The sequence below is a fragment of the Allobosea sp. OK403 genome (genome assembly GCF_900113835.1).
Classification (GTDB): domain Bacteria; phylum Pseudomonadota; class Alphaproteobacteria; order Rhizobiales; family Beijerinckiaceae; genus Allobosea.
Genome location: NZ_FOQV01000004.1, coordinates 336,450 through 390,000, shown reverse-complemented (window position 1 = coordinate 390,000; position 53,551 = coordinate 336,450). Strand labels below are relative to the sequence as shown.

General features: G+C 66.1%; 48 protein-coding genes (2 of these 48 only partly in view). 24 read left to right on the top strand and 24 right to left on the bottom strand.

The window, feature by feature from the left end; genetic code table 11:
* The 6 genes from BMZ97_RS17935 to htpX form a co-directional block, all read right to left on the bottom strand.
* Positions 1-602, bottom strand: partial view of a low temperature requirement protein A gene (locus BMZ97_RS17935; RefSeq protein WP_092172403.1) — the 5' portion only. Its footprint begins 577 nt before the window's first position; the window shows 602 of its 1,179 coding nt (coding positions 1-602); the start codon lies at positions 600-602; its stop codon lies off the left edge, out of view.
* Positions 603-829: 227 nt separating this feature from the next.
* Positions 830-2,422 carry a bifunctional phosphoribosylaminoimidazolecarboxamide formyltransferase/IMP cyclohydrolase gene (gene purH, locus BMZ97_RS17930; RefSeq protein ID WP_092172400.1) on the bottom strand — a complete coding sequence of 531 codons (1,593 nt, stop codon included), beginning with the start codon at positions 2,420-2,422 and terminating at the stop codon, positions 830-832.
* An 89-nt stretch (positions 2,423-2,511) separates the two neighbouring features.
* Positions 2,512-4,125 (bottom strand): heparinase II/III family protein, encoded by a 1,614-nt coding sequence (locus BMZ97_RS17925; RefSeq protein ID WP_244546471.1) that lies wholly within the window; start codon positions 4,123-4,125, stop codon positions 2,512-2,514.
* A 115-nt stretch (positions 4,126-4,240) separates the two neighbouring features.
* Positions 4,241-4,363: a hypothetical protein gene (locus tag BMZ97_RS31750; RefSeq protein WP_280141755.1), complete on the bottom strand. Its 123-nt coding sequence runs from the start codon at positions 4,361-4,363 to the stop codon at positions 4,241-4,243.
* 57 nt (positions 4,364-4,420) lie between these two features.
* Positions 4,421-5,800, bottom strand: coding sequence for an RsmB/NOP family class I SAM-dependent RNA methyltransferase (locus BMZ97_RS17920; RefSeq protein ID WP_092172394.1), 1,380 nt, complete (start codon positions 5,798-5,800; stop codon positions 4,421-4,423).
* 1 nt (position 5,801) lies between these two features.
* Positions 5,802-6,737, bottom strand: coding sequence for a zinc metalloprotease HtpX (gene htpX, locus BMZ97_RS17915; RefSeq protein ID WP_092172525.1), 936 nt, complete (start codon positions 6,735-6,737; stop codon positions 5,802-5,804).
* Between the two features lie 126 nt (positions 6,738-6,863).
* Between htpX and BMZ97_RS17910 the strand changes: the two genes are divergently transcribed.
* The gene (locus BMZ97_RS17910) at positions 6,864-7,094 is read left to right on the top strand and encodes a DUF1674 domain-containing protein (RefSeq protein ID WP_092172391.1); all 231 of its coding nucleotides are present in this window, start codon (positions 6,864-6,866) and stop codon (positions 7,092-7,094) included.
* A 14-nt stretch (positions 7,095-7,108) separates the two neighbouring features.
* On the opposite strand, the gene BMZ97_RS30795 is transcribed toward BMZ97_RS17910, so the two are convergent.
* Positions 7,109-7,900, bottom strand: a complete 792-nt coding sequence (locus tag BMZ97_RS30795) for a hypothetical protein (protein ID WP_139221252.1) — start codon at positions 7,898-7,900, stop codon at positions 7,109-7,111.
* Between the two features lie 151 nt (positions 7,901-8,051).
* On the opposite strand from BMZ97_RS30795, the gene BMZ97_RS17905 reads away from it, so the two are divergent.
* Positions 8,052-9,356 (top strand): class I SAM-dependent methyltransferase, encoded by a 1,305-nt coding sequence (locus BMZ97_RS17905; RefSeq protein WP_092172388.1) that lies wholly within the window; start codon positions 8,052-8,054, stop codon positions 9,354-9,356.
* A gap of 63 nt (positions 9,357-9,419) precedes the next feature.
* Here the strand turns inward: BMZ97_RS17905 and BMZ97_RS17900 are convergent, their stop codons facing one another.
* Positions 9,420-9,737, bottom strand: a complete 318-nt coding sequence (locus tag BMZ97_RS17900) for a DUF2853 family protein (RefSeq protein WP_092172385.1) — start codon at positions 9,735-9,737, stop codon at positions 9,420-9,422.
* A 264-nt stretch (positions 9,738-10,001) separates the two neighbouring features.
* Between BMZ97_RS17900 and BMZ97_RS17895 the strand changes: the two genes are divergently transcribed.
* Positions 10,002-10,949 carry a 2-hydroxyacid dehydrogenase gene (locus BMZ97_RS17895; protein ID WP_092172382.1) on the top strand — a complete coding sequence of 316 codons (948 nt, stop codon included), beginning with the start codon at positions 10,002-10,004 and terminating at the stop codon, positions 10,947-10,949.
* Positions 10,950-11,068: 119 nt separating this feature from the next.
* Here the strand turns inward: BMZ97_RS17895 and BMZ97_RS17890 are convergent, their stop codons facing one another.
* From BMZ97_RS17890 to BMZ97_RS17880, 3 genes are all read right to left on the bottom strand, one after another.
* Complete coding sequence (locus BMZ97_RS17890; protein ID WP_092172522.1) at positions 11,069-11,554, bottom strand: L,D-transpeptidase; 486 nt, start codon at positions 11,552-11,554, stop codon at positions 11,069-11,071.
* A gap of 330 nt (positions 11,555-11,884) precedes the next feature.
* Positions 11,885-13,069: an aminotransferase gene (locus tag BMZ97_RS17885; RefSeq protein WP_092172379.1), complete on the bottom strand. Its 1,185-nt coding sequence runs from the start codon at positions 13,067-13,069 to the stop codon at positions 11,885-11,887.
* Positions 13,069-14,145, bottom strand: a complete 1,077-nt coding sequence (locus BMZ97_RS17880; protein ID WP_092172376.1) for a tryptophan 2,3-dioxygenase family protein — start codon at positions 14,143-14,145, stop codon at positions 13,069-13,071. Before BMZ97_RS17880 ends, BMZ97_RS17885 begins: the two co-directional genes overlap by 1 nt.
* Positions 14,146-14,418: 273 nt before the next feature.
* Here BMZ97_RS17880 and BMZ97_RS17875 point away from each other — a divergent pair, with 273 nt between their 5' ends.
* Both BMZ97_RS17875 and BMZ97_RS17870 read left to right on the top strand, forming a co-directional pair.
* Positions 14,419-15,084, top strand: a complete 666-nt coding sequence (locus BMZ97_RS17875) for a DUF1684 domain-containing protein (RefSeq protein WP_244546470.1) — start codon at positions 14,419-14,421, stop codon at positions 15,082-15,084.
* A gap of 418 nt (positions 15,085-15,502) precedes the next feature.
* Positions 15,503-16,849: a hypothetical protein gene (locus BMZ97_RS17870; RefSeq protein ID WP_139221251.1), complete on the top strand. Its 1,347-nt coding sequence runs from the start codon at positions 15,503-15,505 to the stop codon at positions 16,847-16,849.
* 140 nt (positions 16,850-16,989) lie between these two features.
* Here BMZ97_RS17870 and BMZ97_RS17865 read toward each other — a convergent pair whose 3' ends face one another.
* Positions 16,990-17,712 carry a fused DSP-PTPase phosphatase/NAD kinase-like protein gene (locus BMZ97_RS17865; RefSeq protein ID WP_244546469.1) on the bottom strand — a complete coding sequence of 241 codons (723 nt, stop codon included), beginning with the start codon at positions 17,710-17,712 and terminating at the stop codon, positions 16,990-16,992.
* Between the two features lie 247 nt (positions 17,713-17,959).
* Here BMZ97_RS17865 and BMZ97_RS17860 point away from each other — a divergent pair, with 247 nt between their 5' ends.
* Together BMZ97_RS17860 and ppa are read left to right on the top strand one after the other, a co-directional pair.
* Positions 17,960-18,613 carry a pentapeptide repeat-containing protein gene (locus BMZ97_RS17860; protein WP_210188278.1) on the top strand — a complete coding sequence of 218 codons (654 nt, stop codon included), beginning with the start codon at positions 17,960-17,962 and terminating at the stop codon, positions 18,611-18,613.
* An 88-nt stretch (positions 18,614-18,701) separates the two neighbouring features.
* The gene (gene ppa, locus BMZ97_RS17855; RefSeq protein WP_092172364.1) at positions 18,702-19,238 is read left to right on the top strand and encodes an inorganic diphosphatase; all 537 of its coding nucleotides are present in this window, start codon (positions 18,702-18,704) and stop codon (positions 19,236-19,238) included.
* Between the two features lie 110 nt (positions 19,239-19,348).
* Here the strand turns inward: ppa and BMZ97_RS17850 are convergent, their stop codons facing one another.
* On the bottom strand, positions 19,349-20,224 hold the full coding sequence (locus BMZ97_RS17850) for an HpcH/HpaI aldolase/citrate lyase family protein (protein WP_092172361.1): 876 nt from the start codon (positions 20,222-20,224) through the stop codon (positions 19,349-19,351).
* Positions 20,225-20,387: 163 nt separating this feature from the next.
* Between BMZ97_RS17850 and BMZ97_RS17845 the strand changes: the two genes are divergently transcribed.
* The 7 genes from BMZ97_RS17845 (at position 20,388) to BMZ97_RS17815 (ending at position 27,172) form a co-directional block, all read left to right on the top strand.
* The gene (locus BMZ97_RS17845) at positions 20,388-21,137 is read left to right on the top strand and encodes a DUF429 domain-containing protein (protein ID WP_210188277.1); all 750 of its coding nucleotides are present in this window, start codon (positions 20,388-20,390) and stop codon (positions 21,135-21,137) included.
* 9 nt (positions 21,138-21,146) lie between these two features.
* The gene (locus BMZ97_RS17840; protein ID WP_092172355.1) at positions 21,147-22,100 is read left to right on the top strand and encodes a threonine/serine dehydratase; all 954 of its coding nucleotides are present in this window, start codon (positions 21,147-21,149) and stop codon (positions 22,098-22,100) included.
* A gap of 321 nt (positions 22,101-22,421) precedes the next feature.
* Positions 22,422-23,483, top strand: a complete 1,062-nt coding sequence (locus BMZ97_RS17835) for a MaoC family dehydratase (protein ID WP_092172352.1) — start codon at positions 22,422-22,424, stop codon at positions 23,481-23,483.
* A gap of 239 nt (positions 23,484-23,722) precedes the next feature.
* Positions 23,723-24,118, top strand: a complete 396-nt coding sequence (gene sdhC / locus BMZ97_RS17830; RefSeq protein WP_092172348.1) for a succinate dehydrogenase, cytochrome b556 subunit — start codon at positions 23,723-23,725, stop codon at positions 24,116-24,118.
* 11 nt (positions 24,119-24,129) lie between these two features.
* Positions 24,130-24,522, top strand: coding sequence for a succinate dehydrogenase, hydrophobic membrane anchor protein (gene sdhD, locus BMZ97_RS17825; protein WP_244546468.1), 393 nt, complete (start codon positions 24,130-24,132; stop codon positions 24,520-24,522).
* Positions 24,523-24,526: 4 nt separating this feature from the next.
* Positions 24,527-26,359 carry a succinate dehydrogenase flavoprotein subunit gene (sdhA, locus tag BMZ97_RS17820; RefSeq protein WP_092172345.1) on the top strand — a complete coding sequence of 611 codons (1,833 nt, stop codon included), beginning with the start codon at positions 24,527-24,529 and terminating at the stop codon, positions 26,357-26,359.
* Between the two features lie 15 nt (positions 26,360-26,374).
* A complete protein-coding gene (locus BMZ97_RS17815) occupies positions 26,375-27,172 on the top strand; it encodes a succinate dehydrogenase iron-sulfur subunit (RefSeq protein WP_092172342.1) in 798 nt (265 codons plus the stop codon).
* A gap of 318 nt (positions 27,173-27,490) precedes the next feature.
* On the opposite strand, the gene BMZ97_RS17810 is transcribed toward BMZ97_RS17815, so the two are convergent.
* Together BMZ97_RS17810 and BMZ97_RS17805 are read right to left on the bottom strand one after the other, a co-directional pair.
* The gene (locus BMZ97_RS17810; RefSeq protein WP_092172339.1) at positions 27,491-28,732 is read right to left on the bottom strand and encodes an NAD(P)/FAD-dependent oxidoreductase; all 1,242 of its coding nucleotides are present in this window, start codon (positions 28,730-28,732) and stop codon (positions 27,491-27,493) included.
* Between the two features lie 56 nt (positions 28,733-28,788).
* Complete coding sequence (locus BMZ97_RS17805; RefSeq protein ID WP_092172336.1) at positions 28,789-29,592, bottom strand: glutamine amidotransferase; 804 nt, start codon at positions 29,590-29,592, stop codon at positions 28,789-28,791.
* A gap of 244 nt (positions 29,593-29,836) precedes the next feature.
* On the opposite strand from BMZ97_RS17805, the gene BMZ97_RS17800 reads away from it, so the two are divergent.
* Genes BMZ97_RS17800 through BMZ97_RS17790 form a run of 3 tightly spaced genes read left to right on the top strand, consistent with a single transcriptional unit; the run spans position 29,837 to position 34,942 of the window.
* Entirely contained in the window at positions 29,837-30,475 is a 639-nt protein-coding gene (locus BMZ97_RS17800; RefSeq protein ID WP_092172333.1) for a TetR/AcrR family transcriptional regulator, read from the top strand.
* A 50-nt stretch (positions 30,476-30,525) separates the two neighbouring features.
* Entirely contained in the window at positions 30,526-31,701 is a 1,176-nt protein-coding gene (locus BMZ97_RS17795) for an efflux RND transporter periplasmic adaptor subunit (RefSeq protein WP_175525608.1), read from the top strand.
* Positions 31,702-31,720: 19 nt separating this feature from the next.
* Positions 31,721-34,942, top strand: coding sequence for an efflux RND transporter permease subunit (locus BMZ97_RS17790; RefSeq protein ID WP_175525607.1), 3,222 nt, complete (start codon positions 31,721-31,723; stop codon positions 34,940-34,942).
* 368 nt (positions 34,943-35,310) lie between these two features.
* On the opposite strand, the gene BMZ97_RS17785 is transcribed toward BMZ97_RS17790, so the two are convergent.
* From BMZ97_RS17785 to BMZ97_RS17755, 7 genes are all read right to left on the bottom strand, one after another.
* Positions 35,311-36,618, bottom strand: a complete 1,308-nt coding sequence (locus BMZ97_RS17785) for a TRAP transporter large permease (RefSeq protein ID WP_092172327.1) — start codon at positions 36,616-36,618, stop codon at positions 35,311-35,313.
* On the bottom strand, positions 36,615-37,157 hold the full coding sequence (locus BMZ97_RS17780) for a TRAP transporter small permease (protein ID WP_092172324.1): 543 nt from the start codon (positions 37,155-37,157) through the stop codon (positions 36,615-36,617). Before BMZ97_RS17780 ends, BMZ97_RS17785 begins: the two co-directional genes overlap by 4 nt.
* Positions 37,154-38,182: a TRAP transporter substrate-binding protein gene (locus tag BMZ97_RS17775; protein WP_175525606.1), complete on the bottom strand. Its 1,029-nt coding sequence runs from the start codon at positions 38,180-38,182 to the stop codon at positions 37,154-37,156. Before BMZ97_RS17775 ends, BMZ97_RS17780 begins: the two co-directional genes overlap by 4 nt.
* A gap of 45 nt (positions 38,183-38,227) precedes the next feature.
* Positions 38,228-39,889 carry an FAD-dependent monooxygenase gene (locus tag BMZ97_RS17770; RefSeq protein WP_210188276.1) on the bottom strand — a complete coding sequence of 554 codons (1,662 nt, stop codon included), beginning with the start codon at positions 39,887-39,889 and terminating at the stop codon, positions 38,228-38,230.
* A 40-nt stretch (positions 39,890-39,929) separates the two neighbouring features.
* Positions 39,930-40,814, bottom strand: coding sequence for a fumarylacetoacetate hydrolase family protein (locus tag BMZ97_RS17765; protein WP_092172316.1), 885 nt, complete (start codon positions 40,812-40,814; stop codon positions 39,930-39,932).
* Between the two features lie 62 nt (positions 40,815-40,876).
* Positions 40,877-41,299: a nuclear transport factor 2 family protein gene (locus BMZ97_RS17760; protein WP_092172313.1), complete on the bottom strand. Its 423-nt coding sequence runs from the start codon at positions 41,297-41,299 to the stop codon at positions 40,877-40,879.
* A 24-nt stretch (positions 41,300-41,323) separates the two neighbouring features.
* Positions 41,324-41,905, bottom strand: coding sequence for a VOC family protein (locus BMZ97_RS17755; RefSeq protein ID WP_210188275.1), 582 nt, complete (start codon positions 41,903-41,905; stop codon positions 41,324-41,326).
* Between the two features lie 160 nt (positions 41,906-42,065).
* Between BMZ97_RS17755 and BMZ97_RS17750 the strand changes: the two genes are divergently transcribed.
* Both BMZ97_RS17750 and BMZ97_RS17745 read left to right on the top strand, forming a co-directional pair.
* A complete protein-coding gene (locus BMZ97_RS17750; RefSeq protein WP_092172307.1) occupies positions 42,066-43,037 on the top strand; it encodes a LysR substrate-binding domain-containing protein in 972 nt (323 codons plus the stop codon).
* 681 nt (positions 43,038-43,718) lie between these two features.
* The gene (locus BMZ97_RS17745) at positions 43,719-46,052 is read left to right on the top strand and encodes a molybdopterin guanine dinucleotide-containing S/N-oxide reductase (RefSeq protein WP_175525605.1); all 2,334 of its coding nucleotides are present in this window, start codon (positions 43,719-43,721) and stop codon (positions 46,050-46,052) included.
* A 41-nt stretch (positions 46,053-46,093) separates the two neighbouring features.
* On the opposite strand, the gene BMZ97_RS17740 is transcribed toward BMZ97_RS17745, so the two are convergent.
* A complete protein-coding gene (locus tag BMZ97_RS17740) occupies positions 46,094-47,005 on the bottom strand; it encodes a DMT family transporter (protein WP_175525604.1) in 912 nt (303 codons plus the stop codon).
* Between the two features lie 140 nt (positions 47,006-47,145).
* Between BMZ97_RS17740 and BMZ97_RS17735 the strand changes: the two genes are divergently transcribed.
* The 3 genes from BMZ97_RS17735 (at position 47,146) to BMZ97_RS17725 (ending at position 50,111) form a co-directional block, all read left to right on the top strand.
* Positions 47,146-48,012 carry a LysR family transcriptional regulator gene (locus BMZ97_RS17735; protein WP_092172302.1) on the top strand — a complete coding sequence of 289 codons (867 nt, stop codon included), beginning with the start codon at positions 47,146-47,148 and terminating at the stop codon, positions 48,010-48,012.
* Between the two features lie 212 nt (positions 48,013-48,224).
* Positions 48,225-49,268 (top strand): GTPase ObgE, encoded by a 1,044-nt coding sequence (gene obgE / locus BMZ97_RS17730; protein WP_092172299.1) that lies wholly within the window; start codon positions 48,225-48,227, stop codon positions 49,266-49,268.
* A 255-nt stretch (positions 49,269-49,523) separates the two neighbouring features.
* A complete protein-coding gene (locus tag BMZ97_RS17725) occupies positions 49,524-50,111 on the top strand; it encodes an invasion associated locus B family protein (protein WP_092172296.1) in 588 nt (195 codons plus the stop codon).
* 249 nt (positions 50,112-50,360) lie between these two features.
* On the opposite strand, the gene BMZ97_RS17720 is transcribed toward BMZ97_RS17725, so the two are convergent.
* Positions 50,361-52,181 (bottom strand): ABC transporter ATP-binding protein, encoded by a 1,821-nt coding sequence (locus BMZ97_RS17720; RefSeq protein WP_092172293.1) that lies wholly within the window; start codon positions 52,179-52,181, stop codon positions 50,361-50,363.
* A gap of 157 nt (positions 52,182-52,338) precedes the next feature.
* Here BMZ97_RS17720 and BMZ97_RS17715 point away from each other — a divergent pair, with 157 nt between their 5' ends.
* Both BMZ97_RS17715 and BMZ97_RS17710 read left to right on the top strand, forming a co-directional pair.
* The gene (locus BMZ97_RS17715) at positions 52,339-53,475 is read left to right on the top strand and encodes a DSD1 family PLP-dependent enzyme (protein WP_092172290.1); all 1,137 of its coding nucleotides are present in this window, start codon (positions 52,339-52,341) and stop codon (positions 53,473-53,475) included.
* A gap of 19 nt (positions 53,476-53,494) precedes the next feature.
* A protein-coding gene (locus tag BMZ97_RS17710; protein WP_092172288.1) for a hypothetical protein crosses the window boundary here: on the top strand, positions 53,495-53,551 show its beginning. 774 nt of this gene lie beyond the right edge of the window; the window shows 57 of its 831 coding nt (coding positions 1-57); it begins with the start codon at positions 53,495-53,497; its stop codon lies beyond the right edge, outside the window.

Sequence of the window (53,551 nt, the reverse complement as noted above, 5' to 3'; positions counted from 1 at the left end):
TCCCAGTCGCTGGTCGTCGAACGGCCGAGGCCGGGAGCGCGGAAGCCGAGCGCGGGGCCGGCATATTCGATGGCCAGCGCCAGCGCCCAGAGCCCGAAGCGCATCTGGCCATCAGCCGATCCCCCCGTGATCCAGAACAGCCCGGACAGGCTAAGCCAGAGTGTGATGCGCTGAAAATTGCGGAAATTCGCCGGGCTATGAGCTCTCAGGCTCAGCATGGTGAAGATGCTGCGCCCGAGCTGCATCGCCACATAGGCGCAGGCGAAGATCAGGCCGCGCCCCTCGAAGGCTTCCGGCAGGGAGGTCGAGAGAATCAGGCCGGCGAACATCAATGCGAACAGCATCAACCGCACCGGCGTCGTCTCGGGGTCGAGCCAGTTGGTCACCCAGCTCGTATAGACCCAGACCCACCACACCGCGCCGAGCAGCAGCACCGCCTGGGCGAGGCCGAGCGGCGAAAAATGCTCCAGCAGCGTGTGCGAGATCTGAGTGATCGCGAAGACGAAGACGAGATCGAAGAACAGCTCGACGAACGAGACCTTGTTGTGCTGATGCGCGACGCGTTCGCGCAGCAGCGTCCGTCCCCCATGGTCCTGCGTCATGCCGCCCTCATCCCCTCGCGGTAGAGTAAGGCCCCGTTGGGGAAGACGTCGACCCCCCCCTCGTCAAGAGCGCGCCGTCATCCCGGACAAGCCGCACAGCGGCGCAGATCCGGGATCCATTCCTGAACCTTGTCTGGATAAGCTCAGGAATGGATCCCGGGTCTCCGCTTCGCTACGCCCGGGATGACGGCGTGTTTTGATGAGGGCGTCGACGCTGAAGCTCAGCCTCAGTGCCGGAAGTGGCGGTGTCCGGTGAAGACCATGGCGAGGCCGGCCTCATCGGCGGCCTTGATGACTTCGTCATCACGCAGCGAGCCGCCGGGCTGGATCACCGCCGTCGCGCCGGCCTCGGCTGCCGCCAGCAGGCCGTCGGCGAAGGGGAAGAAGGCGTCGGAGGCGACGACCGAGCCCTTGGCCAGGCTCTCGCTCGAACCCAGCGCCTTGGCAGCCTCGCCCGCCTTCCAGGCCGCGATGCGTGAGGAATCGACCCGGCTCATCTGGCCGGCGCCGATGCCGACGGTCGCGCCGTCCTTGACGTAGACGATGGCGTTCGACTTGACATGCTTGGCGACGCGGAAGGCGAAGCGCAGATCGGCGAGCTCGGCCTCGCTCGGCTGGCGCTTGGTGACGACCTTGAGTTCCATGTCGTCGACGACGGCATTGTCGCGGGCCTGGGCGAGGAAGCCGCCCGAGACGGTGCGCAGGGACAGGCCGGTGGCGCGCGGGTTCGACAAGCCGCCCGTCAGCAGCAAGCGCAGGTTCTTCTTGCCGGCGATGACCGCGATCGCCTCCTCATCGGCGTCGGGCGCGATGATCACTTCGGTGAGGATCTTGACGATGTCGCGGGCGGTTGCCCCGTCCAGCGTGCGGTTGAAGGCGATGATGCCGCCAAAGGCCGAGACGGGGTCGCAGGCCAGGGCGCGGGCATAGGCCTCGCTGAGCGTGGCGCCGGTCGCGACGCCGCAAGGGTTGGCGTGCTTGATGATGGCGCAGGCGGCCAAGATCGCCGGGTCGAATTCCGAGACGCATTCGAAGGCGGCGTCGGTATCGTTGATGTTGTTGTAGGAGAGCTGCTTGCCCTGCAGCTGGCGCGCGGTCGCGACGCCGGGACGCTGTTCCGGGGTGCGGTAGAACGCTGCCCATTGATGGGGATTCTCGCCATAGCGCATCGTCTCGGCGAGCGCGCCGCCGAGCGCACGATAGGCCGGCGCCGTGTCGCCGAGCTCATTGGCGAACCAGTTCGAGATCGCCGCATCATAGGCGCCGGTGCGGGCATAGGCCTTCTGAGCGAGCTTGCGGCGCAGCGTCAGCGTGGTCGCGCCCTTATGGGCCTCGAGATCGCTCAGGACGGCGGCGTAATCGGCCGGCTCGACCACGACAGCGACGTCGTTGTGGTTCTTGGCGGCGGCGCGGATCATCGCCGGCCCGCCGATATCGATGTTCTCGATGCAGTCGTCATAAGGCTTGCCGGCCGCGACCGTCGCCTCGAAGGGGTAGAGATTGACGACGAGCAGGTCGATCGGCGCAATGCCGTGGCCGAGCATCGAGGCCTGGTGCTCGGGATGGGAGCGAATGGCGAGCAGGCCGCCATGCACCTTCGGGTGCAGCGTCTTGACGCGCCCGTCCATCATCTCGGGAAAGCCGGTCAGGTCCGAGACATCGGTCACGGGCAGGCCGGCTTCGGCGATCGCCTTGGCGGTGCCGCCGGTCGAGACCAGGGCAATGCCGAGGCGGTTCAGGGCGCGGGCGAAATCGATCAGCCCGGTTTTGTCGGAGACGGAAAGGAGGGCGCGTTCGACGCGGCGAAGCTCTGTCGGCATCTGGGTTCAGTCCGGTGCTGGCTTAAAAAACTGTTGCGCGCGAGCTATCATGCTGCAGCGCGCAAAGCAAAACTCGTTGCCGTGAAGGCTCAGGCCTCAGCCGGCGGGTCGAGCGGCAATTCGACCGGAGCCGGCTCGCTGCGGAGGCGCGCGCTGCGCGGCGGGGCGGCGCTGACGCGGCTGAAACGCCAGATGATCCGCGGCGTCGCCACGGCGTCGAAATCGATGCAGAGCTGTTCGGTGCGGCGCCCGCCATCGGCTGAGGCGAGGAAGATGCTCTCCTCGATCGTCACGCGCAGGCCACCGGCGTCGAAGGCCCAGACCTCGCCGGAGGGCAACGCCAGCAGCGCGCCCTCGCCCTCGCGGATCAGGCTCGGCTTGACGCCGGGATGGAGATGGAAGCGCGCCACCGCCGACAGCGTATCGCGCTCGGCGGACAAGGCGATCTCGTCCTCGCCAGTGAGCGATGCGCCGTCCTTGGTGAGCATCAGCCGGCGCGTATGCACGGCGCCCAGGCTGCGGCGATAGCCGTCATGGCTTGCGACCCATTCCGGGCCGGCTTGCGTGTCCTGGCGCGCGACTCGCACATCCTGCGGGCCGGCGATGATCCGCCGTTCGCCGAGCACCAGCCCGAAGGTCGCGCTGGAGCGCTCGTCGAGGGTGAGTGTCGAATGCGCTGCAGTACTGCGCATGGCGAGGCGCAATTCCGGCGGGCCGAAGCGGCTCGTGCCGCAATTGACGACGATGCGCTGACCGCCGCTGGAGAACTCGAAGGCGAGACAGCCGGCATGTGCCTCGATCGACTGCGCGCCACGCGGCGCCGCACCGGCATCGACGACGACGATGCTGCGGTCTCCCGACAGCCGGCTGTAGCCGGAATAGGCCGCCTGCTCGATCGGCCGGGCGCGGGCGTCGTCATAGGCGGCAAGCGTCGCCATCAGATCGGGCGGTGTCGTGCCCATGCCGTTGAACAAAGCGAGCGCGCCGTCGCCATGCCGGAACAGCCTGAGATGCGGCATCATCCGCTCGATCGCCATCAGCACGCCGCGCGGCGGCTCCAGCCCGCGCGCCGCGAAGGTCTCGCGCAGCGGCAGGAGATCGAGCAGAAGCTCGATCAGTTGCCGGGGATTGCGGCTGAGATGCCCGCCATCGGGCAGAATCTGGTGATCGAGCTCGTCGGAGAGCGCCAGATCATAGCGTCGACGGCGCGCATCCTGGCCATCCAGGCAAATCGTCGCGAAGGAGACCGCGGTCAGGCATTGCAGCCTGGCCACCCCGTCGACCGCGCCGGCCAGCGCCAAAGTCAGCCGGTCGGTCAGGCGCGAGATATGGCGCAGGAAGCGCTCATAGAAGGCGTGGTCGGCGCCTTCGAGCAGCAGCGGCGAATGCGACAGAAAGGAGATCAATCGCCTCGCCGCGACGTGGGGGCGGCGCGAGACCTCGTTGCGGTAGCGTTTCCTGGCAATGAAATCCTCGACCAAAGCGCGCGCATTGGCGCGTGCAATCGCGGTGTCGGCGGAGCGCATATGGCGCAGCCAGCCGAAGCCGTGCAGCGCCTCGGCCCAGGCATCGCTCGGCGCTACGCAATCGAAGGGCGATTCGCCATGGGTGCGCAAGGTGCGGCCGGCGAAGGCGTAATAGCCGGAATAGATGTCGCCTGCCGTCGTCGGGTCGGCGGTGCGCAAATCATGCGGTGCAAACAACAGCCGCGTCGCGGGGGCTCTGCCGAACGGCCAAGCCTTGCGCGCCACGCCGACGAGATGGCCACGGGTCCGCCGCGCCGCCCGTCCGATCGCAGCCCGGGCAAGTCCTCGTCGCTCAGACCAGCCGCTCAATGCCCACGCCGCCCCGTACCCGCGCATGGCGTCCCACCATGCGAATCTCGGCTCCGTCATAGAGCATGATGCCGAAAAGGGGAAACCGGTCTTCGGCCGGCATCATGCTCTAAGCTTTTGATAAGAGGCGGATTCAGGCATCAAACAGAATCGCTTGGCGCATCTATTTGACGTCATCCGTCTCCCGCCTGATCAGGCGGCATGCATAAAATCCCGCCCATCCCGATAAACGTGGACCGTCATGTTTCAGCTGGTGCGGCAGGGTCCGCAGATCGCCGTGACGGTCGATCGCGCCCTCGACACCGCCGATCTCATCGGCTGTGATGGGCGAGCGCTTGAAATCGGGATTCTCCGCCAGGAAAACCTCGATCTGCTGCTCGCCCTCCTGCGGTTCGAGCGAGCAGGTGCAGTAGATCAGGCGTCCGCCGGGCTTGGTCAGGCGCGCGGCGGCTTCCAGCAGGCGCGCTTGCAATGCGGCGAGCTTGTCGCGGTCTTCCGGCGTCTTGGTCCAGGCAACGTCGGGATGCCGACGGATCGTGCCGGTGGCGCTGCAGGGCGCGTCGAGCAGAACCGCGTCGAAGGGCTCTGCCTGCCAGAGTGCCGCGTCCTTGGTGACGATCTCGGCGGAGAGCCCGAGTCGCTCCAGATTGGCCCTGAGGCGGCGCAGGCGTGGCCCCGAACGATCGACGGCGGTGACATGGGCGCCTGCCGCGGCGAGCTGGGCGGTCTTGCCGCCAGGCGCGGCGCAGAGATCGGCGATGCGCTCACCGGGCTTGGGCGCCAGCAGGCGAACCGGCAGGGCGGCTGCGGCGTCCTGCACCCACCAGGCGCCTTCATCGAAGCCGGGCAGGCCGGTGATGCTCTGGCGTTCGCGTAGCCGGACCGAGCCGGTTGGCAGCAGGAGCCCGTCGAGCTTCTCGGCCCAGCCGGCCGCGTCATCCTTCACGCTGATGTCGAGCGGCGGTTCGTCGCGATGGCTGGCGGCGATGGCGGCGGCGGTCTCTTCGCCATAGTTCTCGATCCAGCTCTCGGCGAGCCATTCCGGCGTGTCGAGGAACGGGTCGAGCGCCTCGCCGAGGATGGCATCGCGTTCGCGGGCGAGCCGGCGCAGCAGAGCGTTGCCGAGCGAGACATAGCGCGAGGAGCGCGCATCCTCATGGAGATGGCGGATGGCGAGATCGACGGCGGCATGGTCGGGCACGTCGAGGAAGAGGATCTGGGCTGCCGCAGCGACGAGGATCGGCTCGAAGGGGCCTGAATTGCGCGGGCTGCCGCGTTCGAGCCTGGCATTGATCGCATGCTGGATCGTGCCGAGCCGGCGGAAGGCGGTGATCGCGATGGCGCGCGCCAGAGCGGCGTCGGCGGCATCGAGCCCGAATGTCGGCGCGAGCCGCTCATAGGTCTCGTCCAGCGCGAGCCGGGCCTTGAGCACCTCGTCGATCAGCGTCGCCGCGAGGCGCCGCGCCGGCAGGCCCGGCACGGGCTCGCCTGTCTGCGCTGCGGTCTCGTTCAGTTCCGGGTTCACATCTGCTTGCTTGGCCATGTCAGCCCCAGGGACCGGGTGTGCGGTCGCTGTTCCAGGGGCTCTGGCTGGCCTGGCTGGTGAAGCCACTGGTGGTGGCACCAACGCCCATTGTGCCGAGGCCTTTGGCGCGGGCCTGCTCCATCAGTGCGGCGATGCGATTGCCGGTGTCGGGGTGGGTCGAAAACAGGGAATCCATGCCGCGTCCGCTCAGGGGATTGATGATGAACATGTGCGCCGTAGCAGGCTTCGCCTCCGCCGTCTCGTTGGGAATATGCGCGACGCCTCCCGCGATCTTGGCCAGAGCGTCCGCCAGCCAGACCGGATTGCCGGCGATTTCGCCGCCGAGCCGGTCGGCCTCGTATTCGCGCGAACGCGAGATCGCCATCTGGATCACCATGGCGGCAAGCGGCGCGAGCACCGAAATCAGGATCTGGACGATGAACCCAGGGCGGTTCTCGCGTGAGCCGAAGAACATGCCGAAAGTCGTGAGCGAGGAGATCGCGCCGGCCATGGTCGCGGTGATCGTCATGGTCAGCGTGTCGTGGTTCTTGATGTGGGCGAGCTCATGCGCCATCACGCCGGCCAGCTCCTCATAAGTGAGCGTGCGCAGGATGCCCGTCGTTGCGGCAACGGCAGCGTTCTGCGGATTGCGGCCGGTGGCGAAGGCGTTGGGCTGGTCCTCCTGGATCAGATAAACGCGCGGCATCGGCATGTTGGCGCGGGCGGCGAGGTCGCGGACCATACCGTAGAGCTCGGGCGCGCTCGCCTCATCGACCTCCTGCGCATTATGGGCGGCGAGCGCCAGCCTGTCGGAATTCCAGTAGCTGAAAAGATTGGTCGCAGCCGCGATGGCGAGCGCCACCAGCATGCCGCCCGGGCCGCCCAGCAGATAGCCGACCACGGCGAAGAGCGCGGTGAGGCCAGCCATCAGCATGAAGGTGCGGACGTAGTTCATCAAGGCTCCCTTGCAGATCATGCGGGCAGAGGCGCTGCGCCCCTCCCGCGATGCGGATTTCCGCCTTATGTGGTGAAGTGGATGCCGATCCTGCAAGAGTTGATGCTGTAAGAGATGATGCCGCCAATGACCGAAAAGCCCGTCGAGCAGCTCCCCGCCACCGCGCAGGACGCCGCGCCTGCCAAGCCGCTTTCGCCGGCGGCGCAGCGCGCCCTTGCCGAAGCGCAGGCGCGGCGCGCCGAGATCGACGCCCATGCGGCTGAAGTCGCGCGGGACAAGGAGATCAATGGCCGCGGCGGCCTGGAGCCGGCGCGCTACAATGATTGGGAGGTGAAGGGGATCGCGAGCGATTTCTGAGAGATTATGGTCGCTTATTCAGATATTTCTGTAAGTTTTGATGCTAGAGTTGTCATGAAATACCGGACGTGATTCAAAGCAATAAACGCTTGTTCTTCACTGTATTCAACCCTGTTGTGGGAGACGAAATTTCGCCAACCGTCTTTAAAATAAACTAATTCCTTCGCGGCTTCCGATAAGAATTTTAATCTCTCACTACGCGCTGAGCCTTTTGGCAATTGTTTCGTTTCTATTTTTATGTTTGATTCTATTTTCTCGATGATGTTTTGCCAATTTTCATACTCAAAATTCGCGTTAACATCATTTGCCATCGCTCGAAGTCCATATTCTAGCACTCGCATCAGATGAAATACGCTGGCTGTATTATGGCCGAGGGCCCAAAGATCCACGGCGCAATATACATCCTTCTTTGTTGAGGGGAATTTCGATACGGTATCCGCCCAATCAACGGCCCAGTTTTTGAAAATCGTTTTCTTTTGGTCTGGATATCTATAAATTAACTGAGATTTATACCCTTCATCCATTGTCTCTCTTAATACTCTGATCTCTGTCGATATTTCACGGTGCGAAATTTTATTTTTGAGTTTCTTTGATATTATTTTGATTCTGGCGTGGGCGGGTCCCATTTCGAATTCATCAGATACCTTTGTCGCTATATTCATCCAACCGGATATTCTCTCAATTTCTTCCTGGTTTAGATTTGAAGAAGCTGCCCGTTCGCCGACTAAGTCGTCGTTTCTGATGACTTGCTCGAGTGTTAACTGTGATGCGAGAGAAACGATGGCTGGCACATAGCAATTAAACATCTCTATCTATCCCGTAAAAGACGTATTGCCGCTAGAATTGCATGATATATACCCTATTTGAAAATGCTTCAATTGGTGACGATCGCAGTTGCTTGCCAAGCTCGCCAGCTCCGTTCAAACAGTCGGAGACTCAAGACTGGGACGGTTCCGTATGAACAGCGACGACAAGCGTCTCGCCGCGTTGCGGCGGCTTTTGACCGAGGCGCATCAGAAGCTCGGGCTCAAGCTCGGCTTCCGGCTCTGGGACGGCTCGCATGTGCCGGCTGACTGGCCGCAGAACGGGCTGGGCATCGCCATCCGCGACGCCGGCGTCGTCGCCGCGCTGCTGCGCAAGCCCAAGCTCGACACGCTGCTGAACCTCCACGTCACCGACCGGATTTCCCTGCTCAACGGCTCGATCTTCGATCTCGCGGCGGCGCGGCCGGAGGGCAAGGTCGGCAGGCTGGCGCGCGGCATTTCGAAGGCGGCCGCCTTCGATGTCGTCCGTCGCTTCCTGTTTGCGCCGGGCGAAGCGCCGAGCGCTGTGGCCCATATCAAGGGCGATGAGATCGCCCGAGATGGCGCGCCCGCCACCAACAAGGCCAATATCGCCTATCATTACGACGTCTCGAACGCCTTCTACCGGCTCTTCCTCGATGAGGAGATGGTCTACACCTGCGCCTATTTCACGGAGGATCATGGCGATCTCGACCGTGCCCAGCGCGACAAGCTCGACATGATCTGCCGCAAGCTGCGGCTGAAGCCCGGCGACCGCTTTCTCGATATCGGCTGCGGCTGGGGCGCGCTGATCTGCCATGCCGCGCAGCATTACGGCGTCGAGGCGCATGGCGTGACGCTGGCCGAGGAGCAGCTGGCCCTGGCGCGCGAGAAGGTGGCGCGGCTCGGCCTCGAGGGGAAGGTCACGCTCCATCTCAAGGATTTCACCCAGATGGAGGGCGAGTTCGACAAGATCTCTTCGATCGGCATGTTCGAGCATGTCGGCATCGCCAACCACCCGACCTATTTCAAGGCGGTGAACCGGCTCTTGCGCCCGCGCGGCTTGTATCTGCACCACACGATCTCGCGCCGCGCCAAGAAGACCGAGAAGGCCTTCAACAAGATGCCGGCGGAATACCGCGCCCTGGTGCGCTACATCTTCCCCGGCGGCGAGCTCGACCATCTCGGTATGTCGATCGCCAATCTCGAGCGAAACGGCTTCGAGGTGCATGATGTCGAGGGTTGGCGCGAGCACTACCAGCGCACGACGCGGCTCTGGTGGGAGCGGCTGGAAGCCCGCAAGGCCGAAGCCGAGGCCGAGATCGGCCCCGAGCGCACCCGGATGTGGCTGCTTTATCTCGCCGGCTGCTCGCTGGCGTTCGAGCGCGGCGGCGCGCTGGTCAACCAGACGCTGGCCTCCAAGCGCCGCAAGGGCGCCTCTGGTCTGCCGCTGACGCGTGAGGATCTGTATCGGCAGTAGGTCGTGGGCAATAGGCAGTCGGGTCTCACGACTGCCGACTGCCCAATGCCGACTGCCGGAATTTCACTTCTTCACGAAGAGATCCAGCTTTCCGTAATGCTCGGCCAGCAGATAGTAGAAGGTCAGGCGCGACTTGGTCTTGTCGGCCTTCATATGCTCGCATGTCGCCTTGATCGAGGCATCGAGATCGGCGGTCTTGAGGCCGAGCTTCTTCTTCAGGAAATTCTCGCGAACGCGATCCAGCTCGGCTGGATCGGAGCAGGCGACGTAGCGCGTATCGGGCTTGCCCATGACGAGGGCGTAGGATTTCGACATTCCGGCAAAAGCCGCCTCATTCAGCGGCTTCTTGGCGAATTTCTTGACGTCAGCGAGATGATCCATCTGTAGCCCCTTGTGAGCCCGGCGCTTGCGCGCTTGGCGTGTCTGATGTCGAGCAAGGAAACGTTAACGCGCTTTTTTGTCGCAGGCGAGGGGCGAAAAAGCCGCGACAGGGCTTTTTCCATGTTGCGCCGCATCAATCATGCATCTCTCGTTCTGCGTGGGCGATATGTCTGTTGTCGCTCCAGGACGGGTTGAGGTGTGGCTCCCGGAATGCTGCGATGCAATGCGCATGAACTCGGCGCATGAACCGGAGATTGCAGACCGATGAAGCCGACGATCCTGATGGCACCACGCATGCCTGCGCGCCTCGTCGAGCGTTTGCAGGAGCGCTATGTGCTGCTGGGCCCGATGGAGCGTTCCGCGCCTGACGCCCTGCCGGAGGGAGCCGAGGCGGCGCAGGCGCTGCTCACCATGGGATCGCTGACGACCGACGCCGCGCTGATCGACGCGCTGCCGAAGCTCGGATTGATCTCCTGCTACGGCACTGGCATCGAAGGCGTTGACCGGGCCTGTGCGAAGGCGCGCGGCATCAAGCTGAGCAACGCCGCCGACGCCAATGCGACGAGCGTCGCCGAATTCGCCATGGGCCTGCTGCTGGCCTCGGCCCGCCGGATCGGCGCTGCCGAGCGTTTCGTGCGGGCCGGGCTCTGGCAGGGCAATTCGGTCCAGCGCATGCCCAATGTGCCGGGTTTGGCGGGGCGCAAGCTCGGAATCTATGGGCTAGGCGCCATCGGCGCCCGCATCGCCAGCCGCGCGGCCGCCTTCGACATGACGATCGGCTATCACAACCGCTCGCAGCGGCCGGAGCTGCCCTATCTCTATCATGACAGCCTGCTCGGGCTCGCAAGCTGGGCCGATGTGCTGATCGTGGCGGTGCGCGCCAGCATCGAGACCCGCCACGCCATCAATGCGCAAGTGCTGCGCGCGCTCGGACCGGAGGGTCATCTCATCAATATCTCGCGCGGCATCGCGGTCGATGAGGAGGCCCTGTGCGAGGCCCTGGAGACCAATCTGATCGCGGGTGCGGCGCTGGATGTCTATGAGCACGAGCCGCAGGTACCGGACCGGCTCAAAGTGCTCGAGAACGTCGTGCTGACGCCGCATATCGCCGCCAATGCGGAATCGGCGCAGATTGCCCAGCAGGATCTGCTGCTTGGCAATCTGGAGGCCTATTTCGCGGGCAAGCCGCTGCTCTCGCCGGTCGCGCTGTAAGGCGTTTTAGAGCATCGCGCGAAAAAATGGGTACCGGTTTTTCGCAAGAGCGATGCTCTCGCCCTTTTTTGGAAAAGATCACGTCGCATTCGGACGGAGCCGTCCGAATGCGACGTGATCTACGGCAGGACGACGACGGGCGTGCCCATGCGGACGCGCTCGTAGAGATCGACGACATCCTCGTTATGCATGCGAAAGCAGCCATAGGAGGCGAAGGTGCCGATCGTATTGGGCATATTGGTGCCGTGGATCGCATATTCGCCGCCCGGCCCGAGCCCGATGACGCGCGCGCCCATCGGGTTGCGCGGTGAGCCGCCGGGAATGACGTCGGGCAGGCGCGGATTGTCGCGCTTGACCGAGGCGGGCGGGCTCCAGGCCGGATCGACCTGCAATTCCTCGACATATTTGACGCCACGCCATTGCTTGCCGGCCTTGCCGACGGCGATCTGGTAACGGATCGCGGTGCCCGGCGCGTTGACGAAATAGAGCCGGCGCTCGGCCGTGCGGATCACGATCGTGCCGGGCAGGTAGCGCGCATCGGGCGCCTCGACGAGTTCGCGCGCCAGCACCGGCCGGCCGGCGAAGACGATGAAGAGCAGCGACATCGCCGCGGCGAAGAGCAGGTCGATCGGTGTATGGCGTCTGGTCACGATTGAACCTCCCGCAATCCAGGTTGCGGCAGATCTCGCGCGGCGCCGGTGAATCAGCGGTTGAGCGATATGGTGAAGCCTGGATTCAGGATGAATCGCGGGTGAATTGCCTGGATCCCGCGACTTGCAAGCCGACTGGAACCTCAGCTCTCATCCTGAGGAGCCGCGAAGCGGCGTCTCGAAGGATGTTCCAGCTTGCAGGGGAGCCTCCTGGAGCATCCTTCGAGACGCGCTCCTGCGGAGCGCTCCTCAGGATGAGGGCTCATGGCAGTCCTGAGCCGTCTTTTAGCTTCGCAACGCCTTCATCCGCTCAAGCGCGGCATCGATGTCGCTTTCCGACAGCGCCAGGCCGAAGCCGAAACGCAGCACGTCGCCCCGGTGGTCGGTGGCGATACCGAGCTTCGCCAATGCGGCCTCAAACGCGCCGGCGGCCGGCGTCCTGTAGGCCAGGAAATTGCCGTGACCGGCGGGGTCGTGCAGTGGCGTGATCAGCGCGGTGCGCGCGAGCCCGGGGAGGTCCAGCGTATCGAGCCCGGCGAGGAAGCGCTGCATCAGGGCAATCGCATGCGCGTGGATGGGCGCCGCGTCGAGAGCCTCCGCCTGCATCCAGTCGAGCACGGCGCGCATGCGATAGAGGCCGGACGGGTCGAAGGTCGCGCCGAGGAAGCGTCCGCCGTCAGCGGGATAGCCGACCGTGCTGCCGGGAGGTGCAGCGAGCGCTCCGAAGGCGGCAAACCAGCCGGTGTCGCGTGGGCGCGGGCCAAAGCCCGGCGGGCAGTGCATGAAGCAGCTGCCCTCGCCGGCCATGGCGTATTTGTAGCCGCCCGCGATGTAGAAAGCGCGGTTGGCGATGGCGGCGAGGTTTGTCGGCAAAGCGAGGTAGCCGTGATAGCCGTCGAGGGCGATGAAGGTCTCGGGTGAGGGCACGGCATCGACGAGAGCGGCGAGATCGCCGCTGGTCGCGCCGGAATTGAACAGGACCTGGCTGAGATAGATCAGGTCGTGCCCGCCGGCTGCGATCGCTGCCTTGAGGCGCTCATGCAGGCTCGCCAAGGGTTCGGCGGGGATGTCGTCCAGCACGATCAGCCCCTCTTCGGCCAGCCGCGTGAGCTGCCGCCGCGCGGTGTGGAACTCCGCCCTGGTGGTCAATATGCGGGGCAGCCCGCCCTCCGGTAGGCAGGAGAGCAGGCGGCGCAGGAATTCATGCGTGTTGGGCGCAAAGGCGATCGTCGCCGGATCGGGCAAGGCGAGATGCCGGGCGATGCCGGCCTGGACTGCCGGAATGACCTCGCCGAAGACGCAATCCCATTTATCGCCGGCGCGCTGCGCCGCATCGAGCCACGCCATCCCCTGCGCTGCGAAGGTGACGTCGGGCCAGTCATGATGGCTGTGCGCGGCGAGGTTGATGCGTTCAGGAGCGGCGCCGCGAAAGCGCGAGAAGTGGCGCGTCCAGTCCCCGGCCCCTACCATCAGGCCGCCCCGTAGCTGAAGCCCATGCGCCGGCGCAGGGCGTCGGGCAGGGCCGGCAGGTCGCGTGGGCCGAGCAGATAGGTCGAGAGGTGGAAGAGATCGATGAAGATGCGGTGCTTCTCCGCCGTCGCCTTGAGATAGCCGGAGCCCGATGAGCCGCCGGTACCGGGCCTGACGCCGATCATGCGCTCGACCATCAAGGCATGGCGCAGGCGCCAGAGCGTCAGGCTCTCGTCGATGTCCATCAGCGCCTGCAGCAGCCGGAAGGGCAGCTGCAGCACCGGCATGTCGCGATAGAGCGAGATGAACAAGGCCGCCTCGATGGCGCGGGCCGACATCCGCCAGGTCGAGGTCGTGGCGTCGGGCTCGAACAGCGCCCGGAAGCGGGCGAGCGCCTGCTCGATCGCGGCCGCGTCGGCCTGCCGCTGCGGCTCGGGCAAAGCGGGGTCTGCGCTGATGCTGGTGGCGTCGCGCCGCAACGCGGCGATCACTGCAGCCCGGTAACTCTCGCGAAAGCTGTAGTCGCCCAGCGCCACGAAGGGCGTGCGCGCCAGCCAGGCGTCGAGCTGGGAGAGCAGCGAGGGATTTGTGTCCGCGCTCAGCTTGTCGCGGTCCTCGGGCGCGAGCCGCTCGCGCATGCTTTGCTCGTCGATGCGGATGCGGGCGTCGTCATGCAGGCCGAGCCGCGCCTCGATCAATCGGAACTGCACGGACTGGAAGCCCGAGGCCGGTGTCAGCAGGTCTCGGAATTCGAGGAAGCCTGCCGGCGTCATCGTTTCCAACACGTCGAGCTGCCCGACCAGCAGCTTCAGGATCTCATGGATGCGGCTGAGCCCGGCATTGATGCGGCCGAGATGCTCGTCGGCGACCGTGCTCGCCGCGAAATCGGCCTGGATCCGGTCGAGCTCGTGCAGGATCTGCCGGAACCAAAGCTCATAGGCCTGGTGGACGATGATGAAGAGCATCTCGTCATGCGCCGGCGCGCCGGTCTTCAGGCTTTCCGGCTCCTGGCAGGAGAGCAGCCGGTCGACCTGGAGATAGCTGCCATAGGACAGTCTGCGGGTCGCTTCCGACATGATCCAGTCCCGATTCCGGAGCTCCAATATTTTAAGCTTAAAATGATGGAGCCGCGCGATCAAGGCGGACTCGACGGCATGATGGCTCCCGCCTCGCGGATTCGTGACAGCCACATGGGGCGAAGCGCTGCCCCATCCTGCCCGCCCGCTGACAGGTTCTGGCAGCGCTGGGTACTAAACTTGGCGCAGGGCTGTCTCATGGAACGGGCGCGTCGCGCCGGCGTTGCCTGCACGAGACGTGAAGCCGGCGAGGATTGGCCGGGAGGATTTGCGATGACTGCACGCGCCATGACTTTGTCCACTCCCACAGCCTCCGTGGCTGATTTCACGCGCTTCAGCACGCTGCAGGATTGGCGGCGGCAGATCGCCGATCTTTACGCCGAGGTGAGGGCGCTGCCGCCGCAGGACGGCTGGCAGCGTTGGCGGGCGGCGCGCGACCGGCTGTTTCGCGAGCATCCGCAATCGCCCTTGACGGGGAAGGGCCGTGCCGAATTCACCGGCATCGCCTGCTTTCCCTATGATCCGGCCCTGCGTTTCGAGGTTGGCCTCGTGCCTGCCGTCGATCGCGAGGCGATTCCGGTCGAGGCCGGCAAGGATGGGCTGATGAGGCTCGTTCCCTATGCGCTGACCGAGGGGTTGGCGGGGCCGCTGGGCCGGGATCTGACGCTGTACTGGATCGCAGGCTATGGCGGCGGCACCTTCCTGCCCTTCGGCGATGCGAGCAATGGCTGCGACACATTCGCCGGTGGCCGCTATCTGCTCGACACGATCAAGAGCGCCGATCTCGGCGCCACGCCGGACGGCCGGCTGATCCTCGATTTCAATTTCGCCTATTACCCGTCCTGCGCCTATTCCGAAGCCTGGGTCTGCCCGCTCTCTCCGCACGAGAACCGCCTTGCCGTGCCGATTGGCGCCGGCGAGCGTGATCGCATCGATTGAATCGGTCATCGGGGCCGGCTGCGAAGGAGGCTTGGGAGCTCGGCCTGGGCATGGCGACAGGCCTGGTCGTTTTGTTTCCAGGGGATGATGACGCTAGGGGAGATTTCGCCAAATTTCGCCGGGGAGTGCTCATTTTCTGGAATTTTTCCAAACAAAACAGCTTGGTTTGCCTAACGCTGCGTCAAATTGCGCCATTTTTTGGCCACGGACTTGACGGAGAGCCCTGTTCCCTCTGAGGCGTGCTCCGTGGTCATTCGCCCGCATAAGACTTCGTTAACCATGAAGGCGCACCGTGTCTCGGGCAGAGCTGTGTTCCGTGATCAGACCTCCTGATCCGCTGGCGGCTGCGTCCTCTCGTCGTGACCTCCGGGAAGCCAGCGGCGATGACCTGTCCGATATCCCGAGCATGGACGTGGATATGGCCGCGCATCTGATCCTCGAGCGGACGGCGTTCCCGGTCGGCGTTGCGCCGTCGGCGCCGGTTACGCCTGCCGAGGAGATCGCGGCAGAAGGCTCGGCCGCTGCACGGGCCGGATTGGCCTCGGGGCTGATGCTGGCCCTGCGCTTCGTCCAGGCACGCTTTCTCTCCGTCTGGGGCCTGCTTGCGGCCGCGGCCTTGTGCCCGGCGCAGGTTTTCGCCGATTTCGCGGTGTTTTCAGCGCTCGCCAATTTCGTCTCGATCGCGACGCTGCTGCGTTTCGAGGCGGTGTTCTTCCAGAGCAGCGACCAGGACAGGCTGGCGCGGGCGTTCCGGCTGGCGCTTGCGGCAGGGGGCGCGTTCCTCACTGTGGCCGCGCTGGGCATCGCTGTGGCGGGCGCTGCCGGCTGGGTGGTCGCGACCTATGGGGCCTTGTTCCTGGTGTCGCTGGCCGGGCGGGCGGTGATCCGGCTCGTCTCCTCGGAGGCGACGGCGGAAGGGGATTTCGCTGCGATCGGCAACAGCAATGTCGTTCAGGCGCTGGTCCAGCCCGGCATGATGGTCCTGCTGATCTGGCCGCTGGGCGCGACCTCGGTCGCGCTGTTTGCAGCCGACGCGATCGGCCATGTCGTCTCGGCCTGCTATCTGGTCTGGCGCCGGCGCGCGGCGCTGGCGGGTCTGGTACGGCGCGAAGTCTGGTCGCGGCTCGAGCTGAGGGAATCGGCGAGCCGCTGGCGCACCGCACCGCGTTTCCTCTTGCCCTCCGCACTCCTGTCCTTCGGCTTCATGGTGGCGCCGCTGCTCGCCCTGCCTTATGCGAGCAACCCGCTGCTGGCCGCCCATGTCGCGCTGGCGATGCGCCTGCTCGAGGTGCCGACCCAGATGTTCTCCGCGGTCTCGGTGCCGCTCGTGTTGTCGAGCCTGCGTGCGCGCGCCGCCGAGAGCCGGCAAGCCTGGGTCCGTTTCGTGACGCTTGGCCTGATGGTCGCGGCGGCGGCGCTGTTCGCCGCCATCGCCCTCGTCGCCATGGGCGCCGATGTCGTGCTCGACGGCACGCAATGGGAGGGCGTCGGCGAGACCGTTGCGATCATGGCGCTGTTCTATGGCGGCATCGCGCTGGTCACGCCCTTGCACGAAATCGCCTCGCTCTCGCGCTCTCCGCGCCGCCAGGTTCTCACCAACGCCATCGCGCTTCTGGCGGCGGGGCTCGTCATGGCCTGGTTCGGTACCTTGTCGCTGGCGCTGCTCGGGGCGATCGGCCTGGTCTCGCTGGCGCGGATGCTGGCGCATGTCCAGTTCGCCTGGACACGCTTCGGCGTGGACGGGTTTGCCGTCGCACGGGGATGAGTAATTCCAAGAGTTGAGAGCATTGCTCCTCGCGAAAAAAGCGGTACCCGCCTTTCCTCGCAAGTGCTCTATCTTCTTGTTTTATCGCATTTTCTTTACGCGGACCGGTGTCCACTTCGCTCGAAAATGCTCCAGGCGCTCTATTCCCGCCGGATCAGCCTGTCGGCGATCAGCGAGGACAGGAAGCCCGGCTTGAAGTCGCGCTCCAGCCGCTCGGGGTCGTAGTCTTTCGCGACCCAGTCGAGGAAGGGCATGCCCTTGGCGTGGCCCTCGCGGCGATAGGTCTCGAAGAAAGCGTCGAGAATCCCGGTCTTGGCGAAGCGGAAATGACCGTAGCGCAGGGAAAGCTGGCGGGTCGCTTCCTCAAGCGGCCGCTCCTCATGGATCAGCAGATAGAGCGCCGCGAAGAAGCCGGCGCGGTCGGCGCCCGATTTGCAATGCACCAGCGCGGGCTCCGTCAGCCCGGCGAAGAAGGCCTTGGCGCCCAGGATGGTCTCGCGTTCGGGCGCGCCGCGCGAGCGCAGGACGAAATCGACGAGGGTGATGCCGTGGCGCTCGCAAGCCTCGCGCTGCAATGGCCAGGAGCCATGCTCGCGCCCGCCGCGCAGATTGACGATGGTCTTGACGCCCTCGCGAGCGAATTTCGCGATCTGACCCGGCGCAGGCTGGGCCGCGCGCCAGAGCTGTGGCGTAACGCGATGGGCGTTGAGATAGGCGAGACGGAAGATGCCGTGATCGACCAGCAGCATATTAGCCCAGGCGCGCAGGCGGTCGGCCTTGCCACTTATCGGCCGGTCCCAGCGCGCGATACGGGCCATGCGGCGCGCATAACGATCCTCGTCGGGGCGCAGGCGGTTCAGCAAGGGCAGGCCTCGCGGGAGCTGGTTTGATCCATCTTCATAGCGCGCCCGATACCAGTGCCGGGCCCGCGGTGCAAATGAGAGGGCGGCTGCGCCGCGCGGTCTGGCCTGGAGTGCCGCGCGACCTTGGGTGCATGGAGCGTCTCGGCGAGAGAACAGGATCGACGCGAAAAACCGGTTCCCACTTTTTCGCATCCTGCTCTAGGGATGGGCGATGGCCACACCCTCTTCCGCGCGATGGATCACCGAGGTGACACTGACCCGCCCGGCCGTCGAGGCGCTGGCGGCGGAAGGGCCGGCGCTGCTTGTCGGTTGCGATATCGAGGGCGTCGATCTCGCCGGCCTCAGCCTGGCCGGCTGGGTTTTTGAACGCTGCCTGCTGCGCCGGACCAGCTTCAAGGGCGCCCGCCTCGACGGCTCCAGCTGGTCGGGCTGTCGGGGCGCTTTCGCCGATTTCAGCAGCAGCACCCTGACCGAAGCGGTCTTTCAAGCCGGGGACTTTAACAATGCGAGCTTTCGACGCTCGCTGCTGGCCTCCGCGGCTTTCCGGAGCTGCAAGCTCACGGGAGCGGACATGTCCGAGGCCAAGACATTGGGTGCGATCTTCGAGGAGACGCTGCTGGTTGCCGCGAAGCTGCCGGGTTTCTCCTTCCGGAAGATGCGGCTGCAGCGGCTCGATCTTGGCCAGGCCGATCTCAGGAAAGCCGATTTTCGCGACGCGGTGCTGGAGGATTGCAGCCTGCGCGACGCCAATCTGACCGGGGCCCGTTTTGAGGGGGCCGATTTGCGCGGCGCGGATCTCGGCGGCTTGCGGCTCGGCGATGCCGCGTTGTTCCGGGGCGCGACGATTTCACGGCAGCAGGCCGGGCAGATGCTGGCCGAACTCGGCCTCAAGGTGAGCTGAGCCGGACCCGGCTTTTAATCTTAACTTGGACTTTTGCGTCCAAACACGCATAAGACCCGCCAGTTTCCATCGCCACAGGTCAAGACTTATGCGCCTCGACGCCATTTCCATCGGCAAGAATCCTCCCGACGAAGTCAACGTCGTCATCGAAGTGGCGATCGGCGGCGAGCCGATCAAATACGAGATGGACAAGGAGGCCGGAACGCTCTTCGTCGACCGCTTCCTCTATACGCCGATGCGCTATCCCGGGAATTACGGCTTCATTCCGCATACGCTGTCCGAGGATGGCGATCCTTGCGACGTGCTGGTCGCCAACACCCGCCCGCTGATCCCCGGCTCCTATATCGCCGTGCGGCCGATCGGCGTGATGATGATGGAGGACGAGGGCGGCGGCGACGAGAAGATCATCGCCGTGCCGGTGCCCAAGCTGACCAAGCGCTACGAGAACGTGCACAACTACACCGATCTGCCGAAGATCACGCTCGACCAGATCCAGCACTTCTTCGAGCACTACAAGGATCTCGAGCCCGGCAAATGGGTGAAGCTCACCGGCTGGGGCGACGCCGCCAAGGCCAAGCAGCTCATCCTCGAGGCGATCGATCGGGCCAAGGCGGCGAAGAAGTAACCCCTCCGTCCGTCATGGTCGCCCTTGTGGCGACCATCCACGTCTTCGCTGATCGAGCTTGGTGTTCGAGACGTGGATGCTCGGGACAAGCCCGAGCATGACGGTGTGGATCAGGCCCCGATCGCCTCGCCCAGCGCCACCACGCGCTTGGCCATCTCGGCATGCAGCCGCTCGACCATGCGGCCGTCGAGCTGGAGCGCGCCCTTGTCGGCGTTCTCCGGCTGGTCGAAGGCGGCGATGATCGCCCTCGCCCGCGAGAGTTCGACGTCGTCGGGCGCGAAGACCGCGTTGGCGGTTGCGACCTGCCCGGGATGGATCAGCGTCTTGCCGTCAAAGCCGAGATCGCGGCCCTGCTCGCATTCCGCCGTGAAGCCGGCCTCGTCCTTGAGGTCGTTATAGACGCCGTCGATGATGTCGATGCCATAGGCGCGGGCGGCGAGGATCGCCGTCGTCAGCCAGGGCAGCATCGGCGCGCGGCCGGGCACGAAGCGGGCGCGCGTCTCCTTGGCGAGGTCGTTGGTGCCCATCACGAAACAGGCCAGCCGCGTCCGGCGGTCCTGCACCGCGCGCGCGATGCGCTCGGCGTCGAGGACGGCGAGCGGGGTCTCGATCATCGCCCAGACGCGGATCTCGGGGGCGGCCCAAAGGCCGTCGAGCAAGGTGCCGATCTGCTGCAGGGTTTCGGGCGAGGAGACCTTTGGGACCAGGATGGCGTCGGGCTTGGCCTCTGCGGCGGCGGCAAGATCGGCGGCAAACCAGGGCGTGTCGAGGCCGTTGATACGGATCACGAGCTCGCGCCGGCCATAGCCGCCGGCCTTTACGGCGGCGCAGACCTGGGCGCGGGCTATCTCCTTGGCGTCGGGCGCGACGGCGTCTTCGAGGTCGAGGATCAGGGCATCGGCGGCGATCTCGCGGGCCTTTTCGAGCGCGCGGGCGTTGGAGCCGGGCATGTAGAGGACGCTGCGGCGTGGGCGGATTGTGGTCATGGCAATCTCTCAAATCTAACGCGGGACTCGCGCGAAAGGCCGGTTATCGCTGTTTCGCATCCAGCTCGGGCGGCATTGTCGCCACTCTTCGCTGCACTGCACACTAGACGCGACGCACTTGCAACGTCAGTTCTGCAAAAGGCGGATGCGGGAGGGCGCGCGGATGGCGTGGATCGCTGGGGTGGATGGCTGCAAGGCGGGTTGGATCGCGGCGCTCATTGACACCGCCGCCCAAGAGCCTCCTTCGCTGCGCGTGGTTTCAAATCTGGCCGATCTGCTTGCCGGCGAAAACCCGCCGGCGCTCCTGGCCGTGGATATGCCGATCGGGCTGCCGGACCGGGTTTCCGGCGCGGGGCGCGGGCCCGAGCGCCTCGTCAGGCCATTGCTGGGCGAGCGGCAATCCTCGGTGTTCTCGATCCCAGCGCGGTCTGCCGTCTATTGCGCGGATTATCGCGAGGCCTGCCGGTTGGCGCTCGAAACCTCCGAGCCGCCACGAAAGGTCTCCAAGCAGGGCTTCCATCTGTTTCCGCGGATCCGCGAGATCGACACCCTGCTCAGGACGGAGCCCGCGCTGCGGGAGCGCCTGTTCGAGGTCCATCCCGAACTCGCCTTCCGCACCATGCGCGGCGCGCCGCTGACGCAGCCCAAGAAGATCAAAAGCGTGATCAATCCCCTCGGCATGGCCGAGCGTCGGGCGCTTCTGATCGCGGCGGGGCTGCCGGCTGCGATCGTCGAGGCGCGTCCGCCGAAAGGCGCTGCCGCCGATGACGCTCTCGATGCGCTTGCCGCTTTGGTCGTCGCCCAGCACATCCTGGCCGGGCGTGGAGCGCCCTTTCCCGATCCGCCGGGACGCGATAGCCATGGGCTCCCCATCGCGATCTGGACCTTTGCGCCCGAGCGCCTGCCTTCATAGGATTCCGTCATGACCGATCGACCCGTGCCGCGCCCGATGATCGAGGCGGCTGCAGAACGCATTGCCGGCCATGCCCGCGTCACGCCGGTGATGCGGCTCGGGGCCGGCGCTTTCGGCTCGCCGGCGGCAATCTCGCTGAAGCTCGAATGCCTGCAGCATGCCGGCTCGTTCAAGACGCGCGGCGCCTTCAACAACCTGCTTTCGCTGCCGGTGCCAGTGGCGGGCGTCGCGGCTGCCTCGGGCGGCAATCACGGAGCGGCGGTGGCCTATGCGGCGCGCGAGCGCGGCGTCAAGGCGACGATCTTCGTGCCCGAGATCTCGCCTGCGGCCAAGATCGAGGCGATCCGCCGCTTTGGCGCGGAGGTCGTCATCGGCGGCGCGCAATATGACGACGCACAGGCAGCCTGCGACCGTTTCGTCGCGGAAACCGGCGCGCTCAAGATCCATCCCTTCGCGGCGAAGGAAACCATCGCCGGCCAGGGCACGCTCGGGCGCGAATGGCAGCTCCAGGAGCCCGATCTCGACACCGTTCTGGTCGCGGTTGGCGGCGGCGGTTTGATTTCGGGCATCGCCGCCTGGTTCGCCGGGAGCAAGGTCAAGGTCGTCGGTGTCGAGCCCGCCGGCTCGCGCGCCTTGCAGGCGGCGCTGGAAGCGAAGGGACCGGTCGAGGTCAAGGTCGCCTCGGTTGCGGCCGATTCGCTGGGCGCGCGCAATGTCGGCCCGCTGGTCTATGAGGTCTGCAAGGATACGGTCGACCATGTCGTGCTGGTGCCCGACGAGGCGATCACCCAGGCGCAGGGCACGCTCTGGCGCGATTTCCGGCTGGCGGTGGAGCCCGGCGGGGCGGCGGCGCTGGGCGCGCTGCTCTGCGGCGCCTATAAGCCGGCGCCCGGCGAGCGGCTCGGCGTGCTGGTCTGCGGGGCGAATGTCGATTTGGCGAAGCTTGGCGCGCTGGTGGGGTGATGAACAGGGCGCGGGGAACCCCTCTCCTGCATCGAAGTCGGGTTTACCCGACTTCGACATTCTGAGTGCTGAACTCGGGCGAGCCCGAGTTCAGTGAGAGGGGCAGGGGTGAGGTGTCGGCCCCTGGACCAGTTGCGTACACCCTCACAGCGAAGCAGCGGTGAGGTCACAGCCAAAGCGTCAAACGGCCTACACCTCACCCAACCCTCTCCTTACAGGAGAGGGCTCCCGCGCCCGGTTTCTCTCGTCGGACGGCTTGGGACTGGACGGCTCGCCATGCGGCGGCGCACACTCTGCCAAGCCCATTCAAGCGTGAGCCCCATGTCAGAGCCCGTCGCGAAAACCAATTCCGGCCGCTTCTTCGAGGATTTCAGCCTCGGCGAGACCATCGTGCATGCGACGCCGCGCACAATCACGAGCGGCGACGCCTCGCTCTACACGGCGCTTTATGGCCCGCGCTTCGCGGTGCAATCCTCCGATGCCTTCGCCAAGGCGCTGGGCTATCCCGCTGCTCCGATCGACGATCTCCTCGTCTTCCACATCGTCTTCGGCAAGACGGTGCCCGACATCTCGCTGAACGCGATCGCCAATCTCGGCTATGCCGATGGCCGCTTCCTGAGGCCGGTCTTTCCCGGCGATACGCTCTCGACCACCTCGGAGGTGATCGGGCTGAAGCAGGCCTCGGCCGGCGACGCCGGCATCGTCTATGTCCGCTCCATCGGCCGCAACCAGCGGGCCGAGATCGTGCTGAGCTATGCGCGCTGGGTCTTGGTGCGCAAGCGTCGGCCCGGCACGCCGGCCCATGCCGAGCAGGTGCCGGAGCTGCCCAAGGTGGTGCTGCCGGAGGAGCTCGGCCAGGGCTGCCCGGCGATCGAGCTCTCGGCCTATGACGACGCCTTGGCCGGCTCGCCCTTCCGCTGGGGCGCTTATGCGGCCGGCGAGCAGATCGACCATGTCGACGGCGTGACGGTGGAGGAGGCCGAGCACCAGATCGCGACCCGGCTCTACCAGAACACCGCGAAGGTGCATTTCGACGCCTATGGCGCGCGCGAGAGCCGCTTCGGCAAGCGGCTGATCTATGGCGGCCATGTCATCAGCCTGGCGCGGGCCTTGTCCTTCAACGGCCTGGGCAACGCCTTCCACATCGCCGCGATCAATGGCGGGCGCCATGTCTCGCCGCTCTTCGCGGGCGATACCGTCTTCGCCTGGAGCCAGGTGCTGGAAGCGGCCGAACTGCCTGATCGCAGCGATGTCGGCGCGCTGCGGCTGCGCCTGATCGCGACGAAGAACCGGCCCTGCGGCGAGTTTCCGCTCAAGCATGGCGATCAGTACGACGACGGCATCATCCTCGACTTCGATTATTGGGCGCTGCTGCCGCGCTGAGGCTTTGCGTCCATGTGGGCGTTTGCCCGGCGTGCAGGCTTTACGGCTCCATGGAATGAGGGCTAGGAGAGTCGCGACGCGTCGCGCCGAGCAAAAAGTTACAGATTTCAGTTTCTGTAACTTCGTATCCCGCATGCCGCATTGCAGCGCGGGACCGGTTTCGTTACAGAGCCAATCACTCTAGAACGATCCCAAATGGATAAACGCCCGCTGATGGGCGGCAGAGTCGGAGAGTGAATTTGGCCGAGGTCAAACAGGCGGCGCGCCCGCTTTCGCCGCATCTGCAGATTTACCGCTGGTCCTGGACCATGGCGATGTCGATCGCGCATCGTGTCACCGGCTGCGCGCTCTATGCCGGCACCGTGCTGATCGCGGCCTGGCTCGTGGCTGCCGCTTCGGGGCCTGCCGCCTTCGAGACCGCCCAGGCGATCGCCGGCTCGATCCTCGGACGGCTGGTGCTGTTCGGCTACTCCTTCGCGCTGCTGCACCACATGGTCGGGGGCCTCAGGCATTTCGTCTGGGATATGGGCTATGGCTATGAGCCGCAGACCCGGATGAATATGGCGAAATACAGCGTCGTCGTTTCGGGCGGGCTTACTCTGCTCGTCTGGATCCTCGCCTACGCCCTGCGTTGAGGAGCATCACCATGCAGTCCAACTCCTCCATGCGTACCCCGCTCGGCCGCGTTCGCGGTCTGGGTTCCGCCAAATCCGGCACCGGCCATTTCTGGCTCCAGCGCGTCACGGCTGTGGCCAATGTCGTGCTGACGGTGATCTTCCTCGGCATCGTGATCTCGCTCTTCGGCAAGCCCTATCCGGCTGCGATGGCGACGCTGTCGCATCCGCTGGTCGCGATCCTGATGCTGCTCTTCGTCGTTTCGGGCGTGGTGCATATGCGGCTCGGCATGCAGGTCGTCATCGAGGATTACATCCATGGCGAGGGCTTCAAGATCGCCGCCGTGATGGCCAACACCTTCTTCGCGATCGCGATCGGCGCCGCTTGCGTCTTCGCGGTGCTGAAGCTCTCGTTTGGAGGCTGATCCGATGGCGATCACCAAAGCCCGTTCGACCGCGACCTATGCCGGTCAGGCCTATCCGATCACCGACCACACCTTCGACGTCGTCGTGGTGGGCGCCGGCGGCGCCGGCCTTCGCGCCACCGTCGGCTGTTCGCAGGCCGGCCTGCGCACGGCCTGCATCTCGAAAGTCTTCCCGACGCGCTCGCACACCGTCGCGGCCCAGGGCGGCGTCGCCGCCTCGCTTGGTAATATGGGCAAGGACACCTGGCAGTGGCACATGTACGACACCGTCAAGGGGTCGGACTGGCTCGGCGACCAGGATGCGATCGAATATCTCGTCCGCAATGCGCCGGCCGCGGTCTATGAGCTCGAGCATTGGGGTGTGCCGTTCTCTCGCACCGAGAGCGGCAAGATCTATCAGCGGCCTTTCGGCGGCATGACCACCGAATTCGGCGAGGGCCCGCCGGCCCAGCGCACCTGCGCCGCCGCCGACCGCACCGGCCACGCTATGCTGCACACGCTCTATGGCCAGGCGCTGCGCTACAACACCGAGTTCTTCATCGAATATTTCGCCATCGACCTGATCATGGACGAGGACGGCCATTGCCGCGGCGTGATCGCGCTGAAGCTTGATGACGGCACGATCCATCGCTTCCGTTCGCAGCAGACGATCCTGGCGACGGGCGGCTATGGCCGCGCCTATTTCTCGGCGACCTCGGCCCATACCTGCACCGGCGACGGCGGCGGCATGGTGCTGCGCGCCGGCCTGCCCCTGCAGGACATGGAGTTCGTGCAGTTCCACCCGACCGGCATCTATGGCGCGGGTTGCCTGATCACCGAGGGTGCGCGCGGCGAGGGCGGCTATCTGACCAATTCCGAAGGCGAGCGCTTCATGGAGCGCTACGCGCCTAGCGCCAAGGACCTTGCCTCGCGTGACGTCGTCTCACGCTCGATGACCATGGAGATCCGTGGCGGGCGCGGCGTCGGCAAGAACAAGGACCACATCTACCTGCATCTCGACCATCTCGACCCGAAGATCCTGCATGAGCGCCTGCCGGGTATTTCCGAGAGCGCAAAAATCTTCGCCGGTGTGGATGTGACGCGCGAGCCGATCCCGGTCCTGCCGACGGTGCATTACAACATGGGCGGCATCCCGACGAACTTCCACGGCGAGGTGCTGACCAAGGTCGACGGCAATCCCGACACGGTGGTGCCGGGCCTGATGGCGATCGGCGAGGCGGCCTGCGTCTCCGTGCACGGCGCCAACCGTCTTGGCTCCAACTCGCTGATCGACCTCGTCGTCTTCGGCCGCGCCGCGGGCTTGCGCTGCGCCGAGACCGTGACGGCTGGCGAGAAGCAGCCGGAACTGCCGAAGAACTCGGCCGATCTCGCGCTGATCCGCCTGGACAAGTACCGCAACGCCTCGGGCGGCACCTCGACCGCCGAATTGCGCGGGCGCATGCAGAAGACCATGCAGGACAACTGCGCGGTCTACCGCACCGGCGAGACGCTGGAAGAGGGCCACAAGCTGATCCACGAGGTCTGGGGCGGCATCACCGACATCGCCACCACCGACCGTTCGCTGATCTGGAATTCCGATCTCGTCGAGACGCTGGAATTCGACAATCTGATCACCCAGGCCGTGGTGACGATGGATTCGGCGCTGAACCGTCCGGAAAGCCGCGGCGCGCATGCCCGCGAGGACTATCCGAACCGCGACGACAAGGACTGGATGAAGCACACCCTGTCCTGGATCGACGATGAGAAGCGCAGCGTGACGCTCGATGAGCGCCCGGTGCATACCTACACGCTCTCGAACGACATCGAGTACATCAAGCCCAAAGCGCGGGTGTATTGAGGACTGTTTGGTAAAATGGCCGAATTCAATCTCCCGCAGAACTCCCGCCTGACCGAGGGCAAGGCCTGGCCGAAGCCGGCCGGCGCCGCGAAGCTGACCGAGTTCAAGGTCTATCGCTGGAACCCCGATACCGGCGAGAACCCGCGCACCGACACCTATTTCGTCGACCGCGAGGATTGCGGGCCGATGGTTCTGGATGCGCTGATCTGGATCAAGTCCAAGATCGACCCGACGCTGACCTTCCGGCGCTCCTGCCGCGAGGGCATCTGCGGTTCCTGCGCCATGAACATGGACGGCAAGAACGGCCTCGCCTGCACCACCGGCATCGACGAATGCGCCGGGCATGGCAAGAGCGCGGGCAAGGTCGCGATCTACCCGCTGCCGCATATGCCGGTGATCAAGGACCTCGTCCCTGACCTGACCCGCTTCTACGCCCAGCACGCCTCGATCGAGCCCTGGCTCAAGACGACGACGCCGGCGCCGGAGAAGGAGTGGAAGCAGGCCAAGGACGATCGCGAGAAGCTCGATGGGCTCTATGAGTGCATCCTCTGCGCCTGCTGCTCGACCTCCTGCCCGAGCTATTGGTGGAATGGCGACCGCTATCTCGGCCCAGCCGCCCTGCTGCAGGCCTATCGCTGGCTGATCGACTCGCGCGACGAATCGACCGGCGAGCGCCTCGACAATCTGGAAGACCCCTTCCGGCTCTATCGCTGCCACACCATCATGAACTGCGCCAATGCCTGCCCGAAGGGCCTGAACCCCGCCAAGGCGATCGCGGAAGTGAAGAGGATGATGGTGGCGCGCCAAGTTTAACGCCGAGCGTTTCCGATACCTCGACCAACGCCAGCCTTCGGGCTGGCGTTTTTCGTTGGCGCTATCCGTGTGGCGTTGTTGGAGCGCGCGGGGAACCCTTCTCCCGGATGGGAGAAGGGCAGGGATGAGGGTGTGCCGCTGATTATTGAGGTGCCACTTTGCCACTGCGCCGGCTTCACCCGAACGCACAGGAGCCGATACGGAGCCGCTTTAGCGATCTGGTTGTCTGGCCTGCCCTCACCCCTGCCCCTCTCCCATCCGGGAGAGGGGTTCCCCGCGCATATCCGATGCGTCTGGGTAAGCCCGACCCTGAAGCCGTCAGGCGATATACCGCCCCGGCGCGAACGGCTTGGGATCAGCCGGCGGCGTCTCGCCGCAGATCAGGGCGGCGATGATCTCGCCCGTGATCGGGCCGGTGGAGAAGCCGATATGCTGGTTGCCGAAGGCGAGCCAGAGGCCGGGATGGCGCGGCGCTTCCCCGATCATCGGCAGTGAATCCGGCAGGGTCGGCCGGCAGCCGCGCCAGGTCTCGCCGACGACTGCTTCGAGCGGAAAAGCCTCGCGGGCACTCACGGTCGCCTGGTCGATCTGGCGGTGGTTGTCGGGCGCATCGCGCAGGCTGAGATCGACGCCGCTGGTGATGCGGTAGCCTTGTTCCATCGGCGCCATGAAATAGGCTCCGTCGACGTCAAAGACCGGCCGCGACAGGGCAGCGCCGGCCTCGGGCCGCAGATGGCGGTGGTAGCCGCACTCGACATCGAGCCTGGAGTTCAAGCCAAGCGGCGAGAGCAGGTCGCCGCTCCAGGGCCCGAGCGCAAGGATGGCGAGATCGGCCTCGTAGGCTCCCTTGTCGGTCTGCGCCTGCCAGCCATCGCCCTTGCGCTTGAGCGTGCGGATTTCGGCCTGCTCGACCCTGCCGCCGCGCTGGGCGAAGAGCGCCGCATATGCGGCGGTGACGGCGCCGGGCGAATCGACCGAAGCGTTGGAGGGCGTCAGCAAACCGGCCGGGAAGATCGGCTTCAGCGCGGGCTCCAGCGCCGAGATGCCCTGGCGGTCGAGCACCTCCGAGGCGATGCCGTGTTGCTTCAGGAAATCATGCTCGGCCTGGGCCGCAGTATGGCCGTCCTCGCCGCGCCAGAGTTTCAGCGTGCCGGTCTCGCGCAGGCGGTGCGAGACGCCCGCGGCCGCCATCAACTCGCGATGGCGGGCGACCGTGCTCGCCGTCAGCGAATCCAGGGCGGCGATGCGGGCGGCGGCCTGCGAGGGCCGCGCTTCCCAAAGGAAGCGCAGGAGCCAGCCGGGCCGCGTCAGCGCGCGGCGCCAGTCGAGATTGAGCGCCGGATGGCTGTTGCCGAGATAGCCCGTCAGCTTCGACCAGAGGCCGGGATTGTTCAGCGGCACGATCGAGGAGCGCGCCAGCACGCCGGCATTGCCGTAGGAGGTCTCCTGGCCAGGCGCACGCCGGTCGAGCAGCGTCACGGTGAAGCCGCGCTTCTGGAGGCTAAGCGCGCAGGAGACGCCGACCATGCCGGCGCCGAGGACGATGACATTGCGATTCACGATAGAATCCGGCGATTCATGACAGGATTTGGCGTTTCACGACAGGATCCGGCGGTTCATGACAGGATTGGCGCCGTCTCTGCAGGCTGTTTCAGCCAATGGTCGAGGAAGCCGTCGAGCCAGGCCCGGATGGCGGGGTCGTACTGATACCAGCCTTCGAGATGCAGATGGCGCAATTGCGCGCCGGGCATCAGCGTGCGCTCATGGCCGCGGATCGACCAGCGGCACATCATCGCCGGGGTGACCTCGGGGTGGAATTGGATGCCGTAGACCTTGCTCCCGGCCCGGATCGCCTGAACCGGAAAATCGCCGCCGGTGGCGAGGCATTCGGCGCCGCTGGGACAATCGAAGCCGTCACGGTGCCATTGATAGACGGTTCCAGGCCAGGCGAAGCCGGCCTCATTCGCATGGCAGTGCCCGGCCTGCGTCTGGTCGAGCCGATAATAGCCCACTTCGGCGCGGCCCTCGCCATGGGTATAGACCCTGGCCCCGAGATGGCGCGCCATCATCTGGGCGCCGAGGCAGATGCCGAGGAAGGGCGCATCCTCCTTCAGGCAGGTGCCGATCCAGTCGATCTCGGTCTTGATGAAATCGTCGGAATCATTGGCCCCCATCGGCCCGCCAAAAATCACTGCGCCGGCATGGCCGCGCATTGTTGCGGGCAGCGGGTCGCCATAGCGCGGCTTGCGGATGTCGAGCGCATGGCCGCGCGCCTGCAACAGGCGGCCGACGCGACCAGGCGTCGAATGCTCCTGGTGCAGCACGATGAGGACCGGTTTGGGAGCCGGCAGGGTGCGCCGGGCTGCGAGCGGCGAGCGTGTGGGGCGGGCGGCACGGAAACGAAGGGACTGATCGTTCATCGCGAGGTTTTCGGTCGCTGGCGCGCGGTCAGAGAAGGAAGATATGCGCACTGCCATGCCATATCCGGAGAATGCGGTTCCAATCGGGACGAGGCAAGCAAATTGTAAGCCATGTCCGGCATGGGACGGTGGCGATCAGGGCATGACGCCGGCCGGTCGTCGCCGTCAATGTAAATGGGCTTGACATTGCGGGTGCCCTTAGGCAATTGAGAATGAACGTTCATTCTCATTTGATCGACATACCGTGACATCAATCGCTGCCCCGCCCCCGATTGGTGCTCTCTCGGAGCGCCATATCCGTATTCTCGACGCTGCCGAGAGCGTTTTTGCGCGCGCTGGCTTCCATGCCGCGACGATGCATGACGTCGCGGTCGAGGCCGGGATGAGCCCAGGCAATCTCTATCGCTATTTCGCCTCCAAGGACGCGATCATCGCCGGCATGGCCGAGCGCGATCGAGCCCAGATCGCAGCCGACTTCACCGATCTCGACCCGGCCAGGGGCGCGGTGCTCGACCAGCTCGAGGCGCTCGGCCGGCGCCATATGACCCAGAAGCCGCGCGAGAAGGCGGTCATCGCCCTGCAGATCTGGGCCGAAGCCGCGCGCAATCCGGCGATGGCCAGCATGTGCGCCGATATCGACGAGACGGTGATCGGCGGGCTCGTCGCCGCCATCGCTGGCGCCAAGGCGAGCGGCGAACTGCCAGCCAATCTCGACGATGCCCGCTTCCTTCAGGCGATCTTCATGATGGCCGACGGCTTCTTCTGCCGGCGCGCGGTCGATCCGCAATTCGACGCTGCTGCGGGGGCGGAGACCCTGTTTGCCGCCATGCGCGGGCTGGCGCAGGTGCTGCTGCTGCCCGAGCCGGACGAGGCCAGGCCATGACCGTCGCCTCCGCCATGATCAAACCCGTTTCCGCTGCGAAAGTGTGCCGAATGTCCCGTCTTCTCTCCGTTTCGCTGCTGGCGCTCGCTCTTGGCTTGGCTGCGCCGCTGCAGGCGCAGGCACAGGCGCAGACTTCGGCTCAGCCGGCGCCTGGCGCGGGGCCATCCGTTACGATCACCAAGGCGAAGACCAGCGAGATCGTCCAGAGCGTCGTCGTGTCCGGCTCGATGATCGCACGCGACGAGGTTCTGGTCTCGCCGGAACTCGACGGCGTGCAGGTCGTCGAGTTGGTGGCCGAGGAAGGCGACAAGGTCGCGGCCGGCCAGGTGCTGGCGCGGCTCTCGCGGGTGACGCTCGAGGTGCAGAAGGCCCAGAACGACGCGCAGATCGCCCGTGCCGAGGCGGCCATCGCCCAGTCCAACGCCCAGATCGTCGAGGCGCAGGCCAATCTCGTCGCCGCCAACAACAATTTCGACCGGACCAAGGCGCTGCGCAGCACCGGCAACGTCTCGAACGAAACCTATGATCAACGCGACGCCGCCGCCCGCGCAGGCGAGGCCAAACTGAATTCGTCGCGGCAGGCGCTGGCGATCTCGACCGCCGATCTCGCGCTGGCGAAGGCCCAGGGGCGCGACATCGAGGTCAAGCTGGGCCGCACCGAGATCAGGGCGCCGACGGCGGGCATCATCAGCAAGCGTTATGCAAGGCTCGGCGCGATGGTGGCGATGGCCGCGGCCGACCCGCTGTTCCGCATCATCGCCGATGGCGCGATCGAGCTTCAAGCGGATGTCGCCGAGGTCGAATTGCCGGGCCTCAAGCTTGGCCAGCCGGTGGCGGTGACGCCGGCGGGCGCGAGCGTGGCCCTGGCGGGCGAGATCCGTTTGATCGCGCCCGAGGTCGACAAGCAGTCGCGGCTCGGCCGTGTGCGCGTCGCGCTCAAAGGCAATCCGCCGGTCGCGATCGGCTCCTTCGCGCGCGGTTTGATCGAGACCGGCCGCAAGAACGCGGTGACGCTGCCCTTGTCGGCGATCACCTATGCCCGCTCGGGCGCGACGGTGCAGAGCGTCAGCGACGGCAAGGTGACGACCAAGAAGGTCCAGCTCGGCCTGGCCGGCGATGGCCGCGCCGAGATCGTCTCCGGCATTGCCGACGGCGAGAGCGTCGTGGCGCGGGCCGGCACCTTCGTGCGTGACGGCGACGTCATTACGCCGGTCGCGACGAACTGACGGGCAGGAGCACATTCCCGTGAACATCAATTTCTCCGCCTGGTCGATCCGAAAGCCGGTTCCCGCGATCCTGCTCTTCGTCGTGCTCTGCGTGCTCGGGCTGCTCTCCTTCTCGAAGCTGCCGGTGACGCGCTTTCCCAATATCGACGTGCCGCTGGTCTCGGTCACGGTGACCCAGTCGGGCGCCGCGCCTGCCGAACTGGAGAGCCAGGTCAGCAAGCGTGTCGAGGACGCGGTCGCCAACATCACCGGCGTCAAGCATGTGATGTCGACGCTGACCGACGGCTCCTCGGTTTCGGTGATCGAGTTCCGGCTCGAAACCAACACCGACCGCGCCGTCAACGACGTCAAGGACGCCATCGCCAAGATCAGGGCCGACCTGCCGCGCACCATCGACGAGCCGATTATCCAGCGCATCGATGTCGAGGGCCAGTCGATCATGACCTTCGGCGCTTCGTCGCCCGGCATGACGCTGGAGCAGATCTCCTGGCATGTCGACGATGTCGTCGCGCGTGAATTGCAGGGCCTCAAGGGCGTCGGCCGGATCGATCGCTTCGGCGGCGTCGATCGCGAGATCCGCATCTCGCTCGATCCCGACCGCTTGCTGGCGCTGGGCACCACGGCAGGCGAGGTCAACCGCCAGATCCGCGCCACCAATGTCGACCTCGCCGGCGGGCGCGGCGAGGTCGGCGGTCAGGAGCAGGCGATCCGCACGCTCGCCAGCGCGCGCACCGTGGCGGAGCTCGCCGAATCCAAGATCACGCTGACAGGCGGCCGCGAGGTGCGGTTGAAGGAGCTTGGCCGCGTCGAGGATTCGAATTCCGAGCCGCGCTCCTTCGGCCGGCTCGACAAGGTGCCGGTCGTCTCCTTTGCGGTGTTCCGCTCGAAGGGTTCGAGCGAATTATCGGTCAAGGATGTCGTCGCGGCGCGCATCGCCGAGCTCAACAAGCGCTACCCCGACATCGTGATCAAACCGATCGACGACGCCGTCGCCTATACCTACGGCAACTACAAGGCGGCGATGGAGACGCTGATCGAGGGCGCGGCGCTGGCCGTGCTCGTCGTCTTCCTGTTCCTGCGCAACTGGCGCGCCACGCTGATCACGGCGATCGCGCTGCCGCTCTCGGCCATCCCGACCTTCTGGGCGATGGAGCTGATGGGCTTTTCGCTCAACCTCGTCAGCCTGCTCGGCATCACGCTGGTCACCGGCATCCTGGTCGATGACGCCATCGTCGAGATCGAGAACATCGTCCGGCATATGAAGATGGGCAAATCGCCCTACCGCGCCGCGATGGAGGCGGCCGACGAGATCGGGCTCGCCGTCATCGCGATCACGCTGACGATCGTGGCGATCTTCGCGCCGGTCTCGTTCATGGGCGGCGTGGCCGGCCAGTATTTCCGCCAGTTCGGCCTCACCGTCGCGGTCGCGGTGCTGTTCTCGCTGCTGGTCGCGCGGCTGATCACGCCGATGATGGCGGCCTATCTGATGAAGCCGGTGAAGCATGTCGACGCCAAGGACGGCATCGTGATGGGGACCTATGTCGGCCTGCTGCGCGGCACGCTGGCGCGGCGCGAAGTTCCGCTGCTGCCGCGCTTCGATGGTTCGGGCCGCTGGCGTAAGCTGCCGGTCAACATGGCCTATGTCACGCTGCTGATCGGCTTTGGCTTCCTGTTCGCCTCGATCCAGGCGACGTCGCTGCTGCCGACCGGCTTCATTCCCGACGAGGACACCTCGCGTGTGGTCGCCAGCGTCGAACTGCCGCCGGGCTCGACGCTGGAGGATACCCGCGTCGCGACCGACCTGATCGTCGACCGCCTGCGCACGATTCCCGAGGTGACGCAGGTCTTCGTGCTCGGCGGCTCCTCGCCGACCGGCCAGCGCGAGGTCCGCCGCGCCGCCGTGACGATCAAGCTCCTGCCCAAGGCCGAGCGCAAGGCGCGCCAGAAGGACCTCAAGGTCGTCATCGCCCAGAAACTCGCCGGCGTGCCCGACACCCGCGCCTGGTATGTCAATGAGCGCGGCGAGCGCGAGATGGCCTTCTCGATCCTGTCCAAGGACGGGGCGGCGCTCAATGAGGCGGTGGCGCGGATCGAAAGCCGGATGCGCAAGATCGACGGCTATCTCAATGTCGCGACCTCGGGCTCGCTCAGCCGGCCGGAACTGCGCGTCACGCCCAAGCTCGAACAGGCCGCCAATCTCGGGGTCACCCCGGAATCGATCTCGGAGGCGGTGCGCGTCGCCACCATCGGCGATGTCGGGGCCAATCTCGCCAAGTTCAACGCCGGCGACCGTTTGGTGCCGATCCGCGTCCAGCTCGACGAAGCCGCCCGCGCCGATATCCGCAACATCGCGGCCCTGCGCGTCACCAATGCAAATGGCGTCTCGATCCCGCTGACGGCGGTGGCCGAGATCGGCTTCGGCGAGGGGCCGAGCTCGATCGACCGCTATGACCGCGTCCGCCGGGCCGCGATCGGCGCCGATCTCAAGCGCGGCTTCGAGCTCGGCACGGCGCAGGACACCTTCCTGGAGATCGTCAAGGAGGTCGGCCTGCCCGCGGGCGTGCGCATCGCTACGACCGGCGACGCCGAGATCCAGGGCGAGGTGGTGCAGGGCTTCATCACCGCGATGACAACCGGCCTGATGCTGGTGCTGGCGGTGCTGATCCTGCTCTTCGGCTCGGTCTTCCAGCCGATCACGATCCTGCTCTCGCTGCCGCTCTCCTTCGGCGGCGTGGTCATCGCCCTGCTCGCCACCGACAAGCCGGTCTCGATGCCGGTCTATATCGGCCTGCTTATGCTGATGGGCATCGTCACCAAGAACGCGATCATGCTGGTCGATTTCGCGGTCGAGGAGATGGCACGCGGCAAGGACCGTCGCACCGCGCTACTGGAGGCCGGCCGCAAGCGCGCCCGGCCGATCGTGATGACGACGATTGCGATGGCGGCGGGCATGATGCCCTCGGCCTATGGCGTCGGCGACGGCGGCGAATTCCGCGCGCCGATGGCGATCGCAGTGATCGGCGGCCTGATCGTCTCGACCGTGCTCTCGCTCGTCTTCGTGCCGTCCTTCTATGCGGTGATGGACGACCTCTCGCGCCTGACCTCCTGGTCCTTCAGCCGCTTCTTCAGCAAGCCTGAGGATGAGAGCGCCTGGGAGAGCATCGACGAACACGCGACGCCGGGCGAAGCGAGCGCCAAGGCGATGGCCAAGCTGCCGCCGCCGCGACTGGCGGCGGAGTGAAGGGGCGGGCTTTCGCCCGCCTCGCGGCTAGAGCCGGATGATTTCAGACGGAGTCACAAAGTGTCTCCGTCTGAAATCTGAATCCGTCTCTCATCTAGGAGTTAGAGCAGGATCAATGCGAAAAACCGGTTCCCACTTTTTCGCATCCTGCTCTAGCGCCTGTTGTTCTGGCTCGGAACCACGCCGTCATCCTGGGCTTCACGCAGCCGCGCGGTTCATCGAAGGTGAAGCCCAGCGCGCCAACTGCGTCGTTGAAGAGGCTGGTATCAAGCCGGGCTGACAAGAGCCTCCTTCGATTTGGCTGAGAAGGGTTGCCCTGGTCCGCTTGGAGAGGCGGCCCAATGTCAGAAAGTGGGGCAGCGGTGTCGTCATATTCCTGTGAGATGGCGCGGAAGCCAAAGCGCGAGTTCGGGCCAGGCAAGCAGCAGCGCGATCAGCACAAATGGGGCGACCAGGAACGGCAAGACGCCGCGATACATCGCTCCCAGGCTGATCTGCGGCGCCTGCGAGCGGATGACGAAGAGGTTCATCCCCACTGGCGGATGGATCAGGCCGATCTCGACGACGATCACCAGCAAGACGCCGAACCAGATCGGGTCGTAGCCCGTCGAGAGCACGAGCGGCAGCAGCACCGGCACCGTCACCAGCACCATGCCGATCCCTTCGAGGAAGCAGCCGAGGAAGACGTAGAAGGCGACGAGCAGCAGCATGACCGCGAGCGGCGGCAGCCCGACCGCATCGATGCTCCGGACCACGGACTGGGCCATGCCGGTCTGAACGACGAAATAGGAGAAGATCGTCGATCCCAGCACGATCAGGACGAGATTGGCGGTGATCCGCGTCGTCTCGGTGAAGGCGGTGCTGACGTCGCCGCGCTTGAAGCCGCGCCGCAGGAGCCCGAGCAGAAGCGCGCCGAAGGCGCCGACCGCGGCGGCCTCCGTCGGGCTGAACCAGCCGAGATAGATGCCGCCGAAGGTGACCGCGAACAGCAGGACGACGTCCCAGATCGAAAGCACGAGGCGGAACGACTGAGCCCGCCCCTCCGTCGGCAGCTTCGGCGCCGCCTCCGGCCTGAGCCACACCCAGAACGCGACGGTGGCGAGATAGAGCGCGGTCAGAACGAGGCCGGGAATCAGGGCGGCTGCGAACAGCTTGATGATCGAGAGCTGCGCGATGATGCCGTAGATCATCAGGATCAGCGAAGGCGGAATCAGGATGCCGAGCGTCCCACCGGCCGCGACGACACCGGCGGCCAGCGCCGGCGAATAGCCCGCCTTCAGCATTTGCGGGATCGAGATCCGGCTCATCGTCGCGGCCGTCGCCAGCGACGAGCCGCAGACCGCACCGAAGGCCGCCGAGGCGCCGACCGCCGCCATCGCGAGCGAGCCGCGCATGCCGGCGAAGACGGCGTTGCTTGCGCGGAAGAGGTCGCCGGAGAGGCCGGCCATGGTTGCGAGCGTCCCCATCAGCGTGAACAGCGGCAGCACGGAAAGCGCATAGGCCGAAGACAATTCGAGCGGCACCGCCCCGAAGACAAGCCGCGCCTTGGCGAAACCATCGATAGCAGCGTAGCCGACGAAGCCGACGAGGCCGAGCGCCACGGCGACGGGTATGCGGGCGAGGATCATGCCGACCAGCGTCGCCATGCCGATCAGGCCGATGGAGGTCGCGCTCATGGGGTAGCCTCCTCATGGCGATGGAGGGCATGGGGCTGCGTCTCTTTGCCTGGCTGCCACAGGGCGGCCTTCAGCTGAGAGCCGACCCGGCGCAGGACGACGAGCATGGACACGACGAGGGCAACTTCGATCGCCAGCAGCAAGGTCCAGATAGGCACCGGAAGATCGGGCTTCTGGTCGCCGAAGCGATAGGCGTCGGCCAGCGGCTGCAAAAGGGTGGCGGCCAAGAGACTGAGGAAAGCTAGCGTCGCAACCTCGCCGATCAGGATCAGGAACCCGAGTCGGCGCGGGCTGAGCATGGCGTCGAAGACATCGACCTTGATCTGCTCGTCGCGCCGGAAGCACTCCGGCAGGGCAAGGAAGGCGACGAGCACCAGCGTGACCTCGACGAGATCGAGCGTGCCGTGGATCGGCGTGTTGAAGGCGAGCCGCCCGCCGATGTCGAGCATCGTCCAGAACAGCATCACGGCGAGCGCAATCGCACCGCAGTGGGTGAGAATGCGGACGGGATCGAACCGCGGACCCGCGCCGCCGCTCATTGGGTTCCGCCCACGGCCGCGCGCAGCCGCTCGTAGAAATCGCGCGCCTTGGCGTTCTTCGCCTCGGCCTTGGCCAGGAAGGTGGCGGCGATGGGCTTGGTCCTCTCCTCGAAGGTGGCGCGCTCGGCCGGCGTCAGATCGACGATCTCGACATTGGCCGCACGCAGATACTTCTCACCGTCATCCTCGGCCGCGTCGTAGAGCGCACCGATCTTGCGCGCGGCCTCCGGTCCCGTGGTTTCATCGATGATCTTGCGCAGATCTTCCGGGAGAGACTTGTAGCGCTCGGCATTCATGACCAGCGCGAAGGTGCCTGCGGACGCCTTCACCGGAGTCACCGACTTCATGCTCTCGGCCATCTGGAAGGACTTGGCTGCCTCGTAATTGAACAGCATGCCGGTGATGGTGCCCTTGGCCAGCGCGTCGGAAAGCTCCGCTGGCGTGACCGCTGCGGGGCTGCCGCCCCAGACTTCGATCATCGCGGACGCGATCGGCCCGTTGTGCCTGATACGCAGGCCGCGCATCGCGGCAGGGTCGCGCACGGCGCCGCGGTTGAAGAACAGGCTCACCGTCGGCGTGGCGATAAAGTAGAGCAGCTTCGTGCCCTCATGCTCGGCGGCGAGATCGGCGGCCATCCCGGTCACGATCGCGGAGGCCTCGGCAGTACTGATCGCTTTGGAGGCAGAGCCTTCACCGCGATTGAAGACGTAAGGGATCTGGGTGAGTTCCGTGAGCGGGAAGCGCCCCGGCAGCGCACCGTGCAGGAAGAAGGAGATATCGGCGACGCCGGTGCGGGCGAGGTCGTATTGCCGCGGCATCGGTCCCATCTGCGCGGCGGGGAAGATCGTGAGCTTGAGCCGCCCGCCTGAACGCTTGGCAAGATCATCGCCCCACTCTTCGAGCTTCTTGTGAAGCTGGTGGTTGGGAGGCAGGTAATGCGAGACCTTGAGCTCGATGGTCTGCGCGATAGCCCCCGCCGCCGAGAGAGACAGGCCGAACAGGGCGCACAGCAGGGCGTCCGCCATTCCTCGTATCATCGTTTCCTCCCCGGTTCTTTTGTCGTTGGTCTTCTATGCGGCCGTAGCAGATTCCGGTGCGACCGCTCCCTTTTCGATCGCCCCGGTGACGCGCGCGAGCAGTCCCGCGGCATCAGCGGGCAGGGCATCGCCGCGCCAGGCGACGTGTTGGTCCGGCCGTATCAGCGCGAACCGCGCAGCGTAGCGCGCAGGCAAGCGCCGGTCGCCCGGTGCGAGAACCGTCAGCGGAACTCCGAGGTGCTCGGCCGCAGCTGCGAAGCCTGCCGCCTGCTGCGTCTCACCTGCCGTGACGAGCAGCGTGAATCCGGAGCCGAAATGGTCGTAGAGCGACGAGCCGTCGTTCAGCCACAGATGCGGAGCGAGGCAGCCGGGATGAGCCGAGGGCACATAGAGCATGAAATGTTCCGGCGGCGGCTCGCTGCCATCCGGCACGATGATGGGCGAATCCGCGTAGCGGGAGCCCAGCACGATGCCGAGCGTCCTGAATTCGCGCAGCTTGGTCGCCTCGATGATCTCGCCGACCTCGCGGCGCGTCGCCTCGCCAAGCGGCCCGGAATCCTCCAGACCCGGCCGGACGAGCTGATTGCCGAGCACGCCGTAATTGATCACCGCTTCCGCGATGGTGCGCTCATGCACCGGGCGCCGCTCCGCCTCGTAGCTCGCCAGCAGTTCCGGCGCGCCCCAGCCCTGGAGCACGGCGGCCAGCTTCCAGCCGAGATCGACCGCATCGCCGATGCCCATGTTCATGCCGAAGCCGCCGAAGGGCGGGTGGAGATGGCAGGCGTCGCCGGCAAGGAAGACGCGCCCCTTCTCGTAACGATCCGCAACCAGCTTGTGCGCGACCCAAGGGTCCTTGCTGACGATCTCGATCTCGAGGTCGTGGAGGCCGGTGCCCTGGCGGATCAGGGCGACGGGATCGACGCTCGCCGGATCGATGTCGTTGGCGAGCTTGGTGACCATGAAGAACCACAGCCCCTGCCCATCCATCGGCCCGAGCAGCGAAGGCAGCTCCTCGTTGATCATCCAGTACATGATCGCCTCGCCATGCGCGTGGCGGCTGGCGAGGTTGGGAGCGCGGAAGATGATGTTGTAGTTGCGCGAATAGGCCCTGTCGCCGGTCATTGTCGCGCCGATGGCGTCGCGAACCAGGCTGCGCGCTCCGTCGGCGCCGATGAGGTAGGCACTCCCGACGCGGCGCACGGCCCCCGTCGAAAGGTCCTTGAGCTCGCTCGTCACACCGCCGCCATCCTGCGTGAAGGAGGCAAGTTCGGTGCTGAAGCTAATGGTCACGCCCGGCAGCGAGGCCGCATGCTCGCGCAGAACCTCCTCCAGCACATATTGCGGCACCCACTGGGCGGATTCGGAATAGAGGTCATTGCGCGCCGGGCTGCCATTCAACGCGTTCTCGAAACGCGCGAGCCTGGGGCCCGTCATCCGCGTGGCAAAGACGACGTTCGAGGGATAGTCGCGCGGCATCGGCGAGACCTCGCGCAGCCTGTCGGCGATCCCCCAACGGCGCAGATGCTCGCGCGTGCGGACATTCGTCGTCTTCGCGCGCGGCGCGTAGCCGACCCGGTCGTTACGCTCGACCACAAGGCAGCGCACGCCGCGGCGGCCGAGTTCGATGGCGGCGGCGAGCCCCACGGGGCCAGCGCCGGCGATCAGCACGTCGATCAGGTTGCCACTGTCTTTCACCGCACGTCCCCTTTCGTCCTGCTCCGCGATGCCCGCCCGGTCAGGCGGCGGTCTGGGCGGCGGCTTCCTGAGCGATGGGATTGACCAGCAGGCCGATGCCCTCGACCTCGACCTCGCAGACATCGCCAGGCTTCATGAAGAGCGGCGGCTTGCGCGCGCCGCCGACGCCCGCCGGCGTCCCGGTGACGATGACATCGCCCGGCTCCAGACTGATCGCCTCGCTGATGATCGCGATCAGGCTCGCCACATCGAAGACCATTGTGTCGGTCGAGGCGCTCTGAACGGTCTGGCCGTTGAGGCGGGTCTCGAGCTTCAGCCCCTTGGCGCCTGGAGGCAGTTCGTCGGCGGTGATCAGAGCCGGGCCGAAGGCACCCGTGCTGTCGAAGTTCTTGCCGACCGTCCATTGCGGCGACTTGAACTGGTACTCGCGCACCGAACCCTCGTTGAAGACGGCATAGCCGGCGACGAGATCGAGCGCGGTGGCCTTCGGCACATATTTGCCGTGCCTGCCGATCACTGCGGCGATCTCCCCTTCATAGTCGAGCTGGTCCGAGAGGTTCGGCCGGATCATCGGCGCCCGATGACCGATCAGCGTCGTGGAGAAGCGGCCGAAGAGCGTCGGATAATCCGGCTGCTTGAAGCCGCTCTCGGCCGAATGATCGGCATAGTTGAGGCCGACGCAGATGATCTTGCCTGGGCGCGGCAACACCGGCAGGAAGGTTGCCCGCTCCGGGTCGAGCACTGCCGAGGCAGGTGCCTTGTCGAGCGCGGCTGCGACGGCTGCCCGCGCCACTTCACCGCCTTCGACGAAGGCGAGCATGGTTTCCGGCAGGCCGGGGCCGGCCACTGAGAGATCGACGAGATCCTGGCCGCGATAGACCGCGAGCCGGGCCTTGCCCTCGCGGGAGATGGTGGCGAGACGCATCGAAGGCACTCCTTCTGAAACATGTAGCGGCCGTAGCAGGGCCAGCCGGGGTCGGCTTGTGGTCAGGTTTCGCCGAAGAGCACGGACAGGCGCCGCTCCGTGAAGCGCCATGCTCTGTCCGCGTCCTTGCGGTAGCGGTCGTCGTATTCGCAGATCAGGAACGGCGTGGCTGAGCCCGGCCCCGGCCCGTCATGACGGTAGAGCGTCAACACGACGCATCCGCGCGCTGTCTCCGGCGAGATCGGCTCGATCAGGATATTGCTCTGGACGTGGCGCGAGCGCCGGTCGCGCATCGCGGCACGCTCGGCTCCCCAATTCGCGATGGCGGCACGCCCGAGCTTATCCGGACCGATGCCGTAGAGCGCCGCGTCCTGTGTGAACAGCTCCCCGATGCGGTCGGATTCGCCATGGTCGATCAGCCAGGCGTGGCGCTGGATCAGATCCTCGATCGCCACGCGATCCTCGAGGGTAAGCCGGAGCGTCATCGCCGACGAGCCGCCGCCGCGCCGTCAGATCGGCAGGCCGAGATCGGGCGGCGCGCCGGCCGGCTCGTAGTCGCCTTTGCGCATTCCGACGTGCAGCGCGTCGAAGCCCGCACCATCCTTATGGGCCCGATAGACGCGCTCGGGATCGAAGAAGGTCCCGATCGGATTGGCCTTGAAGTCGGGCGAGGTCCGCATCCACGCGCTGGACTGCTTCCAGTCGCCATAGCTGTCGCATTGCAGCTCGACGAAATTGCCCTCGGGATCGCGATAGTAGAGCGAGATCGTCATGCCGTGGTCGAGGCAGAAGGCCGGCGCGATGCCCTCGTCGCGCAGCCGGGCATAGGACGACATCAGATCGTCGAAGCTCTCATACTCGAAGGCGCTGTGGTGCATGCCGTTATGGCTGCGCTTGTCGGGATCGTCGCCGAGCCCGGGCGCCGACAGGAAGGCGACGCGGTGATTGGCCGCGTCATTCGTGGTCCAGGCATTGTTCGCATCCTGGAAATTCGGTGTGGCGCCGACCACCCGGCCGTACCAGGCGACCATTTCCACGAGCCGGCTGGTCTTGAACGTGACGTGATGGAAGGCGGGCTTGATGATGTCCATGCGTTCCTCCTGCGGCGCCATTCTTCCGGTGAGGGCGTGGCGCCTGCGTTTTCGGTGGAACAGAGCTAGCGGATAGGGATATACCTGAACAGATGACAAGAATGCCAAAGCGATAGCGGTTCGGCATCACTTCGATATTCTTCGTAATGGAGGCCGCGCCGTGAAGCTTCATCACTTCGAGGAGGTCGTCGCGATCGCCGAGCGCGGCAGCGTCCGGGCAGCGTCGCGCCATTTGCGGCTCGCGCAGCCGGCGCTGACGCGCAGCCTCGCCATGCTGGAGCGCGAGCTGGGAGCGCCCTTGTTCGAACGGCGCGCGCGCGGCGTCGTCGCCACGCCTCTGGGCCAGGCCTTCATCGCCCGCGCGCGCTCGATCCTGTCGGAGATCCGGCGCACGCGCGAGGAAATGGAACAGCTACGCGGGGCCGGCACCGGCACCGTGACGGTCGGCCTGTCGATCGCCGCGCATCTGGCGCTGCTGCCATCGAGCCTGCGGCCCTTCCGGGCGCGCTATCCGAACATCAAGCTGCATATCATCGAGGGCTTCTATCCCACGCTCGAAACACGGCTGCGGGACGGCTCGGTCGATTTCTACATCGGCCCGGAAGGCGGGGCGCAGGCCGTCCCGGAGCTCAGCCTCGAGGTGCTCTTCCAGAACCGCCGCGTCGTGCTCTGCCGGGCCGGGCATCCGCTGGCAGGCGCGACTTCCCTGCGCGAGCTTGCGGGACAGGACTGGGTGACGACGTCGATCACGGCCGACGACGGCGCCGAGATCAACGCCTTCTTTGCAGGCCATGACCTGCCCGCGCCCCATCTGGCCGTACGCAGCCAGTCCGCGCTCACCTTGCTGACCTGCCTCGCCAACAGCGATCTGCTCGCGATGGTGCCGGGCCAGTGGCAGGATTTCGAGATGACGGGGCAAGCCCTGACTACGATCAAGATCATGGAGGAGCTGACCGCGCCGGCGCTCGTGGTGGTACGGCGGGCCGATCTGCCGCTAACGCCGGCGGCGCTGCATCTTCTCGATCTGATGCGACGGGCAACGTTGCGGCTCGAACCGTTCGGAGGGGGCCGATCGTCTGAGGCGCAACTGCAGAATGCGCTGCCCAGGGGCGAGGCTGATCCTGCTGTTTAGCGTCTGATCGCCAGGGGCCTGTCAATAGGTTTGGGCTGGGTCGCAAATGTCCGGCTCCCGACAGCGGAGGTTGGATTGCTGCCCGGAAGCGAACGTCGGCTCAACGGCATCTATAAGATCGCTTTTGACCCATAGCCGCCCTTCAAAAAAAGCGCGCGAGTATGTGGCAGACATGAGAGATCGGCCTGTCGGGCGTTTGGTTCCGGTTGCTCATCGGACAGGGCGTGATTGGCGCGTGTGTGCTCGTATGGTTCTTCGTGCGGCTTTTCAGAGGTCGCATGAGCCTTCGGGATATGCGCGACAAGTCGTGGTGGTGGATTTGAATCTATGCCGGCTCGCCTAAGCACTTCAGAGCGTCATTCTCGGGCTTGCGCGCCCTGAGAATCTCATGACCAGAGCGCTCTGGTTTACGAGATGGTCGGGTCAAGCCTGACCATGACGCGCTTCGGACCGGAGCTCCGCGCCACCTTCCAATTCGGGAGAAGGGAAGAGGGCGTCGCGGCTGCAGTGAAAAGGTGAGGGGATGATTTTAAACTTGCCCCCGCCTCCGCCCCTGCTGGGGCATCTCAAGGCGCGCCCAGACCACCGCCGGACGCATTCCCCCCTTTCGCCACGGCTCTCGTTCTCCCAGCGAAGATGTCCTAGGCTTCCGTCACCTGTCCGGCAGCTGGAAGCACCACGATGACGACGTTGACCGCCCCGATCTCCGAGGCTCCGCTGGAAGAGGGTTTCCGGCCGCACACCTCGCATTGGGGTGTGTTCTCGGCGCGGATGAAGGATGGCGAGCTGGAGGTCAGGCCCCATGCCGGCGATCCCGATCCCAACGAAATCATCCAGAATTTTCCGGGCGCGCTGCGCCACCGCGCCCGCATCGCGCAGCCGATGGTGCGCCGGGGCTGGCTGGAGAACGGGCCGGGACCCGATGAGCGCCGCGGCCGCGACGAATATGTGCCGATGTCGTGGAGCGCCGTGCTCGACAAGCTTGCGGGCGAACTCAGGCGGGTGCGCGACGATTTCGGCCCGGGCGCGATCTTCGGCGGCTCCTATGGCTGGTCCAGCGCCGGGCGCTTCCACCATGCCCAAAGCCAGGTCCATCGTTTCCTCAACACCTCGACCGGCGGCTATGTGAAGTCGGTCAACAGCTACTCCTCGGGCGCCTCTTCCGTCCTCGTGCCGCATATCATCGGCGACTACGAGGATCTGGTGAAGCGCAACGTCTCCTGGGAGCAGATCGCTGAGCACAGCGAGATCGTGCTCGCCTTTGGCGGCATGGCGCTGAAGAACAGCATGGTCACGGGCGGCGGCAGCAGCAAGCATGTCGAGCGCGGCGCGATGCAGCGCGCCCATGAGCGGGGCTGCGACTTCGTACTGGTCGGCCCGCTGCGCGGCGATCTGCCGGAGGAAGCCGGCGCCGAATGGCTCTCCAGCATCCCGGGCACCGACACGGCGCTGATGATGGCGCTGGTCCACAGCCTCGTCGTCGCGGGGCTGCACGACCGCGATTTCCTGGAGCGCTACACTGTCGGCTGGCCGGTCTTCGAGGATTATCTGTTGGGTAAGGCCGACGGACAGCCCAAGGATGCCGCCTGGGCCGCCGCCATCACCGGCGTGTCGGCGCAGGCGATCACGGCGCTGGCCAGGCGGCTGCATGGCAAGCGCGCGCTGATCGTCGTGGCGCATGCGCTGCAGCGGGCCGAGCATGGCGAGCAGCCGGTCTGGATGGGCATGGTGCTGGCGGCCGCGCTCGGCCAGATCGGCCTGCCGGGCGGCGGCTATGGCTATGCGCTGGGTGCGATCGGTTATTACGGCCGGCGCTACAACGCCGTGCCGATGCCGACCCTGCCGCAGGGGCGCAATGCCGTCACCGACTTCATTCCGGTGGCGCGCATCTCGGACATGCTGCTGAACCCCGGCGCGAGCTATCGCTATAACGGCCAGACCCGGACCTATCCGCAGATCAAGCTGGTCTACTGGGCCGGCGGCAATCCGTTCCATCATCACCAGGACCTGAACCGGCTGAAGCAGGCTTTCGCCAGGCTCGACACGCTCGTCGTCCACGAACTGGCCTGGACGGCGACGGCCCGCCACGCCGACATCGTCCTGCCCTGCACGATGACGCTGGAGCGCGAGGACATCGGCGGCAATGCCAATGATCCGCTGCTCGTGCCGATGCGGCCCGTGATCGCTCCTTATGGCGAGGCGCGCGACGACTACGCGATCTTCGCCGATCTCGCCGAGCGGCTGGGCACGGCCCAGGCCTTCACCGAGGGCCGTACGGTCCGGCAATGGCTCGAGCATCTCTATGAGCCGACGCGGGCCGCACTCGCCGAGGCCGGCCTGCCGGCGCCGAGCTTTGCCGAGTTCCAGGCGAGCGAGGGCTACGACATGCCCCAGCAGGCCGATGATGGCGGGCGCCTGCGGGCCTTTCGCACCGACCCGGTAGCGCATCCACTGCCGACGCCGAGCGGCAAGCTGGAGATCTTCTCGCAGAGGATCGCGAGCTTCGGCGAGGCGGATTGTCCTGGCCATCCGACCTGGCTAGGAGACACCAATGTGCCCGACGCGGCCTCGCCCGTCGTCCTCGTCGCCAACCAGCCGCGCACGCGGCTGCACAGCCAGTTCGACTTCGGCGGCCACAGTAGCGGCGCCAAGCATCGCGGCCGCGAGGTCGCGCGCATGCATCCGCAGGATGCGGCCGAGCGCGGCATCGCTGACGGCGACATCATCCGCATCTTCAACGAGCGCGGCGCCTGCCTGGCCGGCGTCCATGTCACCGACGGCATCCGCCTGGGCGTGGTCCAGCTGCCGACCGGCGCCTGGTACGATCCGGTCGATCCCGAGGAGGACAAGCCGCTCTGCGTCCACGGCAATCCCAACGTCCTGACCCGGGATGTCGGCACCTCGGCGCTGGCGCAGGGCTGTACGGGACAATTGACCACTGTCCAGGTCGAGCGCTTCGACGGCAACCTGCCGCCGATCCAGGCTTATGATCCGCCGGTTCGGCGGCCTTCGTGAGACGGGCTTCGTGAGCGGTTGATCGGCGAAGCGGGCGCGATTCAGCCGCGCCGCACCAGCAGCACCGCCGCCAGGATCGCGACGCCGCCAAAGGCCTGCGCCGGCGAGGGCTGCTCGCCGAAGATCGCCCAGGCGGCGAGCACGCTGACGAGCGCCGGCCAGACCATGACGAGGGAGGCGGCGCTGGCGCCGTAGCTGCCGAGCGAGAGTGTGATCAGGCCCTGGCCGAGCGCATGCGAGACCAGGCCGAGCGCGATCACCGCAAGCCAGCCCTGCAGGCTCGCCGGGATGATGGTCTCGCCGAGCGCGAGCGCGGCTGCGAGGCAGAAGACGGCGCAGAGCGCGCTGGAGATCAGGCCGATCCGGCCGGCATCGGCCCGCTCGCGGGCGCGGCGCACGGCGAGGATATAGCCGGCATAGGAGAAGGCCGCGCCGGTCGCCAGCATGTCGCCGAAGAGCCCGCCGGGCGAGGCGGCGCTGGGGGCGCCGATGAATTTCGGCAGCACCAGCATCAGCGCGCCGCCAAGCGCCAGCGCAAGCGCGCCGAGGATGCGCTGCGTCGGCTTCTCCCCGAGCAGGAGCCAGCCGCCGAGCACGACCGCGACCGGCGAGAGATTGCCGAGCAGCGAGGCGTTGGCGATCGTGGTGTGGCCAAGCGCTGCGTTGTAGAGCACCACGTCGATCGCGAAGGTGAGACCGGCGAGCGCGATCGGGATGAGCGCGCCGGGACGCACCGCGCCCGAGACCGCCTTGCGCTGCTCCAGCGCCGTCCAGAGTGCGAGCACGGGCAGTGCGAACAGCATGCGCCAGAAGCCGCCGGCGGCCGGGCCGACATCGGCCAGGCGCATGAAGACGCCGGAAAAGCCGATGCAGGTCGCGCCGGTGAGCAGCGCAACGAACATCGCCAGCGCCGGGGTGGCAGGGCGAGGCATGACGAGAGCGGGCGTGGACATCTGGCGACTTCCTGAGCAATCGCCCGCGATATAGCCAACTTCCATCAATCGGAAAAACGGATTATTCTGATTTAACCATTCTTAAAAGCGATCGATGGAGAGGCCTGTGACAGGCAGGCAGCCATGATTGGGAGGACGCCATGACCGCGCATTTTGATCTCGCCGCGCTCGACATGCTGGTCGCGGTCGCCGAGACCGGCGGCTTCACCGCCGCGAGCGCCCGGCTCGGCCGCACGCAATCGGCGATCTCGGTACGCATCCAGGATCTCGAGAGCCAGATCGGCCATCGTCTGCTTGAGCGTTCGCGCCGGGGCGTGACGCCGACCGATGCGGGCGAGCGATTGATCGCGCATGCCCGCCGGCTTCTGACGATCGAGCGTGAGGCGCTGGCCGATCTCGGCGGCGCGTCGGCCTCGGGGCGGCTGCGTATCGGCATTCCCGATGATTACATGGACGCATACTTACGCCCGCTGATCGCGCGTTTCGCGGCCGAACACCCCAAGGTCGAGCTCGAATTGCGCTGCGATCTCTCGAAGCGGATCGAGCCGGCGCTGGCGGCCGGCGAATTCGACCTCGCCGTGGTGACGCAGGATCCCAACCGGCCGATCGGCGAGGTCTTGCGGCGCGAGGCGATGATCTGGGTCGCGGGGCGCGGCCATCGCCCGGAGCTGCAGGAGGTGCTGCCGCTGGCGCTGTTCTCGGAGGGCTGCCGGGCGCGCCCGCGCATCCTCTCGGCGCTGGGCGCGGCGGGCAAGGCGCACCGGCTGGTGTTCTCCTGCTCGCACACCTCGGGCATGCTCTCGGCTGTTGAGGCGGGGTTTTGCGTCACGGCCCTGACCGAGAGCGCGATTCCTCCGAGCCTGCGGCGCCTGGGTCCGGCAGAGGACCTGCCGCCTCTGTTCGATCTCTCGGTCGGCCTGATCATCGGGCCGCAGCCGGGGCTCGCGGCAAGGCGCTTCGCCGACGCGCTACGCGACGAAATGGCCGCGCCGCGGCTGGCGGCATAGGCGTGGCGGGATTGCCCCGCAGGGCGCATCAGCCTAAAGCCAAGGCCACACGCGCTTTCCCCCGTCATCCTGGGCGTAGCGAAGCGAAGACCCGGGATCCATCATAGGGCTCCGGAGCTTTACGATGGATCCCGGATCTGCGCGGCTTCGCCGCTTGTCCAGGATGACGCGGCGCCTTTCTTTTCCCAGTTCGCAGAACGATTTCGAATCCCATGAAATTCCTCGACCAAGCAAAAATCTATGTGAAGGCGGGCGATGGCGGCGCGGGCTGCGTCTCCTTCCGGCGCGAAAAATTCATCGAGTTCGGCGGGCCCAATGGCGGCGATGGCGGGCGCGGCGGCGATGTCGTGATCGAATGCGTGCAAGGCCTCAACACGCTGATCGACTTCCGCTTCCAGCAGCATTTCAAGGCCAAGATCGGCGGGCACGGCATGGGCGCCGACCGGCATGGCGCCAATGGCGAAGTGAAGGTGCTGAAGGTGCCGCCGGGCACGCAGATCTTCGACGAGGACGGCGAAACGCTGATCGCCGACCTGACGCAGGCCGGACAGCGCTTCGTTTTGTGCAAGGGCGGCAATGGCGGCTTCGGCAATGCCTATTTCAAGACCGCGACCAACCAGGCCCCGCGCCATGCCAATCCGGGCCTGATCGGCGAGGAACGCTGGGTCTGGCTGCGGCTGAAGCTGATCGCCGATGCCGGGCTGATCGGCCTGCCGAATGCCGGCAAATCGACTTTCCTTGCCACGGTGACTGCGGCCAAGCCCAAGATCGCCGATTACCCCTTCACCACCCTGCATCCGGGCCTCGGCGTGGTGCGGGTCGACGGGCGCGAGATGGTGCTCGCCGATATTCCCGGCCTGATCGAGGGTGCGCATGAAGGCCATGGCCTCGGCGACCGGTTCCTCGGCCATGTCGAGCGTTGCCGCGTGTTGCTGCATCTTGTCGAAGGCACCAGCGAACATGCGGGCAAGGCCTACAAGACCGTGCGGCAGGAGCTCAGCCTCTATGGTGAAGGCCTGGACGAGAAGCCCGAGATCGTGGCGCTGTCCAAGGTCGATGCGCTCAGCCCCGAATTGCTCAAGGAGCAGGTGGCGCGGTTGAAGCGGGCCTGCAAGCGCATGCCGATCATTCTGTCCTCGGCCTCGGGCGAGGGCGTCGAAGCGGCGCTGCGGGCGCTGTTTGCGATCGTCGACGAGGCGCGCAAGGACGAGGCGCGCGAGAACGCTCCTGTCGAGGAGACCGGCTGGCGGCCGTGATCGCTCTCATCGAAGAGTGAGAACAGGATGATTTCAGATGGGATCACGCAGTGATCCGATCTGAAATCTGAATCCGTCTCTCATTTGAGAGTGAGAGCAGGATCAATGCGAAAAACCGGTTCCCACTTTTTCGCATCCTGCTCTATCCGGTGACAGAATTGCGAACCGCCGTTCCCAAGATGGCGGCGGCCCTTGCGCAAGGGCATGGCGTCGCGGCAATAGTGTTTCCAACGAAATCTCTGGAAACGCCGCGACATGAAGCACCTCACTTCCCCGACCGTGTTGCTGGCGCTGATCTGTGCCGGCTCGGCTTTCGCCCAGGCGCAACGCAGCCCGGCTGCGGCCCAAGGGCAACAGCGGCCGGCGGCAGCGGCTCCCGCGCCCGGCGGCGTTTCGCAGCCCGACAACACCACCGCGACCTATGGCGACTGGACGCATCGCTGCCAGCAGGGCGTCGGCACACGCATCTGCGAGGTCGTGCAGACCTTGCAGGTCCAGGGGCAGCAGGGTCCGGTCGCGCTCGTCGCGGTCGGTCGGCCGATCAAGACCGAGCCCTATAAGCTCGTCGTGCAGGTCGCGCCGAATGTGACGCTGGGCCCCAATGCCGGCGTGCGTGTCGCGCTGGGCGAGAAGGACGAGGGCACGCTGGCTGCGTTCTCGCGCTGCATTCCCGGCGGCTGCTTCGCCGAGGTTGCGATGAGCGATGATCTGCTGAAGCGCTGGCGCGGCTATTCGGAAGGCGGGCAATTGCGCTTCCAGGACGCGGCGAACCGGCCGGTGACGCTGCCCTTCTCCTTCCGTGGCTTCCAGGCGGCGGCCGACGCGCTGGCACGGGAGCCGTGAGCGCCTGAATCGCTTCGCAGGGAACCATCCCGTCATCCTGGGCGACCGAAGGTCGGCCCGGGATAACGACGTGGTTCAGTGAAGAACTTCGCCCCGAAGGGCTACGCTAGATCGTTTTTCACACGGCTTGCGGCGTCATTGCGAGGAGCAAAGCGACGAAGCAATCCAGGAGGTCTCGCTAGACGGCCCTGGATTGCTTCGCTGCGCTCGCAATGACGGGACAGCTTTAATGGAAAACGCGCTGACGCGTCAGCTCTCGACGAATTGCAGCCGGTGCAGTCGGGCATAGCTGCCGTCGCGCGCCAGCAGGGCGTCATGGCTGCCGGTCTCGACGATCTTGCCTTCGTCCAGCACGACGATGAGGTCGGCCTCGCGCACGGTCGAGAGACGGTGAGCGATCACCAGCGTGGTGCGGTTCTGCATCAGGCGGGCCAGCGCCTGCTGGACGAGCCGCTCGGATTCGGTGTCGAGCGCGCTGGTCGCCTCGTCGAGCAGCAGGATCGGCGCGTCCTTCAGGATGGCGCGGGCGATCGCGATGCGCTGGCGCTCGCCACCCGAAAGCTTCGAGCCGCGCTCGCCGACCTGGCTGTCATAGCCCTCCGGCATCGCCATGATGAAGTCATGCGCGGCGGCGCCCTTGGCGGCGGCGACGATCTCGTCTTCGGTCGCGTTGGGCCGGCCGAAGCTGATATTGGCGCGCACCGTATCGTCGAACAGCACGACATCCTGGCTGACCACGCCGATCTGGCTGCGCAGGCTGGCGAGCGAGAGGTCGCGCAGATCCTGCCCGTCGATCTCGACGCGGCCCTCGCTGGGGTCGTAGAGCCGCGGCACCAAAGCGAGCAAGGTCGATTTGCCGGAGCCGGAGCGGCCGACCAGCGCGGTCATCTTGCCGCCCTGGACGACAAGGTCGATGCCCTCCAGCGCCCGCGCATCGTCGCGATAGCGGAAGCGCAGCCCCCTGAAGGCGATCTCGCCGGCCTCGACCACAAGCGGTCTGGCGTCGGGGCGCTGCGTGATCACCGGCTTCTCGTCGATCAGGGCATAATAGCGCTTCAGCGAGGCGCCGGCCTCCTGGACGATGGCGTTGAGGTTGCCGAGCGAGCGCATCGGTTGCGCTGCCAGCAGCAGCGCCGAGACATAGCCGGTAAAATCGCCGACCGTCGAGCCGCCCGAGGTGATGCGCACGCCGATCGCGGCGAGCACGCCTGCGACCGCCATGCCGCCCGCGACCTCGAGCAACGGATCGAGCCGGCCGCGCGCATTGGCCGACTTCATCTTGACAGCGCGGATCGATTCGAAGGCGGCGGCCGCGCGCGCCTTGAGGTAGGGCTCGAGCGAATCGGTCTTGGCGGCGCGCGCGCCCTGCAGGCTCTCGGTGACGAGGCTCGCCATCACGCCGGTCTGTTCCTGCTGCGATACCGCCATGCGGCGCAGCTTCTTGCCGATGCGGCCGATCGGCCGCGCCACGATCGGCGCGATCAGCAGCACGACCAAGGTCATCTGCCAGTCGATCCAGAGCAGGGCGCCGACGAGCGCGATCGCGGTCAGCACGTCGCGCACGGCGATGTTGACGAGCCGCGTCAGCGCCTCCTTGACGAAGGTGAAGTCGGTGGTGAAGCGCTGCGTGAGGGAGGCGGGATTCTCTTTTTGAAGCTGGGCGAGGTCGGCGTCGATCAGATGCGCGTAGAGCTGCGTCTGCATGTCGGCCTCGATGCGGCTGACGACGCTGTTGGTCATCACGGTCTGCGTCAGCAGGGAGAAGCCCTTGATCGCGGTGACGATGACGACGACGATCGCGACGGCGTTGACGACGCCGATCTCGAAGTCGATCGATTTCGAGACGAGGCGCTCCATCCGGCGCACGAAGCCGGTCGCCTCGGCGCTGAGCGGGTCAGCGAAGGCGTCGAACGCCGCCTTGATCAGCAGTGGATAGAAGCTCGTCGTCGCGGCGATCACGACCACGAGGCCCATGATCATCGCCATTTGCGGCAGATAGGTTTTGCCCTGCTCGCGCCAGACGCGGGCGAAAAGCGCGAAAGTGTCGTCGGTAACGCGGCCGATCTTCATGGCGCGGGGCCTATCACGACGCTGGCGCAAGCGCTACCGGGCTTCGTGTTTCCGAAGGATTCGGGCCTCGCAAGGCAGGCACGCGCAGCGAGGTCTTGCTCCAGACACGAAGCTGGCGTCCGATAGCCACAACCGATTCAGGAGATTGCGACAGCCCATGCCCTTGCATCCGCCGGCCCAAGCCGGCCAGAGATTCAGCGAGATCGACACCCCTGCTTTGGTGCTCGACCTCGATGCCTTCGAACGCAACCTCGTCGCCATGGCGGCCTATACGCAGGCCCATGGCATTCGCCTGAGGCCGCACGCCAAGACGCATAAGAGCCCCGAGATCGCCTTGCGCCAGATCGCCCATGGCGCCGTCGGGCAATGCTGCCAGAAGGTCTCGGAGGCCGAGATTCTGGTCGCGGGCGGCGTGCAGGACGTGCTGGTTTCCAATGAGGTTGCGGGTGCCGCCAAGCTCGACCGGCTGGCGCAGCTCGCCCGCAGCGCCAAGATCAGCCTCTGTGTCGACCATCTCGATGGCGTGCGCGAAGCTGCGGAAGCTGCCGCGCGCCATGATGTCGTGTTCGATGTCCTGGTCGAGATCGATGTCGGCGGCCGGCGCTGCGGCGTCGCGCCCGGCGAGGCGGCGGTCAGGATCGCCGAGGCGGTCTCGCGCAGCAACACTTTGCGCTTCGGGGGCCTGCAGGCCTATCACGGCACGGCCCAGCATATGCGCTCGATCGACGAGCGGCGCGAGGCGATTGAGCGCGCCGGCCTCTCGGCCCGCAACACGGTCGAACGCCTGGCCCAGGCCGGCCTGAGCTGCGGCGTCGTCAGCGGGGCCGGCACCGGCACCTATGAGATCGAGACCGGATCGGGCATCTGGAACGAGATCCAGGCCGGCTCCTACATCTTCATGGACGCCGATTACGCCCGCAACCGGCAGGCGGACGGCACGCCGTTCCGCGCCTTCGAGCATGCGCTCTTCATCCTCACCGGGGTGATGAGCAAGCCGGTGCCCGACCGCGCCATCGTCGATGCCGGGCACAAGGCGGCAGCGATCGATTCCGGCATGCCGATGCCGTTCCGGCGCGAGGGCGCGGTCTACACGAAACCCTCCGACGAGCATGGCGTGCTGACCGGCGACCCGATCGCGCTGCCGCATCGCGGCGAGCATATCCTGCTCGTGCCCGGTCATTGCGACCCGACGGTGAACCTGCACGACTGGTATGTCTGCGTGCGCGGGATGCACGGGCCTGACGCCCATGTCGAGGCGCTCTGGCCGGTGGCGGCGCGCGGCGCATTGACCTGAACGCCTCCCGGCGCATGCGATGCTCGCCGAACTCGCGCTCAGGCTGATCACACCGGCCGGGCGGATGACGCGGCGG

Coding starts and splice junctions, on each gene's coding strand:
- purH (WP_092172400.1), bottom strand. CDS start 2,422: ATGCCGACAGAGCTTCGCCGCGTCGAACGCGCCCTCCTTTCCGTCTCC.
- BMZ97_RS31750 (WP_280141755.1), bottom strand. CDS start 4,363: ATGATGCCGGCCGAAGACCGGTTTCCCCTTTTCGGCATCATGCTCTAT.
- BMZ97_RS17920 (WP_092172394.1), bottom strand. CDS start 5,800: ATGGCCAAGCAAGCAGATGTGAACCCGGAACTGAACGAGACCGCAGCG.
- htpX (WP_092172525.1), bottom strand. CDS start 6,737: ATGAACTACGTCCGCACCTTCATGCTGATGGCTGGCCTCACCGCGCTC.
- BMZ97_RS17910 (WP_092172391.1), top strand. CDS start 6,864: ATGACCGAAAAGCCCGTCGAGCAGCTCCCCGCCACCGCGCAGGACGCC.
- BMZ97_RS30795 (WP_139221252.1), bottom strand. CDS start 7,900: ATGTTTAATTGCTATGTGCCAGCCATCGTTTCTCTCGCATCACAGTTA.
- BMZ97_RS17905 (WP_092172388.1), top strand. CDS start 8,052: ATGAACAGCGACGACAAGCGTCTCGCCGCGTTGCGGCGGCTTTTGACC.
- BMZ97_RS17900 (WP_092172385.1), bottom strand. CDS start 9,737: ATGGATCATCTCGCTGACGTCAAGAAATTCGCCAAGAAGCCGCTGAAT.
- BMZ97_RS17895 (WP_092172382.1), top strand. CDS start 10,002: ATGAAGCCGACGATCCTGATGGCACCACGCATGCCTGCGCGCCTCGTC.
- BMZ97_RS17890 (WP_092172522.1), bottom strand. CDS start 11,554: ATGTCGCTGCTCTTCATCGTCTTCGCCGGCCGGCCGGTGCTGGCGCGC.
- BMZ97_RS17885 (WP_092172379.1), bottom strand. CDS start 13,069: ATGGTAGGGGCCGGGGACTGGACGCGCCACTTCTCGCGCTTTCGCGGC.
- BMZ97_RS17880 (WP_092172376.1), bottom strand. CDS start 14,145: ATGTCGGAAGCGACCCGCAGACTGTCCTATGGCAGCTATCTCCAGGTC.
- BMZ97_RS17875 (WP_244546470.1), top strand. CDS start 14,419: ATGACTGCACGCGCCATGACTTTGTCCACTCCCACAGCCTCCGTGGCT.
- BMZ97_RS17870 (WP_139221251.1), top strand. CDS start 15,503: ATGGCCGCGCATCTGATCCTCGAGCGGACGGCGTTCCCGGTCGGCGTT.
- ppa (WP_092172364.1), top strand. CDS start 18,702: ATGCGCCTCGACGCCATTTCCATCGGCAAGAATCCTCCCGACGAAGTC.
- BMZ97_RS17850 (WP_092172361.1), bottom strand. CDS start 20,224: ATGACCACAATCCGCCCACGCCGCAGCGTCCTCTACATGCCCGGCTCC.
- BMZ97_RS17845 (WP_210188277.1), top strand. CDS start 20,388: ATGGCGTGGATCGCTGGGGTGGATGGCTGCAAGGCGGGTTGGATCGCG.
- BMZ97_RS17840 (WP_092172355.1), top strand. CDS start 21,147: ATGACCGATCGACCCGTGCCGCGCCCGATGATCGAGGCGGCTGCAGAA.
- BMZ97_RS17835 (WP_092172352.1), top strand. CDS start 22,422: ATGTCAGAGCCCGTCGCGAAAACCAATTCCGGCCGCTTCTTCGAGGAT.
- sdhD (WP_244546468.1), top strand. CDS start 24,130: ATGCAGTCCAACTCCTCCATGCGTACCCCGCTCGGCCGCGTTCGCGGT.
- sdhA (WP_092172345.1), top strand. CDS start 24,527: ATGGCGATCACCAAAGCCCGTTCGACCGCGACCTATGCCGGTCAGGCC.
- BMZ97_RS17815 (WP_092172342.1), top strand. CDS start 26,375: ATGGCCGAATTCAATCTCCCGCAGAACTCCCGCCTGACCGAGGGCAAG.
- BMZ97_RS17805 (WP_092172336.1), bottom strand. CDS start 29,592: ATGAACGATCAGTCCCTTCGTTTCCGTGCCGCCCGCCCCACACGCTCG.
- BMZ97_RS17795 (WP_175525608.1), top strand. CDS start 30,526: ATGTCCCGTCTTCTCTCCGTTTCGCTGCTGGCGCTCGCTCTTGGCTTG.
- BMZ97_RS17785 (WP_092172327.1), bottom strand. CDS start 36,618: ATGAGCGCGACCTCCATCGGCCTGATCGGCATGGCGACGCTGGTCGGC.
- BMZ97_RS17780 (WP_092172324.1), bottom strand. CDS start 37,157: ATGAGCGGCGGCGCGGGTCCGCGGTTCGATCCCGTCCGCATTCTCACC.
- BMZ97_RS17775 (WP_175525606.1), bottom strand. CDS start 38,182: ATGGCGGACGCCCTGCTGTGCGCCCTGTTCGGCCTGTCTCTCTCGGCG.
- BMZ97_RS17765 (WP_092172316.1), bottom strand. CDS start 40,814: ATGCGTCTCGCCACCATCTCCCGCGAGGGCAAGGCCCGGCTCGCGGTC.
- BMZ97_RS17760 (WP_092172313.1), bottom strand. CDS start 41,299: ATGACGCTCCGGCTTACCCTCGAGGATCGCGTGGCGATCGAGGATCTG.
- BMZ97_RS17755 (WP_210188275.1), bottom strand. CDS start 41,905: ATGGACATCATCAAGCCCGCCTTCCATCACGTCACGTTCAAGACCAGC.
- BMZ97_RS17745 (WP_175525605.1), top strand. CDS start 43,719: ATGACGACGTTGACCGCCCCGATCTCCGAGGCTCCGCTGGAAGAGGGT.
- BMZ97_RS17740 (WP_175525604.1), bottom strand. CDS start 47,005: ATGTCCACGCCCGCTCTCGTCATGCCTCGCCCTGCCACCCCGGCGCTG.
- BMZ97_RS17735 (WP_092172302.1), top strand. CDS start 47,146: ATGACCGCGCATTTTGATCTCGCCGCGCTCGACATGCTGGTCGCGGTC.
- obgE (WP_092172299.1), top strand. CDS start 48,225: ATGAAATTCCTCGACCAAGCAAAAATCTATGTGAAGGCGGGCGATGGC.
- BMZ97_RS17725 (WP_092172296.1), top strand. CDS start 49,524: ATGAAGCACCTCACTTCCCCGACCGTGTTGCTGGCGCTGATCTGTGCC.
- BMZ97_RS17720 (WP_092172293.1), bottom strand. CDS start 52,181: ATGAAGATCGGCCGCGTTACCGACGACACTTTCGCGCTTTTCGCCCGC.
- BMZ97_RS17715 (WP_092172290.1), top strand. CDS start 52,339: ATGCCCTTGCATCCGCCGGCCCAAGCCGGCCAGAGATTCAGCGAGATC.